Origin of the sequence: Lysinibacillus sp. UBA5994 (genome assembly GCF_002429725.1) — a bacterium.
Taxonomy (GTDB): Bacteria; Bacillota; Bacilli; order Bacillales_A; family Planococcaceae; genus Lysinibacillus; species Lysinibacillus capsici.
Window position 1 is genome coordinate 1 of sequence record NZ_DJAU01000047.1, and the last position, 57,465, is coordinate 57,465.

The following is a 57,465-nucleotide window of genomic DNA, read 5'->3' on the forward strand; positions in this document are numbered from 1 at the left end:
CTGGGGAACTTGGTGTAAGCCTTGTGAGAAGGAAATGCCCGCAATGGACAATCAGTATCAAGAATTTAAAGATCACGGTGTACAAACATTAGCTGTCAATATTGCTCAAACAGATTTTGAAGTACAGAATTTTGTCGATCGATATGGGTTGTCATTTCCAGTAGTTATCGACAAAACAAAAAGTGTTATGACTGCTTATAATGTAGGACAATTACCTGCAACAGTGTTAATTGATCCAGAAGGCAAGGTGGCCAAAATTATTACAGGTGAAATGACGGAGAAAGATATTGCTTCGTACATGGAATTAGTGAAGCCAAATAAGGAGTAATGACGATGGAAAAAATCATTTGTGCTTGTGGTCATAGTAATCCATACGGCACGAAGCTTTGTGAAAAATGTGGTCGTCCTTTAACCGAAGAAGAAAAACAAAATAAAGTTGTTGATATGCGCTATGATGGTATGGCCATTCGCTCCAAAACATATAACAAATCATTTGTTGATAAAATATGGAATTTCTTCTCAAGTGTTAAAGTTGGTATATCCTTAATTATTATCACATTAATTGCTGCTTCAGTCGGAACATTACTACCGCAAGAGTTTTACGTAAAAGCTTCTGATATGGAGAAGGGGGCTTATTACGCAGACGTATATGGTACATTCGGTAAAATCTATTATACGTTGGGGCTTTCGGATTTATATAGCTCATGGTGGTTCCAGATTTTAGTTGGTATGCTAGCAGTTTCAATTATAGTGGCAAGTCTTGACCGAGGCATTCCACTTTATAAATCATTAAAGAATCAACGTGTTAAAAGACATGAAAGCTTTATGAAGCGCCAGCGCATTGTTGCAGAAGGACAAGTGTCAGCGAGTGCGGAGGAAACGCTTGATAAAGTGGCTCAAAAAATGACTGAGATGAAGTATTCTGTTCGTCGAGATGGTAGCGCTCTCTTAGCTGAAAAAGGACGCTTTTCTCGTTACGGTCCGTACATAAACCATGTAGGTCTCATCATTTTTTTAGGTGGGGTCATGCTACGTCTAGTTCCAGGCTTCTATGTTGATGAATCGATATGGGTGCGTGAAGGTGAAACACGAGCTATCACTGGAATGGAAGGCTATTTCATTGAAAACCGTGACTTTATTTTAGAAACACATGATAATACACCTCAAGGTGAGCAAGTTAAACAGGGTGTGAATGTAGTGGCTAAAAACTTCCAGACCGATATTACACTTTACAAGCAACCTGAAGACGCATTGCCTGGGGATACGGAAAATCTAGAAAAAGTAAAAGACTATTCTATTCGTGTAAACCATCCTTTGAAAGAAGATGGCTTTGCTCTTTACCAGATGGATTATCGTCTAAATGAATTAAAACAGATGAACTTTGAATTAATTAATAAGACGACAGAGAAATCATTAGGTAAGGTAGAGATTGATTTAACAAATCCTAAAAAAGAATATGATTTAGGGAATGGTTCATCCGTTCAAATTCTTGTCTATACACCTGATTTTGATGGATTTGAAAATGGAGAACCTCAGACTAAAACGTCTATTCCAAATAATCCTGCATTTTTATTTAAAATGACTACACCAGAAACTCCTGAAGGAGAAGTAAGCTTTGTTGAAATTATGCAGCCTCCTTTAGAACCACTGGGTGAAAATAAATACAGAATGAAATTTGCTAGTGCAGAGATGCGTGATATGTCAGGTATTACGGTGCGAAAAGATAGTACCATCCCTATTCTGTTTGTTGGTGGGGTCATCTTTATGATCGGTGTTGCCATTGGCTCTTACTGGAATCATCGTCGTTTATGGCTTCAAGTGGAACCAGACGGCCGTGTGTTAATGGCTGCCCATGTCAACAAAAATATGTTCAGCATGAAAAAGGATTTAGATGCTGTTACAACATTTGCTGCATTGCCTCCGTATAAAGATCAGTTAGAGAAAGATGAGGCTGGCGAAGAGTCCACTACTGGTGGCATTAAAGAAAAGGAAGGTGACAACACCTTATGAGTTTGATTGACTTAAGTGGAAACTTACTATTTGTAGCGTTTATTGCTTATCTAGTAGCGACATTATTATTTGGTGGTTCAATTAAGCAAGGTAATGCTACTGGTAAAAATACTGGCAAATGGGGCAAGCTTGCCATTGTGGTTACTATTATTGGTTTCCTATCACAGCTTGGCTATTTTATTACGCGTTGGATTTATACAGGACATGCGCCAGTAAGTAATATGTTTGAATTTACAACTGCCTTTGGTATGTTCATTGTCGGCGCGTTTATCTTAATTTATTTTATTTATCGTTTGACTGCACTTGGATTAGTGGCACTGCCTGTTGCACTTTTGATTATTGCTTATGCAGCAATGTTCCCGAAAGAAGTAAGTCCATTAGTGCCTTCATTACAAAGTCATTGGTTAACAATTCACGTTATTACAGCAGCATTAGGGCAATCTATTTTAGCCATTAGTGCTGTGGCAGGACTTATTTACTTGTTAAAAGTAGTAGATTTAACAAAGCCCTCTAAACAACGTTTTTGGTTAGAAGCCGTCATGTACTGTCTTGTAGTAGTTGTTGGATTTGTCGCGGTAACATCTACATTTAGTGCTATGGATTATGAGTCTAGCTATAATTATGTGGATAAAGAAGGTACTACTCGTAAAATTATTTACAATTTACCTCCAGTATTCGGTATGAATGAATATGAAGTGATAGAAGAACATGGCATGTCGCCATTAGTAGAAATGCCAGCGTTAATTAATGCTAAAAAATTAACAACCGTTGTTTGGTCATTATTGGTAGGATCTGTGTTGTATTTATTAATTCGTTTAATTGCTCGCCGTCGAATTAGTGCCATTTTCCAACCACTTGTTAAACGTGTCAATTTACAATTACTTGATGAAATTGGTTATCGTTCAGTGCTGATTGGTTTCCCTGTATTCTCCCTTGGTGCTTTAATCTTTGCGATGATTTGGGCACAAATTGCTTGGAGTCGTTTCTGGGGTTGGGATCCAAAAGAAGTATGGGCTCTTATTACATGGTTATTCTATGCAGCATTCCTGCATTTACGTCTATCAAAAGGCTGGGAAGGTCGAAAATCTGCTTGGTTAGCACTAATTGGTTTTGGGATTATTTTATTCAACCTAATTGCTGTTAACTTAATTCTTGCAGGTTTACACTCCTACGCGTAACCTGTGAAGCAACAAGCCTTTTCGCTGTAGCGAAGAGGCTTTCTTTTCTTTTCAATATGTGTCACACCATGTACAATAGAAGTTAGAGAAAGATGGAAGAGAGGGATCGTGAAAGTGTCAGAAAATATTTCAGTATTAGTAGTAGATGACGAGGATCGTATTCGCCGCTTATTAAAAATGTATCTTGAGCGAGAAGGATACCTTGTTGACGAGGCCGAAAATGGAGAACAAGCGATCGAGAAATCTTTAGAAAAAGAGTATCACTGTATTTTACTTGATATTATGATGCCTGAAAAAGATGGGCTAGAAGTGTGTGCAGAAATTCGAGAGCGCGCAGCAACACCAATTATTTTATTAACTGCCAAAGGCGAAGAAGCGAACCGTGTACAAGGCTTTGAGCTTGGTGCAGATGACTATATCGTAAAACCATTTAGTCCTCGTGAGGTTGTGTTACGTGTGAAGGCTATTTTACGTCGTTCACAGGCTTTCTCACCAACGACTAATGCATCTTCTTCAAAAGATTTAGTGGTGTTCCAACACTTAATGATTGACCATGATGCACATCGTGTGACTGCAGAAGGCATTGAGGTTAATTTAACACCGAAAGAGTATGAATTGCTGTACTTTTTAGCGAAATCGCCAGACAAAGTATTTGACCGTGAACAACTACTAAAAGAGGTATGGCATTATGACTTCTTTGGTGATTTACGCACAGTAGACACACATGTAAAACGTTTACGTGAAAAGCTCAACCGAGTTTCTGAAAACGCTGCTAAAATGATTGTGACGGTTTGGGGCGTTGGATACAAATTTGAGGTTGTCAATGAATAGAATATGGAATAGTGTTGTCGGGAAGCTATGGGTAACCATATTGCTTCTCGTTTCATTTGTATTATTTGTTTTCACGGTATTAATGCTTGAATTTCTTCAAAATTACCATATGCAGCAAGCAGAAATTTCATTGCGACAAACAGCAGCAACGGTAGCAAGTATAGTAGATGACAATGAAACAGCCGAATCTACCTCTGAATTATTAAAAGATATTTTACCTACAGGAACCAATGCATTGATCGCTATCAGTCATGTTGAAGTGTCCTTTGCGATGCAAGAGGGTGTCAACAAAAAAGAAATACAAGATACTATATTAGCCAATAAATCTTTTCATGAAGTGTTTCAATCAGATGAGCCGATTATTAAAGAAATGATGATGCCTTCTTCAACTGATCAAGAAAAAATGGAATCTTATGTCGTACTTGGTTTTCCCCTAAATGTTGAAAATGCAGTACATGGAGCTGTCTTCATCTACCAAAGCCCAGATGCGCTACATAAAACGTCTAAGGAAACTACGAAAATTGTCTTTTTAGCAGCCTTCATAGCATTTGTGTTGACGACATTCTTCGCATTCTTCCTTTCTTCACGTATAACTTCGCCATTAAGAAAAATGCGTGAATTAGCTTTTGAAATTGCAAAAGGGAATTTTGAAGCGAAAATGCCTACTACCCAAAATGACGAAATTGGTCAGCTTGCCGTTGCCTTCAACCAAATGGGCCGTCAATTAAAGCATAATTTAGAGGTTATCAATCAAGAAAACGAACAGCTTTCTAATATTTTGACATCTATGACAGATGCAGTGATTACGTTTAATCGGGATCGTACAATATTATTAAGTAATCCACCAGCCGAACGTCTGATGCAAAAGTGGTTTGTCAACAAAGGCTCACAAAGTGCAAAACCTATTCCGCCAGAGCTGTATCATATGCTTGATCATGTGCTGATGTTTGAGGATAAACTAGAAGAGGAAATTGAAATGGATGGCAGCTATTATACATTTACCATTAGTCCTCTTTATAGTGGGGAAATGATACGTGGTGCTGTCGCTGTTATTCGTGATATGACTGAACAGCATCGCTTAGAAAAACTAAGATCGGATTTTATTGCGAATGTCTCTCATGAGCTTCGGACACCGATTGCCATGCTTCAAGGTTACTCAGAAGCATTAATGGATGACGATTTTATTCAGGATCAGGAAGAGCGAAATGAGATTACCAAAATTATTTATGATGAATCGAAGCGAATGGGTCGCCTTGTGACAGATTTATTAGATTTGGCACGTATGGAATCAGGGCATATGACGCTTTATAAAGATGAATTACCAATTAATTCTACTTTTGAACGTATTACACAAAAATTTGCACAGGTAGCAAAAGAAAAGCACGTTCGTCTGCTGTTTGAGAGTGAATTTAATGACGAGGCCATGATTAATATAGATGAGGATCGCATTGAACAAGTGCTTACAAATTTAGTTGACAATGCCCTGAGACATACAGATGAAGGGTCTGTGACTGTAAAAGTAGAGCAGGAGCCGACATTTGCTAAAATATCTGTTCAAGATACAGGACATGGCATCCCTCAAGAGGACTTACCCTATGTCTTTGAACGTTTTTATAAAGCAGATAAGGCACGTACTCGTTCCAAGGGTGGAACTGGTCTCGGCTTAGCCATTGCTAGAAATATTGTGAAGGCACACTCAGGTAATATTATGGTAGACAGTGTGTTGAAAGAGGGTACAACCTTCACGTTTTATTTACCGTTCGATTAATAACAAGTATTGCTATTAATTGGCTGTAACTTCTATGAATGTAAGACGACAAATATTATAGAACGGGGGTGGAGTGCTTTGAATGACTCCGTGTTCCATCGACTATACGATGCATATCACCAAGACGTGTTTCAGTTTTTAATATATTTAGTAAAAAACCGTACACTTGCCGAAGATTTAGCACATGAAGTTTATGTACGAGTGTTGCGCTCATACGATCAATTTGCAGGCAATAGTAGTGAGAAAACTTGGCTATTTGCTATTGCTAAAAATGTAGCAATTGATCATTTTAGAAAGCAAGCTGTACGTCAAAAGCATTCACATGATTTCTTTGACTGGGAAACGGAACAGCTCCATTCAACCACGCCATCACCGGAAGATATGCTACAGGCCAGTGATGAATTTATGCAGGTGGAATCAGCACTTGAAAACTGTACAGGCGACCAAAAAATGGTCATTATTATGCGCTATTTTCAAGATTTATCGATTGCAGAAACAGCGCAAATACTAGATTGGACAGAAGCTAAGGTAAAAACGACCCAGCATCGAGCCATTAAATTTTTAAGGCAACAGCTACAGCCGATTAGAGAACAGGAGGCGAAACGGCAATGACGCATAAGCCATTTGATGATGAACAGCTTGAACATGTCTTGAACAATGCCCCTAAGCTTTCTGACCGCCGTTCAAAAGAAGAAATATTAAATCGGTTAATGGCAGATGCTCGCTTGCAGGATAATAGTCACCTACAAGAAGCGATACAACAACCTATAGAGAATGAAGAAGCACAACAAGAAAGTAAATCTTTAATACAAGATGAACGACCATCACGATTTAAGTTCCGAAAAATGCCGATTTTTACGAGTGTAGCAGCAGTTTTCGCGATAACGGTACTCGTTGGCTTCATGTTCATGAATAATAATGACGCTAGCCAAAAAGATCTAGCTAGTACGCCAGAAACGGCTAATTACTCTACGTTACAGGAAGATCGTTCTGCTAAAGAGGCAGCTACCCAGGATGAGGCACTTCAATCCAGTATTGTATCGGAGCATGAGCGTATGTTATCTTTACGGTCGTCTGTCTATGAGGAAGATGTGAAAGATGCTGTCATTTTCCGTATTGGTTTGGCAGGACGCGATGCAGAAAGTGTTCCAATGACATATGTGATACCAAATGAGCGTGTAGCAACTGATTTTGGAACAGAAAAGCCTTCTACCCTACAGATGTATGAAAAATATGCTCCTCAAATAGATGAAGAAGCCAAAGGGTTTACGGATTATCATCCTTTTAAAGGTGAACTGAAGGAGAAGGAAGACAAGCTTGTCCACGTATTACCAAAGGACAATGACTATGATGTTGCATCAGCTACCGTTAATGAGTACAAAGGGACTTTAGAGGATACCTTCTCGGATTCTGAATATACGGAAGTTGAGATTCAAAATGAAGATGGCACACCTTATGAGTTTTCTCAGGAGGGTGAGCCAAGTCAAGCCATGTCATTAACAAACGCCAAGCATTTTAATTATTATTTATACCAAGATGGTAGTGGGGCAGAATACCTGTCACCAGATTTCCGTCAAACATTTGCTAATGTTACAGAAGCACTTACACTAATGAAAAACAAAAATGATGATGTTTATGTAACAGTGGTTCCTGAAAATGTAACATATACCGTGAAAGAGGAAGCAGAAGGTGTAGTCGTAACATTCGATATTCCCTTAGATTTAGCATCGATGGAGCCAATTCGCGCTACCCAATTGATTGAAGCTATGATGTTAACTGCTGCTAGCTTTGACCAACAATTACGCTTGGATAATGTGGTCCAAGAAAGCTGGGAAGGATTCGATTTAAAAACGTATTTGCCCAAGCCTGTGGGGCCAAATAAACAATATATGCCTTAGTCAAAATCAAAAATGGAGCATTCCTGTAACATGGAATGCTCCATTTTTACAATACTTACAAATCTAATCGGAATTTTTTAAGCAGAACTATTTACTTTTTCTTAATAATTAATTATAGTAAGGTTGTAGTATAAAATAATATGATTCATCTTCGGGGCAGGGTGAAAATCCCGACCGGCGGTAATAGAGTGGTGAACCGTTAATGTTTCCATTAACTCGAATGGTTTATGCTTCGCTCTTCAGCCCGCGACCTGTGCAAATTTATTTGCATGGCTGACTTGGTGTGATTCCGAGGCCGACAGTTAAAGTCTGGATGGGAGAAGATGGAGGTACGATCGTCATTCATTGTTATGAAATAAACTATGACCGAGCGCTTTTTTGTATGGCTTTTTAAACAGTGCTCAAAAATAGTTTAAATTGACGCTTATTCGTCATGCCTTTCTCCCTTGTGCTCTTTATGCATAAGGGTTTTTTCGTGCTAACAATTGAAAGATCGTCACCTTTCTTCTTGCGAGATTGAATCAGCAAAGAGGAGAGAGTTTTCTATGAAGAAAAATGTTAAACTTCAATCGTTTATTACGATTGGCATGCTGAGCAGTATTTCGTTTTTATTAATGCTTTTTAATTTCCCAATTCCACCATTCCCAGCATTCTTGGAAGTCGACTTTAGTGATATGCCTGCATTAATAGCAGCCATCACAATGGGGCCTGTAGCTGGTATTTTAGTAGAATTATTTAAAAATGTATTGGATTGGATTTTCTCTGGAACGCCAACAGGCGTGCCAGTAGGTCATATTGCCAACTTTGCAACAGGTATTTTATTTATTTTGCCTGTAAGCCTTATTTTTAATCGCTTTAAAACAATTGCTGGTCTTGTTGGAGGTTTGGCGACAGGAACAGTCGTAATGGCAGTAGGGATGAGTATTTTAAACTACGCAGTATTTTTACCGATGTACACATACTTCTTAGGAATGGAACCTGTTGTAGGTGACTCACTTTATAAAATGATTATCGCTGGGATTTTACCATTTAACATTGTGAAAGGTATTTTATTAACGGCTATTATGGCATTTTTATTTACAACTATGCGCAAGTGGATCGACCGCCAGCGTTCTATCTATATAACAAAATAATTTTTACTAACCTCGGGTGAACATACCTGAGGTTTTTTGTTGGAAGGAATGATGGATAGGGAAAGGTGTGAAGAAAAGAAAGGCAAAACTAACGGATAAATATAGAAAAAAGTAATGGAGTAAAATAGCTAACTAGTACTTTATAATTATAATCTAGTCGAAAGCTATATTTTCATGTAAAATAGAGAAGAGTTTAGAATGTTTGAGGAGTTTGAAGAGATGAGTGGAAAAAAAGGACAATGGTCTAGTAAATTAGGTTTTATTTTAGCGTCAGCTGGTGCGGCGATCGGACTAGGGGCAATTTGGAAACTTCCCTATGTAACAGGACAAAGTGGTGGAGGAGCATTTTTCCTTATCTTTGTGTTATTTACCTTGTTAATAGGACTACCGATGTTATTGTCCGAGTATGTTTTAGGACGTGGTACACAATCCGAGGCTGTAACAGCGTATAAAAAAATTGCTCCAACTAAGCCAGGATGGGCCTGGATTGGTCGAATGGGCGTGCTAGGCTGTTTTTTATTATTAACTTTTTATAGCGTTGTTGGAGGTTGGATCTTTATTTATAGCGGGCTAGGTGTAGCTGGCGCGGTAATTGATCCAGCAGTAGATCCAGCTGAATTATTTGGAAAAATTATAGGCACGCCTTGGATTACGCTAGTTGGTCTAGTGTTGTTTACATTAGCCAACGTACTTGTGATTTCATTAGGTGTACAAAATGGGATTGAAAAGGCCAATAAATGGATGATGCCGTTACTTTTCATAATGTTCATTGTCCTTGTTGTGCGTGCAGTTACATTAGATGGGGCAATGGAAGGGGTAAAATTCTTCTTATGGCCTGATTTCTCGAATATTACGGGTAAGGCATTATTAGAAGCCTTAGGGCAATCATTCTTTGGGTTAGCAGTAGGTTTTTCTTGTCTAGTTACATATAGCTCTTATCTAAAAAAAGATGTCAGTCTTCCGAATTCAGCGGGTTCTGTAGTGCTGTTAACCGTGCTTGTTTCATTTTTAGCAGGTTTAGCGATTTTCCCTGTTGTGTTCGCCTTTGATTTAGAGCCTGCAGCGGGTCCAGGTTTGCTATTTATGGTGCTACCAACAGCATTTAGTCAAATGCCATTTGGTGAAGTGTTTTTAGCCATGTTTTTATTGCTATTTTTATTTGCTACATTAACGTCATCATTTAGTTTATATGAGATTATCGTCGCGGCATTTATGGAGCATAGTCAGAAATCCCGTCCAATGTGGACACTTTTACTTGGTATAGTCGTATTTATTGCAGCTATTCCAGCAGCGCTTTCTTCGAGTGTTTTATCGGATATAATGATTTTTGAGAAAAGTATCTTTGATGCAACCGATTTTTTAGTGTCGAATATCATGCTTCCGCTAGGGAATTTATTCATTGCTATTTTTATTGCCTATGTAGTGGATAAAGAATTTGTGAAGAGAGAATTGCTAACGGGTAGTCAAATGGGACAAGGCTATTATTCGACATATCGTATGTTAATGCTAGTTGTTGTACCGATTATCATTCTAGTTGTGTTTGTTAATATGCTACTGCAGTATTAAAGAAAAGGTATATTCCGCCATAGGAAAAATACCTTCTCTTAGTGTTAAAAACATAACAGTCAATAGAAAGGTAGAAATGGATTTCTATTGCAAGGCTACTTGCTTTCCTGTGGGCGAGTGCCAGCAGCTTCCTCCGTGTAGGGGCTCACCTGTCTCGCTATCCCACGGGAGTCAAGAAGCCTTCCGCACCAACCCAAAAAATCTCAATCTTTTTAGCAAAGGTTTTCAAATAAAGTAAAGGAGTTCATTACTCTTTATGAAGAGGTGTTGTCACTCAGTACTTCACCGCATTGAAAATAAGAGCCTATCCCCTCTAAGAATACAAATAATGGGTAGATTTGATCGCTATGCTACTATGAGGTAAAGACACTTTGTAGAATGGTTGATAGCGTCACTCCTATGGGATTTAGCGGCTCATCGGACGCCCCCCCTGGAAAGGACGCTGGCGGAACGGAAATCAATCTCTCACCTTGCAAAGTTACTATTTCTACCGTTAACATCTTCTTTTTTAACAACATAAAAAGGTGTATTCCGTCTAATAGGAATACACCTTTTCATTATAATTATAAAGATTAATAATCGTTAAGTGATAGCTCACCTAGCCAATCTTCTTTAATAATCTTCCTTGCTTGTTCTTCACTTTCGGCAATAGGGAATACTTTATCAACCTGTGAAATAGCGAATAAGTTGCGAATGAAATCATCGACGACAATAATGGCGATTTTCTTATCTTTTACAGACACCTTCTTAGCAAAATTAACGATCATCCCGAATCCAGTACTATCAATATTTGTTACCCTTTGCATATCGATAATGTATCCGTGTTTTGTGTCTAAGCTAAGTGTTTGCAGCTCTGACTTTATTTCTTCAATCATCCCGTATTCTAAATCGCCTGTAAACGCAATCACAATATAATCAGCCTTTGTGTCAATATTCATTGCAATTTTCTTCTGATTCATCCTATAGCGCCTCCATTTTTCTTTTCTTGTTTGGGGATTTATTCAAACTTAAATTTATTCACTTCATTTTGTAATTTATCAGCAATTGATGATAACTCATCTGAGCTTTGTGTAATTTCGGCAACAGTCGCATATTGCTCTTCTGAGGTTGCGGCAATCTCTTCTGTAGCTGCTGCAGCGTCCTCGATGATGCGAGAAATATCTTGAATGGCTTGTTGCACATCTAGGGAGTTGTCGTTAACATGTGTAAATGCCACTTTCATTTGTTCGACACCTTCTTCAGTTTCGACAACTTTCTCCACGATTTCTTTTAAGGCACTTCCGCCTTTATTGATGATCGTTACTTGCTCCTCGACAGCTAGTAAATTACTTTCCATTGTTCGTACGGTCACAGATGTTTCCGCTTGGATATCATTAATAAGATTAGTAATTTGTCCAGCTGCTAAACTTGACTGTTCAGCTAATTGACGAACCTCTGATGCAACGACAGCAAAACCTTTCCCTTGATCACCTGCTCGTGCTGCCTCGATGGCCGCATTGAGTGCTAACAGATTCGTTTGTTCTGCGATGCCAGTGATAACGGTAATAATACCACCAATTTCTTCAGAGCGCTTGCCTAATTTTTGGATAGAATCTGTTGCATAAGACACTGTTTTCGTAACATCACTTAGATGCATAATCGCTTCATTGATGGCTTCTTCTCCTTTACGTGCGATATGAGTGGATTCGATAGCGCTATTTAAAGTGATTTCAGCCTTTTGTAAGCTCTTTGATACTTCCTCAAGCGTTTTTTGCATCATTGAAACTATTCGTTCAGCCTGATCAGATTGAGTGGTAGTACCAACGGCGATTTCATTCATTGTTAGTGCGATCTGATTAGATGCTTCACTTGTTTGATGTGATGATTCTGCCAAAGTGTGTGATGACTTTGCAATTTGATGTGCACTACCAGCCACAATTTTTATCGTCTCTGTTAAATGATTTTTCATACTACTAAATGCGCGTGCTAATTCAGCGATTTCATCTTTGCCTTTAGGGTTTAACAGTTTAACATTTAAATTTAGTTCTGCTAGTTCCTTGGCATTGGTACTTAGAATGTTAATAGGATTAACAATTTGCTTTTGTAAGAACCAACTAATTCCTCCGATCATTACAATGGCGATCACTAAGGAAATCGCTACATTCTCCAGTGCTGATTTTGTGGCAATGCTTATATAAGGAGCGGTAGGGACAGCGGTTGCCCATACACCGATAACCTTGCCTTGACTATTTACAATCGGATCATAGGCTGCTTGATGCAAACTTCCTAAGACATTGGCAGAACCGATAAAGCGCTTTTTTTCTCCTAGTACAACAGTAGCAACCTCGTCAGAAACCTTTGTATTTAAAGCGCGTTCACCATTATCCACTATATTGGTACTTATACGCGTATCGTTTTGAAAGATGGATACAGCATTCCCGTTTGTGAGTTCTCCAACTTTATCAGCTACCTCAAAGTTTTCTACCATATTGATATCGCCCTTATAGAGTTGGTTGTTTTTAATGGACCATTCACCAGGATATTTAGCGTCTAAATATTCATAGCTCAACTGTATATCTGATAAAAGCTTTGTATCAGCACTTTCTAATAGATTGTTCTTGGCAACAAAAAAATTGACTCCTGCTAAAAGGGAAGTAAGTAAAATAATACAACCAAATATAAGCAGATTCATTTTCTTTCGTATAGATAACTTCATTAAAACGCCCCCAATTTTACGTTTACTTTATAGATGAATCTTTTTGGAAATACCAACTAAAAATTTTGTTTCAGAAATATTTTCGAACCAAATATGGTCGACCATATTTTTGACAAAAAATAAACCGCGTCCACGATCAGCATAATCAAATTTGTCTAAATCGAATTGAAGAACTTTGTCCCAGTCCTTTTCGTCAATGCCTTTTGCTTCGTCAGTGACTGTTATTTTTATCTCTTCGTTTGATTGAGTTACTTGTATTTGAATCTTCTTTTGAGCGGGTGTATTAATTTTTCCCATAGCCTCTACGGCATTGATGACTAGTTCATGAACAACAAATCTTAACTCTCGTTTATAAGGTAGATTATATATCTCTGTATAATTCTCCATTACTTGATCAATAAAGGCTATAGCTTGTGTATCAGGATTTACATTGAGTGTGAATTCCATCTTCAATCACCTACCCTTTAATGTAATTGTTATTGAAACGACTGTGATGTCATCGCTGTAATCATTATCAAATAAATTGTACTTTTGAGAAAACTTTTGTAGTGCATAGCTGTTATCCTGTGAAGCATAGGCGTAGAAAAAGTCCATATCAATTGAGTTTTGCTCGTTCAATGTTAATAATCCATCCGTATAAAGAATAATACGATGCCAGCCTGATAAAGGTATTGTTTTTTTATTTATTTGAATAGTAGGGAATAGTCCGAGGATAGGCGTATTCGCTGGGAGGAAGACTGTTTCTCCAAATTTTCCAAATAAAAAACCAGAAGGGTGAGCCGCATTCACATAGTGCAAAGTGCCGTTTTTTGTATCTAGAAGTATGTAGATTGCTGTCATTAAAAAACGGTCCATATCCTCATCAGAAAATAGCTCGTAAATTTGGCGGTTAAGTTCTTGGATTACGGCTACTGGATCAATTAACTTAGTAATCATTCCTTTTAATAATGATCTGATGGACATAGTAACGAGTGATGCAGCTATGCCATGCCCCATTGCATCGTACAGAAGAATGGCGGTTAAATGGTCATTAATCTTAAACCAGCAGTACATGTCACCTCCTAGTGTATTGGATGTTACGTAAAGACCATCAACCTGTATTTGCTCAAGATTTAATGGAGGAGATAGTGCGTTCTTTTGGAATTTTTTTGCAACAAATAAATCTTTTTGAATCATACTTTCTTGCTGCTTTCGAAGCTTGGCTTCCCTCTGATATTTTAAGGCTACTTGAATTCGAGTCTTAAAATGAGTAAAATCAAACGGCTTTAAAATAAAGTCGAAAATGCCTGCTTCAAAAACCCTATCGATTGTTATGTTTTTTTCGTAGGTAGTAGATAGAAGGATAGGGACATCTATCCAATTTTTAAGTACATGAATGTGCTGACAAATTTCCTCGCAATTGCTGAGTGTCATTTTCGTGTCAAGTACGATTAATTCCAGCTCATCTTTCAAAGCTGAATCTACTAAATAGTTCATTGCTGCTTCCGTTGTTGAAAAGCAATAAATATTGGGGATGCTGATACGATGAAAATACTTTTGCAGACGTAGCACATCATTACTTACGCTGCCAATAATTAATACTGACATGCCTACTTAATTCACCGCCTTATGTATCTATAACTAAATATTTCCTGGAAGCCAACATAATGATTTCTAACCATAATTATATACTCCGTATTTACTGATAATATGAATAAATTAAAATTCTAATTTGCTATAAATTTACCAATAAATATCGCATTATACAAGGCTTTTGTGATATAAAGTAAAACTTAATCAATAGGATTTTTGACATCTTGGTTCTTGGATAGGGTTCACGGGTTATCTTTTTAACGATGTTCTTGATATATCTACAATTAATGCATGGGGAAGTAGTGAATACTTCGTCTCTAGTCATGATACTAGACTGTTCATTTTTAGAGTGACGAAGAATTTTTGTAAGACTAAAGGCCTTTTGTAGAAAGTAGTAATTTTGCCCTTTTTTAAAGATGAAAGATCGCTATTTGAGATGGAAATGTGGTAAGAAAAATTAATCTAAAATAAGGATTAATATATTCGATAAAAAGCATGTCATAAAACCTTACATACATATTGCTTATTCTTCAAATTTAATGTATTTTTAGAGCAGTTATAAAAAACGTGTTAATTAAAATTACATTGGAGTGGTGAAGAATGAAACATTATACCAAAGAAGATATTATACGCCGAGTGAAGGAAGAAAATGTGAAATTTATTCGCCTACAATTTACAGATATCTTAGGGACAATCAAAAATGTGGAAGTTCCTGTCAGTCAATTAGAAAAAGCGCTAGATAATAAAGTTATGTTTGACGGCTCTTCAATCGAAGGTTTTGTGCGTATTGAAGAATCAGATATGTATTTAAAGCCAGATATCAATACCTTTGTGATTTTTCCTTGGACTGCTGAAAAGGGGAAAGTAGCTCGCTTTATATGTGATATTGCAAGACCAGATGGTACACCGTTTGAAGGAGATCCACGCTCCAATTTAAAACGAGTATTGAAGGAAATGGAGGAGCTGGGCTTTACGTCGTTTAATTTAGGGCCAGAGCCTGAATTTTTCCTATTCAAGTTGGATGAAAAAGGGCATCCGACACTGGAATTAAATGATAGTGGAGGCTATTTTGATTTAGCGCCAACTGATTTGGGAGAGAACTGTCGTCGTGATATTGTTTTAGAGCTAGAGGGGATGGGCTTTGAAATTGAAGCGTCTCATCATGAAGTAGCACCAGGCCAGCATGAAATCGACTTTAAGTATGCGAGTGCTATTGAGGCATGTGACAATATCCAAACATTTAAACTGGTGGTAAAAACCATTGCTGCACAGCATGGTCTCCACGCAACATTTATGCCAAAGCCACTATTTGGGGTCAATGGCTCAGGAATGCATTTTAATCTCTCCTTATTTGAAGGTGATAAAAATGCCTTCTATGATGAACATGCAGACTTGCAATTAAGCGCAACCGCACGTAGCTTTATGGCAGGAATTATGAAGCATGTGCATGGTTTTACAGCTATCACGAATCCACTTGTCAATTCCTATAAACGATTAGTACCTGGCTATGAAGCCCCTTGCTATGTAGCGTGGTCTGCTCAAAACCGCTCACCATTAATTCGCATTCCAGCAGCACGTGGCTTATCTACACGAATTGAATTGCGCTCAGTTGATCCAGCAGCAAACCCTTATTTAGCAATGGCTGTTATTCTAGCATCTGGGCTGGATGGTATACGAAAAGATTTAACACCACCAGCCGCGGTAGACCGTAATATTTATAAAATGACAGCAGCAGATCGGGAGTTGAACGGGATTGATAGTTTACCATCCTCATTAGAATTTGCGCTAATTGAATTAGAGATGGATACCATTGTTCGTGATGCATTGGGTGACCATATTTATGATAAATTTACAGCTGCCAAAGAAATTGAATGGAATAAATATCGCACACGTGTCCATAACTGGGAGCGTGAGGAATATTTAACGATGTACTAAAGGTGTTGGGGCTTTTTTAGCTCCAACTTTTTTATGTGACATGTACTTCTTTTTGCTCTATCATAAGATTAAAGGAGTGTGAACGATGACACAGATAACTCAAGTTGTGACAATTCAAAACAATGATATTGTGCAATTTGAACTTGATATTAACCGTGCTTTAGTAGATTTAAAAGGCTTTTTCATACTTGATATCAAATACAATACGCTCTTTATTGGAGAGCAGACGGTCATCCATTCTGCTTTAATTATTTATCAGCAAAACAATTACACTATTTAACAAGAGGGGTCATGTCGATGAGACGTGACTTTTTTTAATAAAAGATAAACTCGATTGTTGGGGAAGGTTAATGGTAATCGGGTTTCTTCCTCCTTAGATTGTCATAAATTAATTCATCTGGATCATGGATCATCATTTTTCTCCCTAACCAGTTCAGTTTCAAAGTAATGAACATCCATAGTGCCTCAAAGTTTTCTACTGCCATTTTACCACTTGATGGAAAGACCTATTTTTTATCCGGAGCACCTTGGTATTTTACAAAAAATACCTCCTCTCTTATATTTACAGTGGGTAAATGAAAATCGATAGTTGTCGGAAATTTATATGTATTTTATATACTTTTGCTATAATAAAATTATCATGTTCATCGAACAAAGGAGGGGTTTGGTTGAAAATACGGTTAGGTCTTCTTGGCCCTTCAGACTCGATTGAATTTGTCGAAGCTGTCTTGAAAAATTGGCCAGAGTTTATATTTACCTCGATAGAATGTCTAGCACAAGAGGATTTAGATGAAAAAGTGACACCTTTATTGATGGAAGAAATGGATATGTGGCTGTGTACAGGGCCCATCACCTATAATATTGTGCAAAGTTGGAACCAACTAAAGACACCAGTTTTTTATGTTGTGTATAAAGGATCATCCTTATATAAAACCGTGTTAAAGGTATTGTACGAACACAAAATCGACGTGAATGAAATTAGCTACGATGCTGGTAATAGTGATGCATGGGAGCAGGCCTTGGTGGAGGCAGGGATTGAAGTAAAGCCTAAATTTGTGGAATCGGAGACAATTTCATTAAAAGAGCTTGTGCACTATCATTTTAAGCTTTGGGAAAGTGGCCAAACAAAGGCTGCCATTACTGGTCATCCTATTCATCATGAACTACAATTGCTAGGTGTTCCAACCTATCGATTGTTCCCATCCTCGATGGCTGTAGAGGCTGTTATTACGAATATGCTACGAACATATGAAATGCTACGCTATAAGGCGACTCAAATTGCTGTACAAATAATCGAAATTGATCCATTTTTAGGAATCGCAAAAAATAACTTCTCAACAGATGAGCTGTTTAGAATGGAACTTAAGATAATGGAGCATTTGCTGACGTACACAAAAAGCATCCATGGTTCCATTAAATCTACAAGATTTGGGCGTTATGTGATTTTCACTACGAGAGGCTTAATGGAGGATATAACGAAGAATTTTAACCAAATGCCTGATATAGAAGATTTCACACCGCTAGATCAAGAGGCCATGACTTGTGGAATTGGGATTGGTCAAACGGTATATGACGCAGAAATAAACGCTGGAAATGCCTTATTGCATGCAAAGGAATGCGGTAAGGGTTCATGGATGGTTTGTTTTGATGATAAAAAAATTGCAGGACCGCTTGGAAAGCCTGAACAACTTACATACTCCTATACCTCAGAAGAATTAGAGGCTTTAAGTCAGAAAACCACCTTAAGTGTGATGACATTAAATAAGTTAAAGTCCTCATTGAAAAAATTAGCAAGTGATGAGCTGAATGCTAATGAGCTAGCAAAATATATGCAGATACCAGCTCGAAGTGCGCGCAGAATATTAACAACCCTTGAGGAAAAAGGATTTGCTGAAGTCGTTGCAGAGGAGAAACCCCATACACGCGGACGTCCACGTAAGGTTTATAAAATTTCTCCATTCTAAGGAGAGTCCATAGATATATGGACTCTCCTGTTATGCTATGAGCGAATTTTGTATTGATTTACATCTGATGGCAGAGGGGAAGTGTATACCTCACCAGCTCGACGTTCAATTAATTCTGCCTTCGCTTGTTCAATTAATTCTGGTTGTAGAAGGACATCCAGTGCTGTAGAAGCCATAACTTTCCCTGCATGAAGCATGCCTTTATGTGCTAAGGAAGTTGTCCCTGTTGCTACGATTTGCCATGTATGAAGAGGGGTTCCAAGTGGTTCACATGCGGTCATGCATTGTGCAGTTGGGACAAGCCAGCTAACATCACCTACATCAGTAGATCCAGCCATAAATTCATCAGGCTTAAATGGATCAATAATATCCGCAATATCTTTTCCAGCTAATTGACGATTTCTTTGCACATCCACCTTTTTTTCCTCTTCCGATAGTGTTTTACGAATAGCACTAGCAAATTGTATTTCCTCATCTGAATAAGAAGGTGTACCTAATTTAATGAAATTTTCATACATAACCTGTTCTAATGTTGTATTTGGAAGCACATTAGAAAGAGCTGAGGCTAGATCTATTTCTACCTCAGTACCAGTCATCAGAGCAGCACCTCTTGCAATTTCACAAATACGTTGGTAGATAACCTCCGTTTGAGAAACTCTTGGAGCTCTTACAAAATACAAAACTTCTGCCTCTGCTTGTACAACATTTGGAGAAAAACCACCTGTATTTGTAATGGCATAATGGACTCTTGCTTCAGGAATGATATGCTCTCGTAAATAATTTACTCCGATATTCATCAACTCCACAGCATCAAGAGCACTTCTCCCTAAGTGTGGGCTAGCAGCTGCATGGGCGCTTTTACCTTTAAATTTAAAGTACACTTCGTAACAAGCGAGTGTGGCAACCGACATAATATTATTTGTTGTTCCTGGATGCCAAGTCAAAGCAATATCAACATCATCAAAAACACCCTCTCTTGCCATAAAGGTCTTACCGCCACCGATTTCTTCCCCGGGACAACCGTAATAACGGACCGTTCCTTCGATATTGTTCTCTTGCATGTAATCACGTAATGCAATAGCAGCACCAAGTGAACCTGTACCTAATAAATTATGTCCACACCCATGACCGTTACCTCCTGTTTCTTGTGGATTTGGCTGCGCTATACCGCCCTGTTGACTTAAACCAGTAAGCGCATCAAATTCTCCTAGAAATGCGATAACAGGATTGCCATGACCAGACGTTCCTATGAAGGCGGTTTCAATTTGGGCAACACCTTTCTCCACTTCAAAACCTTCATCCTCTAGTGCTTTGCTTAATAGTTCAGCAGATTTAAATTCTTCAAATCCTGTTTCAGCATATTGCCAGATTTGATTACTCACTTCAATTAATTTTTCTCGTTTTTCTTCAATAATTTGTGATAGTCTACTATGTTTGGTCAAATAAACTCACCCTTACCTTTCTTTTTATGCATGATCAATTAAACTACTATTCTTTGATGGAATTCTATAGAATACCGCACAGATTACCACGATGACTAAGGCACCGATTAGGAAGAAGAAGGCTGCTTGGAATGAGCCTCCAAAACCATCAATAAGAGCACCCATAGCTGTTGGGGCAATAAAGCCAGCCATACCACTAGCGAAATACATCATGCCTAAAAAAGAGCCTATAATTTTTTGAGAAACATACTTAAGTGGAATGGCCAAAATTGCCATTGAAATGGCTGAATCCCCTATAGAGAAGATACTCTGAAAGGAAATCGCTAACTGAATACTCGATGCATTAAACATCATATAAAGGCATAGGCCTGAAACAATGGCACCAATCAATACAATTATTTTTTCTTTTCCAGCAAGTCCTTTATCAATTAAAAATCCTGTGATAATAGCTGCGATTAATCCACAAGCCTGTGGAATCATAGCAAGTGATCCGACTTCTCGTAAATTTAAATTCCGCGTTTGTTCCAAATAGGAGGGAAGCCATGACGAGAAACCCCAATGGACTGTACTTGAGCAAAAGTACATCACGACAAGCATCCATAAAAATGAACTTTTATAGAGTTCTTTCATTGGACGACCATTTGAAGTTTCTGCCACTTGTTGTTTAATAAGCTTTGGGGGATTGTAAAACTTAAACAATAAAAGAGTGACAATTAGACCAACACCACCAATAATGTAAAACATTGTGCGCCAGCCCCAAGTATCAGCAATTAAACCAGCCAAATACAAAGCAAGAACACCACCAATTAATTGAGCAGCTAGAAGCATCGATTTAGCCCGTGCACGAACATCTTTTTTGAAAATCTCCGTAATGGCAACGCCACTGCCTGTCGGTAAACCACCATCACCAAGACCAAGAATAAAACGAATAGCTAAGATTGCCATAAAAGAGCCAATCATCCCAGTCAGTAGGGAGAAGAGGGAAATCATGAAAACAGCAATAACAATTATTTTCCGTGAACCAAACTTATCAGAGGCCCATCCTGCTAGCAATGTCATCAGTGCACTGCTTAGCCAAAAGCTACTGATGACCAACCCGCTTTGTGTCTGTGTTAAATGTAATTCTTTGCTAATGGGGATAATGGCCACATTCATACCGAACAATGTTAATGAATCGACTAACCATGCTAGAAATAATAATGAAAAGATAAAATTTCGTTTGCCAACACTCAATTGCGTATGTAACTCACTCATTCAATTCTTCCTCCTTTTTAGGACGCTTTATTTTTATTTAAGGACAATAAAGGTCTTGTCCGTTATTATAAATACATTATTGTTATTTTTCAATATATTTTGATTTCGAGTACAATGAAATTTTGAGGAGATAGAGAAAAAAGTGTAGATGAAGGACGAAATTAAGCAAGGAGAGTAGATCATAAAAAATACTTCCCTTAAAACCTGTCCAAAGTTAGCATAAAAAGACAGGTTATATAGCAGTATCTATTTTAAGATGGAATCAAGGAGTGAAAGCAATGAGTTGGATTGAGTCGATACAAAAGGCCATTAATTATATGGAGGAGCATTTATTAGAGGATATTACGATTGAACAGATTGCGCAGGAGGTTAATTCTTCTGTCTTTCACTTTCAGCGAACATTTGCCATTTTGACAGATATGTCTATTGCAGATTATCTGCGACGAAGAAGATTAACATTAGCTGCACAAGAATTGCTGGGTACTGAACAAAAAATAATCGATCTCGCCTACAAATACGGCTATGAAACTCCTGAAGCCTTTACTAAAGCGTTTCGAAAACAGCACCATGTTACGCCTAGTGAAGCAAGAAAGAAGCAAGGACCATTACAATCATATAATCGCCTGGTCATACAGGTAAGCTTGAAGGGAGCAGAACCAATGAAATATAAAATTATTGAAAAAGACAAGTTTCAAATTGTGGGTGTAAAAAGAACATACAACTGTCAAAATGGGGAGAATACAACGGAAATACCTCTATTTTGGCAAGAGGTAAACCAAAGTGGCTTTGATCACCAGCTATACCAATTAAATAATGGCACGGTCAATGGCGTATTAGGTGTTTGTGTACCAAATACTGAACATGGACAAAAGGGCTTCATTGATTATTGGATTGCTACTGATCATGTAGGAGAAGTAGGGGAAGATCTCTTAACAATGGAAGTACCTGCATCCAAATGGGTTATCTTTGAAGTACATGGACCTATGCCTGATGCAATGCAAAATACGTGGAAACAAATTTATTCAGAGTGGTTCCCATCCAACCCATATGAACCAGCAGGAACAGCAGAGTTAGAGGTTTATCCTGAAGAGGATGCTTATAGCCCTGATTCGTATTCAGAAATTTGGATTCCAATTAAATAACAAGAAAGCCAAGGATGCTATACTAGTGCATCCTTGGCTTTTATTATTCTACTGAAAAGATTTCCCTTTTTTAGTTTTGTTAAAGATGTAAATTTTGGAATAAACTGTTTAATGGCGTTTATTAATCGTTACATAATTTCATGAGGGGGTTAAGAAATGATGAGAGGTACGATTCAAAACAAACGTGTTGAAATTTCACAAGAGGATGCACAGCAATACTTAAAGTTGGGAAAAGTTGCGCATGTTGCAACAGTTGATGAGGAAGGTTTTCCTTATGTTATTCCGTTTGTCTATGTATATGAAGGGGAGGACAAACTATACTTGCATATTGGTAATCTTCGAGAAAGTCACTTTTGGTCAAATATCAAACAAAATCCTAAAATTTGTATAGAAGTTTGCGATATGGGTGATTTACATCCAGGCAAAAAATATGCCTGTCAATCCGCACTAGTTTATCAAAGTGTTGTTTTGTTTGGACATATCGAAAGAATTGAAGAGGAAACGAAAAAAGAATGGTTATTTGATGCGTTACTGGAGAAGTATGGCAAGCCTGAATGGACATTTGAAAGAGAAGGCTATCCGATTATGCCGAAAATTGAACTATTTGAAGTAAAAATAGAAAAGCTGACAGGGAAAATGAATAACGGCATGTATCATTAATCAAAAAGGCTAAGTATTGGTTGAATTCTACCATGCTTAGCCTTTTCTTCTTACGATTTTGTTAAAGTGTAAAGTTGTAGAGTATCTTCAGTATTGTGCTTCTCTTGGTAAATGAAATTCAATTTTTTTAAAACCTTGATTGAATTGATATTGGCAGCGTCAACTTCTGCAGCAATTGTTTCCATTTTTAAGTGCTTAAAGGCATAATCAATTAAAGCAGTTATAGCTTCTGTTGCATAGCCTTTTCCCCAATATTCCTTGCCCAAATCATAGCCAATCTCTGTTAGAGCATTGTCATAATCAAGCATATTAAAGCCACATGACCCAATGATATGATTGGATGCCTTTTCAAAAATAGAGAAGCGGATTGCCTTGTGTTGCTTAGCTAATTGTTCTAGAAGTTCAATCATTTCCAAGGCTTGCTCTTCTTGTGTAAACTGAGTAATGTTCATATACTTGGTTACATCAGGATCAGACCAAATGGTTAATAAACTTTTAGCATCAGCTTTCTCCATTTTTTGTAACCGCAATCTTTCCGTGTCGATATTTTCAATCAATACTTTTACCTCCAAAATTATGATGATGTTGGATGAAAAATATTGCTATCTGCGCATAATTCAGTCCCTTCAAATGGATATAAGTTTATTATAATAGAAATGATACATACTGCAAAATACTGGAGGAAATAGCATGATAAAAGTCTCGGAAGAGCAATATCCTATCATTAAACAATTTATTTCAAGAGCCCCGACATTTGTGTATAGTATACTAGATCGAATGATAGAAGGAGCTGTCTATTCTGATACAGCTGCTTTTCAAACATTATTATTTCACACGAAATCAGGGATATACTATGTATATGGCAATGAAAATAAGACTTCGATTGATTATCATCTTGCCTATTGTTTTCAACAGGCTATAGAACAACAGAAACGGTTTACCTTATTTTCTTATTCTGAACAGTGGAATACTAAAATCGAACATTTGTTAAATAATCAACTGAGAAAGCTAGAACGCTATACATTTACATTTGATGAAAATATTTATAATCATAGAGAGAAGCATGGGGAACGTGACTACGAAGTCAAATTTATTACTGAACCCTTGATTAAAAATTCACTGGAATTTGATCAGACATATTATGAGGAATATTGGGATTCTACCTCTAATTTCCTCAAAAATGGCTTTGGCTTTTGTTTCGTACATAAAGAACAAATCATTAGTGAAGCGGTCTCTATATTTAAATCAAATGAGTATGCAGAAATTGATATTATGACAGATTCGAATTTTAGAGGACAAGGATTAGCAAGTAGCATTGCAGAAACATTTATAGATCATTGTCTTGTCAACCAGCTAAAGCCTTGTTGGGATTGTGACATTTCGAATACAGGATCCATTCACCTAGGCACAAAGCTTGGTTTTACGACACCACAAAAATATGCTATCTATACAAAAAAGTAGCCCACGCGGTTATTAAAAACATCGTGAGCTTTATCTGCTTTTAAAAGAAACGATTGCGTAATTCAAAAACTCGATAGAATAGTCTAGCGTCTCTAGCCATTTTATTTGGAGCGTTCATATGGGGACGGAGGCATTGTTGAAACAATTCATCACAGTATTTTGTGCTACCGTGGCGTTCATAGCATTCATCATGCAGTTTACAGCAAGCATCCACTGCATTTGTAGGCGTACCTGGTCCTGAGCAGCCAGGACCACAGTATCGGTAGCCGGGATAACAAAAACCGAGCTTGCGATTTCTATTCATCTCCTAAACCTCTCTTTTCGATGTTTTTACTATAAAATATGTAATATTTCATCGTAGAAGAGGATAAAAAACTATAAGACTATTCTTTTTGATTTGTAAGGTTCCTGTAAGCTTAAAAATAATTACTTGTAAGGATGGGGAGTTATGCTAGCTATAGCATAAAAGATAAGGAGTTTTTCAACATGAATCCATCCGTTACACAAAAAGAACGAATCATTGCCTTAGATATTATACGAGGATTAGCGTTATTTGGTATTTTATTTATTAATGTAGGTGCCTATCAGCTCTTGATGGAGGGTGCACCAATGCCTGATATGAGTGGAATCAATGGGGTTATTGATTCACTTATTAATATTTTTATAGAAAAGAAATTTTTCTCTATCTTTTCATTCCTATTTGGGGTTGGTTTTTATATTTTTGCTACACGTGCTGAAGCGCGGGGAGATAGACCGAGAATGCGCTTTGCAAGACGCTTATTGGCTCTGTTGGTTATAGGTATTATTCATATTTTTATTTTTTGGGGCTCTATCCTAGCCATTTACGCAGTGATTGGTTTTTTATTGTTACCATTTTACTCTGCGAAGGTTTCAACCATTTCTAAATGGTTGTTTACGATTATCACACTGCATATTCTGGCATTATTAGGACAAATGTATGTGCCGTCTAATGCAGTTTTGTCAGCTATATTTGGCTTTTTAGGCAATGATGCCGTAGCCATCTTTATTATGTTTTTAAGTGGATTTTTAGTAGCAAAAGCTGATTGGATTGGGCACATTGGAGCGCATAGTCAAAAAATAAAATGGTTGCTTTATAGTACTTTCCCGTTCTTTATTGGATTCTCATTATGGATTTGGTTTGCCTCACAAACAGATGACGAACAGCTTCAATCTATCATTGGCTTAGGGGTTGTTCCAACAACCTATTTTTATCTAAGTTGTTTGTTTATTCTATTAGAACATAAAACAATAGCGAAGCTACTTCAGCCAATTGGACGCGTGGGGCAAATGGCCTTCACAAATTATTTAGCGCAAAGCTTTATTGGAACAGCCATTATTTCATTAATGGGGCTAGAAGTAGTTTCACCATCAGATATTGTAGTGATAGCGAGTATTACGTTTATCATTCAAATAATTTTTAGCGTGATTTGGTTTAAGTTCTTTACAATAGGACCATTTGAAAAATTATGGCGATATATGACTTATGGAAAAAAAGTCGTGTCCAAACAATCATAAAATACTGTAAATCCCAAACAATCCTACTGTTTGGGATTTTTTCTGCTAAAATAAATTGTATGTTTTTGTAAAAAATGAAACCTAAAATAGGAGATAATCGTAAACTAGGTACCAGAAATAAAGGAGCGTTTATAATATGGCTAAGCAAATAAAAAAATATATGGCTGTGACAACGGCATCTTTGATGGCTGTACAGCTTGCAGCATGTGGAAATAGTGAAACTCAAACAGCAGAAGAATACCCTTTAACTACTTCTAATCAGATAACTGAAGATCAAAATCAAGCAAATACAAGTGATGAAATAGAAAGTGTTTACAATAGTGAAATGGCTGATGCCTGTGATGAATGGCAAGAAGGTGATGATGGTTCCTTTGAATGTATCGATGAAAATTCACCTTACTATGCCCAGCATTTCTTTAATGGTTTGATGTATGCAACGGCTGGAGCCATGATAGGAAGTGCGATATATAAAAGTCGCAATTTAAAAAATGGTACAGATCGAGATGAGCAAAGCAATGGTGGCGGCTCAGCAGTGCCACGATCGTCATCAAGCGCTAAGGATGAAAGTAAACATACAAATGGTATAACAAACAGTACGCAAAATAAGGCTAGTTCAACTTCAGGTAGCTCAACTTCAAGTGGATCAAATTCTTATTCGAGTGGACAACGCACCTATTCGACGGATAGTTCATCTAAGAGTTCCAATTCCTACTCCAATAGCTCTTCCTCAAGCACAGGAAAATCGGGCTTTGGTTCTGGTGGGGCATCTCGTGGCGGCTCGTCCTCCTCGTAAGGTTAGGATAGGGAGTGAAGAACATGATGAATCACACACAGCAACGACAAGCATTTTACTCAAAATTCCCTGACTTCTTTCCTGACTTTGAGGATTTAGAGTACGCATTATATGATGTTTTAGAATTGCCAAAGCAACAAATTGATCAACTTCATTATGCAACACAAATGCTTTGGCGCATCTTTTTAAAAGTCGGGAAACAATTTAAACATTTATCGGTCGATCAGCTCTTAGCCTTAGGTATTCGACCGGAAATGATCCCATATATTCAATTAGATTATTTACAGCAGCAATCAATTCTGGCACGATTTGATTTTATTTGTACAGAGGAGGGCTACATTAAATGTTTAGAGTTAAATGGAGAAACCCCTTTTCTTGTACAAGAAACCTTCAAGATGAATGACGCACTATGTCAGCATTTTGGCTATAAAAATCCCAATGATGTAACAGCCTTACAAAAAGCATTGTCGGGTGCTCTTTTTGCTGCCATTCAATATATACATAATGTCAAAAAGCCGAAGATTGTCATCACAGGAAAAACAGCGAAAGAGGACTACGAAGAGTATTGCCAGGTACAGTTTATCAAGTCTTGTATTCCTTTTGACATTGAGTATATGCCCATACAAAAGCTTATTATCTTTTCTAATGACACGTCCGAGGTAGCACAAGGTCTTTATACACCTACAATGGAGAAAATTGATATTTTATTTAGACCCGCACACCCTGTAGAGTTTTTAATAGATGATGTGGCAGCAGATGGTGATCGCATTGGCTTGCATCTTTTAGAGCTTGTCAAAAAACGACAGCTAGCCATTATTAATCCACCTGCTGCCTATGTATTACAATCGAAAATCTTATTATGGTTAATATGGGAGCGGAGAAATGATCCATTGCTCTTTACTTCCGAGGAACGAGCAGCTATTTTGCAATATATGCTTCCTACATACCTTACAGCAGAACCATTTATTCGCGATGATGTACCCTATGTCAAGAAGCCTGTTTATTCTCGTGAGGGAAATACAGTAGAAATTTACGCAGGAAGTGGGCGGAGAGTAAATGCTTCTACATCCAAACACTATGATGATAATTTGTTTATTTACCAACAGTATGTGGAGATGCCTAGTATAACAGTGCAGTTAAAAGAAGGATATCGTGCTAAGAAGTGGCTAATTGGCTCATTTGTTGCTGATAATCGTGCATGTGGTTTAAGCTGTCGGGTAGGCAATCAAATTACAGAATGGGATTCACATTGGTTAGCCGTTGGTTACAAGGAATAGCAAATCTATAGTGCTGAAAAACAAAACCACCCATAAAATTTTTTAGAAGGTGAAAATGGATTGCCGTTGCAGGCTACTTGCTTTCCTGTGGGCGAGCGCCGAACCGCTTCCTTCGCTACCACTCCGTTTAGCGTTTTGCCTGACTCGCTATCCCACGGGAGTCAAGTAGTCTTCCACTCCAACCTACAAAAGTGTTATCTTTTTAGCAAAGGTTTTCAAATAAAGTGAAGGTGTTCACTTCTTGTCACTCATCACTTCTCCACATTGAAAATAAGAGCTTATCCCCTCTATGAATACAGATAATGGGCGATTTTATTACTATGCTACTATTAAAAAAGTAAAGACACTTTGCAGAATGGTTGATTGGAGAGGAGCCAGCGTCACACCTAGGGGATTTAGCGTCACTGATGAGACCCTAGAGCGAACGTAAGTGAGAGAAGCGGCTCATTGGACGCCCCCTGGAAAGGACGCTGGCGGAACGGAAATCAACCCTTACCTTGCCAAAAGGTATTATTTCTCCTAGCGATATTATCTTTTTTCAACAACATGAATTGGCGAGACTTTTAAAAGTATTGCCAATCGTTTGGTCCTTATTCATTCCAGCCTTTACAGACATCAATCCATTCTTTATAGGGAGCATATGTTTCAAGTTCTGAAATGGTTACCTCAATGGCTGAATTACTACTACCGCACGCTGGAAATACTGTAGTAAAACGTTTTAAAGATTCATCTAAATAAATGGCTACGCCCTCATTCACACCAAAAGGGCATACACCTCCGACATCATGGCCAATCATCGTCTCCACATCATCTTTGGATAACATCTTTGCCTTCGTACCAAATACGGCTTTATATTTTGCATTATCGATTTTTGCGTCACCAGCAGCCACAATTAAGATCGCTCCATCATTTACAAGAAAAGATAAAGATTTTGCTATGCGCTCTGGCTCACAGCCAAGCGCCTGTGCTGCTAACTCAACTGTTGCGGAGCTTTCTTCTAATTCTTGTATTTTGTGTTCTACATGCCATTGTGCTAAATGGCGACGTACTTTTTCAATTGCCATATGTACACCCTCCTACTTGTATCAATTATGCCCTAGCATAGGTTGTCGAGATTTTTTGAGATTTTCGAAAAGATCCCTTTTCTATAGTTGATATACCACCTTCATACAAAAAGCATTCATTAAATCCAGACAAAATTAATTTTACCATAATTTTCAGAATATATAGTTGTGAATGCTTTATCTTTCGGGTACCATTGGTGTAAGGAGTGTAAAATTACACTAGGGAGGTCTTTGTATGCTTAGATTATTACAAATAGTATCTATATTAATTGGTTTGTCCTTTGTGACATTAATAGTGGCATTCATGATCACATTGAGTGGTGGGCTGCATTTAATTAATTTGGTCTTTACTATACCCATTTGTTTATTTGTCTGGATTGTATGTAGTATGTTTAAATGGACCAACACAAAAAAACGAAGGGGCTTGCTATTTGGTGTCATGGGAATCGCCCTGTTGATTGCAGCCATTAAACCGATTCAACATTATTATAAAATGAGTATTCCCACTGTTGATGCGGAAATTGATGTAACAGTCTATCAGCCATTTGTTCCTGGCAATGAAATAGTGAAAAATAAAGCTTCCTTACAATTGACAGAGTCATTACCACGACTAGATGGTGCAACAGCCATGTACCCTTTATATGCGGCTTTTGTGGATGCTACTTATCCCAAAGGGGAATATCCTCCATATAATAGTAGAGTTCAAGTAAGTCGTACACCAGAGGCCTATCAAAATTTAATAGCTGGAGATGTTGATTTGATCTTTGTGGCAGCCCCGTCCACCTCACAAGAATGGCAGGCAGAAAAGGAAGGACTTACATTTGATATGACGCCAATTGGTCGAGAGGCATTTGTCTTTTTTGTGCATCGTAAAAATAAAATCGATAATTTAACACTTGAGCAGGTCAAAAAAATATATGCTGGAGAAATAACTAATTGGCGTGAAGTGGGTGGGGAGGATGAGGCCATTCGTGCTTTCCAACGCCCAGCAGATAGTGGAAGCCAAACGACACTAGAAAAGCTGATGGGCAATACGCCAATCATGGAGGCACCCACTGAAGATGTTGCATCAGGAATGGGCGGAATCATTCGTGAAGTGTCGCAATATCGAAATTATAAAAATGCCTTGGGCTTTACGTTTAGATATTATTCTACAGAGATGGTTGGTAACAAAAAGATCAAATTACTATCCATTGACGGAGTAGCACCAACAAAAGAAAATATTCAAAATGGTACATATCCTTTAGTGTCTGAATTTTATGCCATCACAGCAGGAACGGAAAATCAAAATGTACAGAAACTGATTGATTGGATACTTTCTGAGGAAGGGCAGGCAGTGGTAGAAAAGGTCGGTTACGTACCAGTGGAAAATCATTGAATAGTTTGCTATACTAAGAGTAATAATCGAATAAAAGTTTTCTAGGGTTCCGTAGCGCTTGCTAGTCTGGTCCGAGAGAAAACCACAAATTGATTTTGTGACACGGAAGGATAAAAGCCTGGGAGATACTGTTTAAAGACAGTTTCTTCAGGCTTTTTTTGTTTGGCTAAAATCAAGTCATTTGGCGAATGCTGAAAAAGTAGTTGGATCATCCAATTATTCGGCCGTGTCTTATAAAATGGAGGGATTTATGATGAATAAACAATGGATCAGCGTCATTATAGCGGCTTGCTTTGAAGTTGGCTGGGTCATTGGGTTAAAGCATGCAACAAGTGTACTAGAATGGATTGGTACAGCAATTGCCATTTTTATTAGTTTTTATTTGCTCATTAAAGCAGGTGAGCATCTACCAGTTGGGACCGTTTATGCAATCTTTGTCGGATTAGGAACAGCTGGTACTGTATGTGCGGATAGCTTGCTATTTGGAGAGCCGTGGAAATTAGCAAAAATCATATGTATTGTTGTGTTACTTGCAGGAGTTGTAGGCTTAAAGCTAGTAACAGGAGAGCCTAAGGAACAAGAGGTGAGTGAATAATGGCATGGATGGCATTAGTTGTTGCAGGGTTATGTGAAATGTTGGGCGTATATATGATTAGTAAATATAATAAGACGAAGAGTATGAAAAATTTAGGACTGTTGATTGGTGCATTCACCTTAAGTTTTGCAGGCCTTGCCTATGCGATGGAAACATTACCAATGGGTACTGCCTATGCGATCTGGACAGGGATTGGTGCAGCTGGAGGAGCGCTGCTAGGTATGCTGTTTTTTAATGAATCTAAGGACTGGCGACGCATCGTTTGTATTGTCCTTGTATTAGGAGCAGCAATCATGTTGAAATTGCTATCATAATTAATCAGGCACTCCTCTTATGCAGGAGTGCCTGTTTTTATATTATTTTTTTACGTCTTTTGTCCATTCAGCCACTTTATCTGGATTAGCATCAACCCATTCTTTCGCAGCATCTTTTGGATCTTTACCATCCATTACTTCTAACATAACACTTTCTAAATCTTCTGCTGTCCAGTGGAAGTTATCGAGTACTGAATATACATCTGGTAAATCTTCTTTTAAGCCTTTACGTACGAATGTATTAATCGTTTCTTCTCCACCATATACACCCTTTGGATCTTCTAAGTATTTAAGATCATATTTCGCAAATTTCCAGTGTGGTGACCAGCCTGTGACAATTATCTCTTCCTTATCTTTCAGTGCTTTTGATAATGCAGTTGTCATCGCACCAGAAGAAGAAGTAATAAAGTTCCAATCTGCTAAATTATCATATTCTTCTAATGCTTTTTCTGTAGCAGCAGTAATGCCCGCACCTGGCTCAATACCAGTGATTGTATGATCTGCTTCATTAGATAAATCTTCAATAGAATTGACATCCATATAGCTTGGTACAACTAAACCAATTTTTGCACCAGCAAGGTTTTCACCTAGCTCATCTAAATCAGCTTTATATTTTTCATATTGTGAAGCATGTGTATGTGGTAGCCAAGCAGCAACCATTCCATCAGCCTCTCCTTTCGAGACAGCCTCCCACATGATCGCATTATCCAGAGGAGTTAATGTTACATCATAACCTAAATCTTCGAGTACCTGCCCAACAACATTCGTTGAGGCAATTTCCGTATCCCACTCAACATAGGCTAGGTTTACCTCCTTAGAATCACTGTTTTTTCCAGAACTTGAGCCTGAGTCGCCTCCACTACATGCAGCAAGCATGAAGCCTAGACCTAGAGCCATTCCTAACTTTGATAGTGTTTTCAGTTTCATCGAATCTCCCTTTCTCTTCATCATTTTGTATCCAAACTGCCGACATCCACCGGAGGATGGATGGTAGCAAGAAAGATGACATTTCTATAATGCTTTCTTTTTATTGAGGCTTTGTGTTAAACGGTCAATAATGATCGCGAAAATAACTAAGCCTAATCCTGCAACGAAGCCATTCCCAACTTGAGTACGTTGAAGGGCTGTTAATACTTCACGTCCTAGACCAGGAGCTCCAATCATAGAGGCAATAACTACCATAGAAAGTGACAGCATAACGGTTTGGTTAATCCCTGCCATAATGGTTGATTTAGCAAGGGGGATTTCTACTTTAAATAATTTTTGGCTAGCTGTACTACCATAGGAGTCTGCAGCTTCCACTAATTCTTTTGGTACTTGACGAATACCGAGGTTTGTCATACGTACAGTTGGGGGTAAAGCAAAGATAACGGATGCAAAGACACCAGGTACAATACCAATACCAAAAAAGGCAACGGCTGGAATTAAATAGACAAAGCCAGGCATTGTTTGCATGAAATCTAGTATTGGTTTAATAATGTTTTCAGCTACCGTTGATTTTGACATTAAGATACCTAGTGGAATACCGATGATGATGGATATAATACTGGAAAAGATCACAAGCGTGGTTGTTTCCATAAGATGAGTCCATAATCCTTGGTTATAGATAAACAACAAGCCAATTAATGAGAATGCAGCAAGCCCTAACTTTTTGCCTGAAACGAAGAAGGCAAATATCACGACAAGAAGTATAAGAATAATGGCTGGGATACTAATTAATAAATCAGTGACCTGATTCATGAGTAGTTTTCCGAATTGCTGAATAGAGTTAAAGAACGCTGAAAAATTACTCGTCAACCAGTCCATAGCTGATTCTACCCACGGAGCTAGTGGTAATGTTGGAATATTATCTAAAAAGTTATTCATGTGATTCGGCCTCCTCATCGCTAGTTGACAGTGCTTGGATGACAACGCCCCTAATTAGTACACCAAGCAAGCGACCATCTTTCACAACGGCAATTGGAGTAGGAGAATTATAAATCATCCCTAAAATATCCTGTAGTAGCATATCGGGTGGAACAGTTAATACTTCTGATTGCACAATAGAATGGACGGTTTGCTCTTGTTTCTTCGCTGCAGCTAGTGCATCGTCTGCAGTGATATAGCCTTTTAAATGTCTATTTTTATCAACAGCCATTAATAAACTTACAGCCTCTTGACGCATACGCTTTAGTGCCACTTTAGGGCCATCTAGGTCTGTATTGACATAAACTGGACGTACCATGACATTTTCAGCTGTCAATACTTTAGAACGATCCACATCTTCCACGAATGTTTTGACATAATCATTTGCTGGGTTGGTTAATATTTCTTCACCCGTACCAATCTGAATGATAGAGCCATCCTTCATAATGGCAATGCGATCCCCAATGCGTAATGCTTCATTTAAATCATGTGTGATAAATAAAATTGTTTTTTTCAATGTTTGTTGTAGATCGAGTAGCTCATCTTGCATTTCCTTACGAATCAATGGATCAAGTGCTGAAAATGCTTCATCCATTAGTAATATTTCAGGATCATTAGCAAGGGCTCGTGCTAAACCAACACGCTGCTGCATACCACCTGATAACTGATTTGGATACTGGTCTTTATAAGCGAGTAATCCGGCATTTTCTAAAGCCTGTTCAGCTTTTGCTTGCCGTTCTTCTTTTGAAATACCTCGAATTTCAAGGCCATATTCGGTATTTTGAAGTAATGTACGATGGGGGAATAAACCGAAGTTTTGGAAAACCATGCTCATTTTGTTTCTTCGTACAGACCGTAGACTTTCTTTTCCCATGGTAGAAATATTTTCTCCATCGATATATATATTTCCGCTCGTTGGTTCAATTAGGCGGTTTAAAAGCCGTATAAGCGTGGATTTGCCACTTCCTGACAATCCCATAATAACAAAGATTTCTCCTTCGTTGACAGTAAAGCTTGCATCGTATACTCCAACAGTTGCACCTGTTTCTTTTAAGATATCAGTCTTACTTTTTTGTTGCTTAACGAGTTCTAGTGCTTGGGGAATATGTTTGCCAAACACTTTCGATACGTGTTCTATTTTAATTTTTTCCATAGAAGCACTCCTTTCGTAGATTATTACTATGTGAGGATAATGATACCCAAAAATAAACAAGTAACAACCTTACTGTAGCAAAGGGTTGTTACTTTTGTCAAATCGACAAATAAGAAAAAACCCGCTTAAACGCTGTTATATCAGCGCTTAAACGGATTTTAATTTGGGTATAAAAAGCTTTGAACTCTAGCGAAACTTTCATCATTTCCAACAAAATAAATAATGTCCCCTTCTTCAAATGAGACATAAGGACCAGGGGATAGTAATAATTCATTGCCACGTCGAATACCAACGATAGTACTAGAAGTATTTTGCCAAAAATTTAAAGCTTGTACAGTTTGATGAATGCATGGACTATCAGCTGTCATTTCTAATTGATAGGGGATGAACGGATTGACTGACCGGTAATGCTCTGTGCGGCTAATTAGTTGCTTTGCCTTGTCTTGTAAATTAATCAATTCATGATGTTGCTTTTGAATACTTGTCAAAAGTTCATTTTGTATTTCATGAATCGATTGTACATCATGAAACTGTCTGACGAATTGAGCCGCTTTTTCATACGATTTTATAATTACGCCACTACCTTTTGAAGCTTCAACAATTTCTAAGTCTTGCAAAACGGCAATAGCTCTTCTTGCAGTCTCAGCAGAAACATTATATTGACTGGCAAGAGAGGATCTTGCATATATTTTATCGCCAATGCTGTATTTTCTTTCAACAATCTTGGAGGCGAGATCAATGGCTATTTGTTGATATTTTGGTTGCTTTAGTTGAACATTTTTTTCTAAGTTCATGTTAAACTTCCTTTCGTCATTACAGTACCACAGCTTATTATAGACTAGCCTGCACAGAAAAAATAGCATCTCCATAAGCTAGTAGTATATGATGAAAAAGTAATAATAAAATTATCATCCCTAATAATTATAATTAAAGAGTAATAGCTGTCGATTGACACTTTTTAGTTATTATTATAAACTAAGTTACGTTATGTAAGTGATGTGAAAATACATGTGCTCAGTTGGTGAATTTAGCCAACTGTTTCTATAGAAGGTTGGAGATTAATATGACAATTACAACTAAAGTGATGGACTTAGTAAAAGATAAAATGACGTTAGTAAAGCATACAAATACAGAGAATATTTGCCTAGTTGGACCAGTGAAATTGCCTGTAAAACAAGGCGATTTTTCTGCAACTTTTCAATGGTATAACTGGCTTAAAATTGATGCGAATTTAACTAAAGAAGAAATCATTGATGGATTAGCCGCTGCTAATTTAGCATTTTTACAACAATCCTCTGTGCTTGTATATGGTGATTTTACCCATTCAGAAGATGCTTTAATCCGAATGCATAGTATTTGTCACACAGGCGACATATTTGGCAGCCAGCGTTGTGATTGTGGATACCAGTTGCATGAGTCTATGAAAATGATAGTTGAGCATGGCTGTGGTGCTATATTTTATTTAGCTGATCATGAAGGTCGTGGTATTGGACTATTCTCTAAATCTCTTGCTTATTTATTGCAAGAGGAAGGGCTCGATACAGTTGAAGCAAACCATGCACTTGGCTTCCCAGATGATACACGTTCTTATGACGAAGCACTTGCGGTATTAGCTACACTGCGTACCAAACCAGTAACACTTATTACAAATAATCCGAAGAAATTGGCTGCATTACAGGCTCGTGGCATGGCTGCGGAAGGGCATGTTCCTTTATGGGGCGGTTTGACAGAGACGAATCGTTTTTATTTAGAAACGAAAGTTGAAAAATCTGGACATATACGTGAAAAGCAATAGGTGGAGGTTGCGATGATGAATGTAGATGAAAAGTATATGCAACTGGCTTTGGATTTAGCAGCTAGTGCTAAAGGAAATACGAACCCTAATCCACTTGTTGGGGCTGTAATCGTGAAGAACGGTGTGATTGTAGGTACAGGTTTACACAGAAAAGCAGGGGAACCACATGCTGAAGTGCATGCTTTTCGAATGGCTGGAGAGCATGCACTGGGTGCTACGTTATATGTAACGTTAGAGCCTTGTTCACATTATGGTAAGACACCTCCTTGTGCCAATTTAGTGAAGGAATCTGGTGTCAGTCGAGTGGTAATTGCTATGCAAGATCCAAATCCAGCAGTAGCAGGTCGTGGCATCCAATTGCTACAAGATGCTGGAATAATGGTGGAAGTGGGGGTTTTAGAGCAACAAGCGCGCCGTTTAAATGAGCGTTTTATTCACAATATGCTTACGCATCGTCCTTTTGTTATTTCAAAATTTGCTATGACTCTAGATGGGAAAATTGCTACGCATACAGGACATTCAAAATGGGTAACTGGAGAGGGTGCACGTGAGGATGTTCACCATATTCGTCATGAAGTAGATGGAATTTTAGTTGGCGTGGGTACAGTCATTGCTGATAATCCTTCTTTAACAACAAGACTAAAAGAAGGATATGGAAAAAACCCAACACGTATTATTATGGATAGTTCTCTACGTACACCTGACAATGCAAATGTCTTGAATACAGAGGATGCACCAACGATTCTTGTTTGTAGTGACGACGTAAACCAAGAAAAAATTCATTTATTTACAGAAAAAGGTGTTACAGTTTTACCCGTACAAAAAAATGAATATGGATTACAGATTGATGAGATGCTTGAAAAGCTTTATATACACGGCATAACAGATATTTTGCTAGAAGGTGGAAGTAAAATGAATGCTTCCTTTTTACAGCAAGGTGCAATCGATAAATATGTAGTATATATAGCACCTAAAGTTTTGGGTGGAAATCTATCGTTAACGCCGTTTGCTGGCTATAATCCCTCTCTCATGCATGAGGCATGGAATGTTGAGTTTGCATCATTTGATAAAATAGGCGAGGATTTGCGTATTATTGCCTATCCAAAGCAGGGTGAAAAAAAGTGAACTATCAAGCAGATGTCTGTATAGTAGGGGCAGGTCCTGCTGGTGCATTGTTATCCTACCTACTTGCTAAAAAAGGGCTGTCAGTGATTTTATTAGAGCAAAATGTAGCACTTGGTCAGGCATTTCGTGGCGAGCATTTAAATGAGGAAGGGGAGGCTGTTTTAAAAAGCCACCATCTTTTCGAAGCAGTCGAGGCACTCGGTATATTACGAATGGAGAAACTTGAGTATTATGCTGGTGGCAGAGCATTTAAAACAATTCTTCCAGATGAAGCAATAGGACATTTAGGCATTCATGTACCACAGGCAAATTTATTAAAAGGAATTTTACAAAAAGCACAGCTGTTCCCTAACTTTACATGCTTGCTACATACAAAGGTAACAAAGCTGATCGCGGATGCTACTGGTCATTATAGAGGCGTTATGGCGATAAAAAACGGGGACCCTATACAAATCGATAGTCAGTTAATTATCGGTGCGGATGGTCGTTATTCTACTATTCGTAAGCAAGCACATATTGATGTTCAAAAACAGAAGCATGGCTTTGATTTACTGTGGGCTAAAATTCCTGCGCCAGCTGATTGGGAACCATCCATAAAAATGGCACTCATCGATAATAAGCAGCTGTCATTGTTTACACAAGTTGGTGGTTATCTTCAAATAGGCTGGAATATTGAGCAAGGTAGTTTCCCTCAGCTTCGAAAACTAGCATTTACACCCTTTATCCAGCAGCTTGTGGAGGCATTTCCAGAATTAACGAAGACAGTGCAGGCACAGATAACTTCCTGGCAGGATTTTGTTTTGCTTGATGTCTTTAGTAGCCATTGTAATAGTTGGGGGACAAAGGGCCTTGTCTTGCTAGGGGACGCTGTTCATACAATGACACCAACAGGCGCTTTTGGGCTGAATAGTGCACTAAAAGATGCAGATTGTCTTGCATCATTACTAAATAAAGACACACTAGCACAATTTAACGTACAATATTTTCAACAAATGCGTAAGCAAGCCATTGAGGAAGTATTAGCAAAACAAATTGAAAAAGAACAGACATTTGCTTCTAACTTTATAAACAAGGCTTCGTGAAAGGACGAACAACTAGATGAAGTTTGGCTTTGATATAGATGACACATTAATTGATTTACGAGCACATGCCTTTTCACTTTATAATAAAAAGCTTGGCAAAAAGGTTTCCTTTGAAACCTTTCAAGCGATACAACGAGTAGAAATTCATGAACCATTTGGATTAACAGATGAGGAAGGAACTGCCTTGTGGAATAGCGCATTGGAAGAGATCTATTTTACGGACTGTCCATCTTTTGATGGTGCTTTAAAAGCCCTCCAAGCTTTAGCAGAGCAGGGACATGACATTTACTATATTACATCTCGTCCAAAGCAATATTGTGCGCAAACAAAAGCTTGGATGGAGGCACAGGGCTTTCCAATAACAGACGGTCATTTTTTTTGTGGCATGCAAGATGCAGAAAAGGTAGCCATTATAAAAGAGCTTGCTTTAGATATTTATGTAGATGATAAACCAGCAGTACTTGAGACACTTCATGATGTGACAACTAAGGTAATCTTAAAGAATCAATCTTATAACCAGCATGTAAATCTTCCACGTTTATATGATTGGCAAGAGTTTCAAATGATGTTAACAAAATAAAGGATTGGTGCAACGACTAACCGTTGTACCGATCCTTTTTTGCTAAAATCGACTAAGTTTAAAGGTAGATAAATCTTGTTTACTTTTGCCTTCTATAATTAAATCTGCAAGAGCTTCTCCAACGGCACTACTAAATTTAAAGCCATGACCAGAAAAACCTGCAGCAATCACAATATTCTGATGTTCAGGTAAAAAGTCGATGATGAAATCTTCATCTGGTGTCATCGAATACTTACATGTTTTTCCGTATTTAAGCGTTCCATGCTGAGGCATAAACTGATCAATGAAGTTTTGTAAGTCAACAGCATCAGACGCATCAAACGGACGTAGAGGGTCGTTTGGATTAACCACATCACCACCATCGTGTCGTCCAAGTTTTAACCCCGCTCCATCAATACTTGGAAAGCCGTAGTAGGTTGAATCGGCAAATTCAAAGCAATAGGCAGGAAAAACTTCATCACGATACAGCTGCTCATCTGCCTCAAACCATGCAAAGGTTTTCCGCGTTGGTGTGACGGGTATGCTCGCATTTACTGTTTGTAATAATTCTGTTGCCCATGCACCCGCCGTTACTATTAATTGCTTTGCTTTATAGCTATTATGTACTGTTTGTACCTGTACAATATCACCAGCTTGGATAGCCAATACTTTTTCATTTGTTCGGAGGCTTGCACCCGCCTCCAAGGCTAATTTTTTATAGGCTTGAATACATGCTTCAACACGAAGGACACCAGCTGTAGGTTCAAAGCAAGCAACTAAATTTTTTGGCAAGAATAACCCTGGCCATTTGTTCATTGCTTCAGCAGGTGAATAGTGTTCAAGTGCTAAATTATAGAGCGCAGCACTAGCCTCCACATTTTGAATAAAGGCACATGTTGGCTCTCCAATATTAATTACACCAGTTTGTATAAATAAGCTTTCATTTGTTAAAGACTCTAGCTCTTGCCAAAGCTCGCCAGCTCTTTTTACAAAAGGTACATAGCTAGCTCCTTCACCATAGGCAAAGCGAATGATTCTTGTATCCCCATGATGACTACCTTCTTCATGGGGTGGAGTAAAGGCATCTAGCATAAGTACATTTTTTCCTTCCTTTGCTAAAAAGTAACCAGCCGCCATCCCCATGGAGCCAGCACCAACTATTATGACATCATAGTCCATTTTAATCCCTACTTTTTTACTCTAGTATAACAGATTTATAGGGAAGGAAACAGAAATTTTAGAAAATAAATAGACACAGCACCTGCAATCCGAATGGACTAGAGATGCTGTGCGTTGTAGATAGCTACTATTTTGAGCTTGGTAAAATTTTATTAAGGAAAATCGCTACGAGCGCAGCGGTTGCAATAGGCGAACCAAATAAATACTGCACGGTTGTAGGTAAGGAATACAGGAAATCATCAGGCAATAATGTCAATGCTAACGTTAAAATAACAGGAATCGCGATGACATACATTTCCTTTTCACCAATATGTTCATTTTTCATGACCTGTAAACCACTAATGGCTATTATGCCGCAGACGATCACAAATACACCACCAATAACAGCTGAAGGAATTGCTGAGATGAGTGCTGCTAATTTACCAGAGAAGCCGAAGACGATAAACCAAATACCTGCTGCTATAAAGACACGACGGCTCGCAATCCCAGTAATAGAGATAACACCTGCATTTGTTGAATAACCTGTCACAGGAGTGGAGCCAAGTAAAGAAGCAATAAAGCAGCCAATTCCTTCACCAATAACACCACGGTTAATTTGTTTATTTGTTAAAGGTTGGTCGATGACATTGCTAATGGCAAACCATGTTCCTGTTGTTTCAGCCATTAAGACAATATATATAATGACCATTGTGATAATAGCAGAAAAATTAAAGCTAAAACTAAAATCTGCAAATGGAATTTGTGGCATGCTAAACCATTTGGCTTGCGATACAGGAGATAAATCTAAAACACCCATGATATTTGCTGCAATACTACCAGCAATTAAGGCGATGATGACAGAAGCAATTCGGAATAGACGTCCTTTTTGATGGAAGACTGTGCCTAACATGACACAAATAATTAATACGAATGCTGAGATAAGTGCTAAATAAATGTTTTGATTTATGGATGCGCCTGCACCATTAAAAATATTATCACTTAAACCAACAGGCATTAAGGACAATCCAACCACAAAGATAATCGTTCCACCAACAATTGGTGGAATAAATGTTTGGACAATTTTATTGAAGATACCTGTATAGCCTAAAATAATAACCAAAATGGCTCCAATTAAACTAGCACCTAGCACAGTACTCCAACCTAAATCACCACTACCACTTGCTGCATAGATCCCAACAATGGCACCAAGTGGAACATAGGATGGACCTTGTGCCATCGGTAATTTCATACAAAAATGTGTTTGCACAATCGTCGCGACCCCAGCTGCAATAAAGGTTGATTGAATCAAGGCGCTTGCCTGACCAGTTTGAAGACCGATTAGCATGGCAATTAAAAAGGGCACCACATAAACATCCATAGCCATAACATGCTGTAAACCGAGTAGAGCAGACTGACCGAACGAAATTTTTTCATCTGGTAACACGGTTAATTGTGTTTGTTTTGTTTGATTAGTTAGTTTTCTATGTTGTGTTTCCACGAAGTTGTACACCTCAAAATGATAGATTTTTATTAGAGAATAAGAGAATGATTAGCCTCTCGTATGAACTTTATTTCCTTGCACCCATACCTCGCGGATATTTTCTGGGCGTACAAGATACATGATTTTTTGGAATATATCGTGTAAATCTTCATTTGAATCAAAAATTGGAAGCCTAGCAGTAGGAATTTTTGTATCGATAATTTGTACATCCCATGTATAGTTTTCCTGTAAACGGCCAATTGGAAGACTTAAGCTTTCTCCACCACCAGCTGTCGCTAGATAGAAGGCCTCATTTATTGTAATGCGTGAATTTGGGACACCACGCTTTTCGGCGGAAATGGTTGTATCTACACCATCCTCTAGCATTCTCGATGACATAACAGCTTGTCTTGCATTATCAAAAAGACTTGGAGAAAATCCGCCTGAAACATCTGAACCTAGTCCAATATCAACGCCCATTGCATGAAAGCGGGCGATTGGAATCACGCTGTTAGCAAAATAGGCATTAGAGATTGGACAATGACCTATGGCAGTGCCAGTTTCAGCAAATAATCTGGCATCCTCATCGCTTAAGAAATTACAATGAGCCATGACAGATTTTTCACCTAACAAACCAAAATTATGTAAGGCGACGGCATCATTTTTGTTGAAACGTTCTTTGACGTAGCTGTGCTCCCAGTCACTTTCACTACAGTGTGATTGGATATGTGTATCATATTTCGCAGCTAATTCACCTAAGCCCTTTAAGGCACCGTCTGTACAGCTTGGAATAAAGCGAGGAGTGACAACGGGATAAACACCCTGTTTAGTCGTTTTGGCTAAATTTTTTACAGCTAAAATAAATTCCTCCGTATCCTCTAATGCGGTTTTTGTGTTTTCATCTCGATAAAAATCAGGATTCTGTTCAGGATCGTCCATGACCACTTTTCCGACTAATCCTCGTTGTCCCTTTTCAGCACAGATTTTCGCTAAAAGTACACTGGCCTCCTTATGGACCGTCGCAAAATATAATGATGTAGTTGTACCATTGGCAAGTAGTGTGCTTACTAAATCCTCATAAACTTCTTGAGCAAATACTAAATCGGAGAATTTTGATTCGATAGGGAAAGTATATGTGTTTAACCAATCGTAAAGAGGAATGTCTAAAGCTGTCCCAGATTGTGCCCATTGAGGTGCATGTACATGCAAATCGACAAATCCCGGTAGGAAATATTGGCCTTCAGCTAATGCATGGAAGTTATTTTGATCTTGATATGTAATTAATAGTTGTTGGTAATCAGGTTGTTCGGGAGCGATAGTTTTAACAATCATACCGTCAGCATTAATGAAAAATAAATAATCCTTTAAAATGTGAACGTCAGTAGCAGATTTACTAGTAAAAGCTGTTCCTTTGAAAATATGCGTATATTCAGACATAAAAACCACCTTAATGTTCGTTTATTGATAATAACACGGATTATTATAGGCTATAAAAACTATTAAGTCTACAAAAAAACGAATATTAATATAATGACTAAAGAAATGCATGCACCTTTTTAACTACATTTTTACAGCTTTGACAAGCGTTGATAGATAATAAAAGAAGGCACCTATTTGAGAGTGCCTTCTTTCTATATGATCGATTCATTGATGATGTGAAGAAAATTATTAAAGGATGTGGAGTGATGCAATTCATTTTTTCTTGTACAAAGGTAAATCGGTCGTTGGATATCAATGTCCTTAATAAAAACGCGGGCAACTTGCTGCTGTAGAATAAAGCTAGAAGCTGCTATGGATGGTGCTAGCATTGTACCAAAACCTGCCGCAATGGCATGTATGGATTCATTAATCCCGTCTAGTTGTAAACCTACTTTCGGTGGAGGGATTTTATGCACTTTACATAGAGCATTTAAGTATTCTTTTGTGGAACTACCATCCTCCCTTGTGACGAAGGGCTGCTGCATAAGTTCTGCAAGCGATACTGTTTGACCTGCCAGATGATGATTGTGCGGCACAATAAACCAATAATCCAAATTCATTAGAAATTGATAATTAATATCAGCATGATGTCCATCTTCTTTGACGATAAAAGCTAAATCAGCTTTATAATGGAGTAAATCCTCAATCACTTGCTGGGAATTGGCGGTCTTTAAATGAATATGTGTTGCTGGATAAACTTGTTTAAATTGAGCTAACCATTTAGGTAGTAAAAAATGGGAGGGAACATGCGTGGAGGCAATTTGCAGTTCTTCATTGCCCGTATTTTTAAGCTGTTCAACTTTATTTTCAATATCAGTTTCTAGATCAAATAAGCGCTGTGCCTGTTTGTATAAAAAAGTACCATTTTGTGTTAGCGAAATGCCCCTACCTTTGGCTTCTAGCAGTGTCAAGCCTAGTTCTTTCTCTAAATTTCGAATTTGAATGGTTACAGCAGGCTGACTAATCATAAGTGTCTGTGCCGCTTTTGAAACACTATTGAGTTCAGCCACCTTTGTAAATAAACGTAGAGCATGTAAATTCATGTCGTTACACCTTTCATAAATTTTTTTTATGCTTTTATATACATTATATATTAGATTTATTAATTTGCGCTCTGTATCCTTTTAATTACAGTAGAATATATGAGAGGGGGGTTCATTATGAATCGACAACATATAGGAATTGTCTTTGGAGGAATTTTATTATTAGTTGTTGCTATGGGGATTAGTCGATTTGCCTTCACACCGATTCTACCCTTTATGCGTCATGATGTAGGGTTTTCATTGGAAGTGGCTGGTTTTTTAGCTTCAAGCAATTATATTGGTTATTTCATTGGCGCATTATGGGCAGGGTTCATTTATCGTCAACGTAAAAATGTTTTAATGGCAAGTGTTGTTACCAATGTCCTATCTGTTATATTAATGGGCTTAATAGAAGTGTATAGTGTTTGGCTAGTTCTGCGTTTAATTGCGGGCATTACAGGGGGCCTTATTTTTGTGTTAACATCGAGTATTATTATGGATTACTTGGCGAAGCATTCATTATCACGATGGTCTGGCTATGTATTTAGTGGTATAGGCTTAGGGATTGCTATTTCAGGTTTATGTGTACCTGCTATAGAAGCAAGATTTGCTTGGCAGGGTGCATGGTTAGGCTTAGGAATTTTATCAGCGATTTTTTTATTTATTACCTCTTATTTATGGAGAAGTTTAGTGGTGCAGGACAGCACAAAAGTTACAAAATCTCTTGATACAAAAATGACAAAGGGTTTTATGCCATGGCTGATTTTATCCTATGGTTTAGAGGGGTTAGGCTATATTATTACAGGTACTTTTTTAGTCGATATTATTCATAATATTCCTTCTCTTCAAGCTTACTCTTCCTATAGCTGGGTCATTGTGGGGCTCGCGGCTATTCCATCAGCTCCGGTTTGGACGGTCTTATTAGAGAAGTTTTCAGCTATAAAAATTTTGTTTGTGGCATACATACTGCAAGTGGTAGGTATCCTGTTACCTGTTTTTGCACAAACGGTATGGAGCGTTTTATTAGCATCTTTTTTATTCGGTCTAACCTTTGTAGGAATTGTCACGCTAACTACTTCCTATGCACGACAGCTATTCCCAACAAAGAGCGGATTCGTTGTTTCTTTATTAACAACCTTTTATGCTTTTGGACAAATTATCGGACCGATTATCGCAGGAAAACTGGTTGAAGTTTATAGTAGCTATAAAGCAGCACTTATATTTGCTGGTGTCATAGTGTTTCTTGCATTGCTCGTTATGGTAATTGGTAGATGGCTAACTGTAAAAAAAGAAGCTGTTGCTGAACATACAATTTCTATATAACGCATAAAAGCCAGAGATCCTATTTGGATTTCTGGCTTTATCATTTACTTAAAGAAGCCGTGCCTCTATCTACATGATATTAAAAAATAAAATAAAAGTCTATATATTTTTTTCTTTATATGGAAAAATAGACAAGTGCACACAGGACGTAACGTTACGATTTTACTTTGAAATGGGGACTGTAAATGAACACAGAACAAGCTATTCAACGCTGGAATCGATATGCGGAAAGGTATACAGCAAACTACGATGAGCAGGGGGATATTCATCGTGTCGTACTGTTAAATCCCACTATCTTTTCTTTGCTAGGTGAGGTAGATGGAAACCATCTATTAGATGCAGGATGTGGAGAAGGCTATTTAAGCAGATTACTGGTAAAGAAGGGTGCAAGAGTAACAGCTGTTGATTTTTCACAAAAAATGCTAGACATTGCTATGGAAAGAACACCACAGCAGGAAGCTATTCAATTTTTACACGGGAATTGTGAAAATTTATCCTTTTTAGCAGATGAACAATTTGATGGTATTGTTTCAAATATGGTTCTCCAAGATTTAGAGGATTATCAGGCTGCTCTATGTGAGATGTTTCGATTATTAAAACCTAATCGCACTTTTATTTTTTCGATTTTACATCCATGCTTTGTGACACCAAATAGTGGATGGATGAGACATGAGCAGCTAGATCAACAGTATTGGAAAGTCCAACGTTATTTTTATGAAGGGGAGTATCACCAGCTAGATGCTGACCCACCAATAGTTCTATACCACCGAACATTAACAAGCTATGTGCAAGCAATTAGGCAAGCTGGATTTACTATTGAGACTATTGTAGAGCCCAAGCCATCACAAGACATGCTAAAGAAGTACCCTCAATTTGCGGAAGATTTGCATTGTGCAGATTTTATTGTTTTTAAATTAAAGAAATAAAGGAGAAGTACCGATGCGTTTATTTCATGTCAGTGAAGACCCTACTATTATGATTTTTCATCCTCGACTGCCTGAGCGACCAGATTTAGATGCCAAAAAAGGGCTAGTATGGGCAATCAACGAAAGATGCCTGCCAAACTATTTAACGCCAAGAGATTGTCCGCGTGTCTGCTTTCATGCAGGAGATCAAACAACAGAGCAGGACAGACAGCAATATCTACATCAAGCTTCACATGTAGTAGTCATAGAAAACAAGTGGTGGGAAGTATTGAAAACTACAAGTCTTTACCTATATGAGTTTGATAGTAATGGATTCACTTTACAGGATGATATTGCGGGCTATTATACGAGTGAAATAACACAAATGCCCATCCATGTCTCAGAGATCAATGATATAGCTAAAGCATTATTGGAGCGCAATGTTGAATTGCAAATCGTGGATAGCTTATGGGAAATACATGATAAAATCCAAACTACAAGCTTAAATTGGTCCATGTGCAGAATGCGCTTTGCACAACCAAGATTCTAAAAACAAGCCTCGTTATGCACCTATTGCATGGACGAGGCTTATTTATTATTAGACAGTCGGTGTTTGTTCAATTGGTGCTGAAGAGATATTGACTAATTTCTTATCTTGATATGTAAAAATATAATCATAGTTTGCTGTTTCATTGAGCATCTTAGGTAAATAATATTTTAAGTCCGCAATACCTACATTTTCAGGGTGTAAAATCCAAGTAAGCTCCTTCCAATCAAGAATGCCCTCAGCAACCTTTATCGGTGTTACATATGGAAAAGATTCAGGTAGTTCCGCTATAAACGCATACATACAGCCATAGTTAACAATGCCATCTGTCCAGGTAATCTTACCCTTATAGGTAATATCCTCAACCGTGATGCCTGTTTCTTCTTTAATTTCTCGTAAGGCACCAGCTAATGGTGTTTCATCCTGTTCAATTTTGCCACCAACACCATTCCATGCGCCCATCCACTGAGGCATATCTCTATTCAATAAAAGGATATAATCTCCCTTCTTCAGAAAACAGATTGTAAATTCAGCCAAGTTTGTTCCTCCCTTTTCTTTAGTTATCTGAATTGGCAGGAGACCAGCCAGTCTGCTGACTCCAATGATTTGCTTGTTTTAAAATTTCCCATATGATCGATTCTTTAGATTTTGTATAAAGTTGACGATTATATTGGTATTTCTTAGCCAATTCATATTTTACCTGCTCATAGCGACGACAGTAATCTGGATGACGGCGCAAAAAATCTCGAAATAATAAGGCTAGCTGCTCTGCCCAACTACCAGCCTGTCGAACATGAATATGTACTCGTCTATCTCCAGGAGCCTCTTGAAAATAGCGTTTAGACTTGTCTGGATTTTCTGCTCGATAACTAAAACCTAGAGATTCTAATGGAGCTTTAAATGCTGCCAATGGTGTAAACGATGCGACGGATATTTGTATATCAATTACAGGCTTTGCTGCTAGCCCTGTTACAGCAGTTGAGCCAATATGATCAATTCTCAGCGCTATGTTTCCTAAGGCCTCCCGTAATTGACAGCCTATGCTATGAAATTCCTTAGCCCATTCATCTGTATAAGGTAAAATCAAAATAGGATCAGGTATTTTATCTCCTCCCTTGGTCTTCATAAAATTATTGTAGCATGCGTGTTATAGTGGAATAAAGATAGTAGAGGGAGTGTGAAAAGGATGATTTTAATAAGTGCTTGCTTAGCAGGTTTAAATGTTCGTTATAATGGCACAAACAGTCTAGATGAAAAAATACAAAAGCTTGTGTTAGAAAATAAAGCTGTCACGGTTTGCCCAGAGCTGATGGGAGGCTTTTCAACGCCCCGCGAACCGGCTGAAATTGTAGGTGGCAATGGACAAGATGTACTTGATGGCAACGCAACAGTGGTTGAAAGTTCTGGACGAGATGTCACAAATTTATATCTGAAGGGAGCCTATGCAACCTTACAAAAAGCACTTGAGGTAGGGGCAACTCATGTCATTTTAAAGGAATATAGCCCATCCTGTGGCAGTGCAAAGATTTATAACGGTGCGTTTAATGGAACAAAATTAGCTGGCGAAGGAGTAACTACGGCATTGCTTCGAAGAAACAATATCGTCGTGCTATCTGAAGAGAATTTTTTTGAATGATTAAAGAGAGGCCCCTAAACTAGTAGGGGCCAAGTTTATTTATTCAACAATTAATATGCGAGGCGACGTTTTAGCAATTATTTTGGTCGAAATCCAGCCGCCAAAAATGGCAGCTAAATGTGATTCGAACTGATTAACACTTAAGTATTCCCTTATAATATTAGCTATATCATTTTCGTCTTCAACAATTAGTACTTTGATGTTCCCGTTGCTCATACATACTATCTCTCCTTAGTAAGATGTCTAAATCATTTTCTTCGGTTGACTAGGAAAAAAAACAAAACAATGATAAGGAATGCATAAATTATAATCCATGTGTATTGCCAATAAAAAACGTTGGGTATAACGTCAATTTGATCGCCCACACTCATCATTTCTAATGAAAAATGAAGAGGAGGAAGTAACCAAAGAAGTCCAGTTAGAATAGAATCTTTTAAAGTAGCAATCACGACAGAAATAATAAGGATGCCTATTACACCCCACCACGTATTTCGTCTATTTTTCACGAGTTCCCTAGTAAATAAAGCAGTGAGTGCAATGGCAAGTAACGATAAACTAAAATGAGACAAGAAACCTAGTAAAATATGTAATAGTTTGGGCTTCTCAAAAAATGCCTCTATTAGGATTGGGTAGAAGACAGAAACACAGCTTAGACTAAAGGCAAGCAGCCCACAAATGATGAATATCCCTAAATTGTAGTCTATTGTTTTTTTCGTATGAAGGGTAGTAATCATTTTTTGTCCTTCATCTTCAGCATGAAATAATGTAACAGTAAACCAGCCCATTAAAAAAAAGAGCACAAGAGATGTAAATGAATAACTATCTAATATTGGATTAGGCACAAAAGTATAATTAACGATAAGACATAGAATGAAGATTGTAAAAGGTGGAACGTAGTGATAGGTTCTTAAATAATTTATCAATTGATAACGTACTAAACTGCTCATCTTTTTCGTTTCCTCCTTTCAAAAATGAGAAGAGAATTGTTCTTTTTTGTGGTGGACAGTAGCTAAATATTTAATTGAAGCATTGTGTTGTAATAATTTCAGTAAAATTTGATCTGAATCCTTTGCTGGAACAATCGTCACTATTTCATAATGTCCATTCACTAAAAGTTGTTGTTGTTGAATCTCTATCGAAGGTATGATTTCATCGAGTAATGATAGGCTAGCAATCTCAAAAATTAATCGATGCGTTGGATTGCGATCGAAACCCTCTATCTGAATGATCGTATTCTCTTGAATAAGTAAAACGGAGTCTACAAGGTTTTCGAGTAATTTGGTTTCATGACAGGTTAAGAGGATACTGAGTCCTTTGCTTCTTACTCTAGCTAAGATTTGTTCGAAATCATTTTGTGCCTTGGCATCAAGTCCTGACAATGGTTCATCCATTATCAGTAGATCAGTTTCTTCTAGCATCGCCTGCATAATCATCACCTTTTGTTTCATCCCTTTAGAGAAATGGACAATCCTTGTATCTTTTTCCTCTTTTAGTTGAAACATATCAAGTAATTCTTCTATCTTCTGCAAAAGCTGATTTTTAGCCATACCTCGTATACAGCCCATGTGATAAAGATATTCTTGAGGCGTAAATAAAATATGAGAAGGAGTTGTTTCTGGTACATAGCCAACTTTTAAAGACGTTTTCTGCTTCACAATAGAACCACTGTCTGGTTTAATGAATGCTGCAATAATCTTGAGTAAAGTGCTTTTTCCAGAACCATTTTTCCCTACTAGAGCAATGATTTGATTGGACGCAATTGAAAACGATACATTCTCTAAAATTTTTTTCCCATTGTATTGTTTACAGATGTTTTGTACTTCCAAAATAGTAGTCATCTTCACACACCTTTATTTTTGGATAATTCTTCTCCATAAAATAATTATAATGAAAATCGACCATTCACTTCAATTAAATTGGTTATATTTCCTGTTTTTAGTTATTTCAGTTACATAAAAAAGCTCTGCTTTTTAAATAGCAGAACTTTTAAGGATTGATTACAACGAACGATATTTTTTTAAACTGATAATATTTAACGTAATGAAAACAATGGCAAAACAAGCAAGAATGCTGAGATTCACTATAATATCAGAAAGTGAATAACCTTTATACATCACACCATTCAATGCGTCCGCGGCATAGTATAGAGGCATGATACGCCCAATGTTTTGAAGCCATTCCGCCATACTATCCAGCGGGAAAATACCCGAAAAGAACACTTGAGGAACAATAACAAGCGGAATAAATTGCATCATTTGAAATTCTGAAGCGGCAAAGCTAGATAGCAACGCACCTAAGGATAACGAGACAAGAGCAACCATCATATTGATGAGTAGGACAAGCCAGATGGAGCCTACATGGACAATATCGAGCACATAAATACCAAACAGGACGATAATAATTGTTTGTAGGAACGCAAATAAACCATAGCCAACCATATAGCCTGCTACAATTTCTGAACGTTTAATCGGTGTCGCCAGTAAACGCTCCAATGTTCCAGAAGTACGCTCCTTTAATAAGGCAATGCCAGTAATTAAAAAAACAAAGAAAAAAACAAAGAAGCCAATGAGCATAGGACTAAATATATCAAAAATAGCCGTATCCTGATCACCATAAACATAGTCCGTTTTCATACTGCCTATAGAGGCTTGGGTAGGCTGTAAGATTTGAGCAAGTTGCATCGTTAAAGCCTTTGCCAGAGAAGGATCATCATTTAATAAAGTTAACTTACTAACATTTTGCTCTACTGCTAGCCAACCATTATACTCTTTATCTTGTAGCTGTTTTTTTGAAAAATCATTGTCCACGATAATGGTAAAATCAGTCTCTTTTAATTTGTCGATCAATGGGGCGGGCGCATTAGAGACCACAAGTGTGACGGAAGCCTCATTACTATTGAAAATAAAATACATTAAGGACAAGACAAGAAGTGGGGCTAAAAATAATAAAGCAAGTGTCCGTCTATCTCTTTTCATTTGTTGGATGATTCTTGTGATGATAGCACTTATTCTCATTGAACGTCACCTCCAGCTTTTACAAACACCTCATCAAAGTCTTTTGCTTGATAATGTTCTTTTAACTCTTGTGGGGTACCCTGTGCAATAATATGTCCACTTCTCAGCATGGCCAATTGATCACATCTTTCCGCTTCATCCATCGCATGCGTCGTCACTAAAATGGTTTTTTGTTCCTGATCTTTTAAACGAATCAGTTCTTGCCAAATTTCCTTTTTTAAGACAGGATCTATCCCCACCGTTGGTTCATCCAAAATGAGTAGTTTAGGATTTTGAATAAGGGCAATAGCAAGAGATAATCGACGTTTCATTCCCCCCGAATAATTTTCTACTTTTAGTCGTAAGTCATCTGTTAAACGAACGAGGCTTGCTGCATAGGCTACTCTTTCTATTCGTTCCGCTTTAGATAGTGAATAAAGCTTTGCAAAAAAATGTAGATTTTCTTCTCCCGTTAAATCTGTATAAAGTGCATCTGATTGTGCCATATAGCCAATGTCATTTAATAATTGTTTATGAGGAACATTCAAATCTAATACTTGAATAGTACCACTATCAGGTTTCAGCATGCCCATAATCATTTTGATTAGTGTTGTTTTACCACAGCCTGACGGACCGAGTAAGCCCATTAACTGTCCCTTAGGAACATCCAAAGAAAGGGGGGCAATAACTTGCTTATGTTGAAATCGTTTTTCGAGAGACTTAATAGAGATTGCCTGGTTGCCCATATGGTCCTCACTCCTTCACTGAACACAATGTTGATTTGATAAAAATTTTACTGTAGCATGTGAGCAAATACAATCAACAGTTTATCAGCAAGTGTTAAGTAAATGGAGGGAAATATGTGTCTGTACATGAAAAAATGAATTTTGAAACGAAGCAAGCCATTAAAAATGTTTTTATCCAACAAGTAGAGGAGGTAGGCTTTGAACGTGTGACTGTAAAGAATTTAGCGTTTGTAGCTGAAATTAATCGTGGCACGTTTTACTTACATTATTCAGATAAATATGATGTGATGGAGGATTTGCAGCAAGAGCTATTAATGGAGTTAGAGCGCTATGTCAAACATGTTCAGCCGTTGGATGCTTTTCAAACGTTAAAAATGGGGCAACTCTATCAGCCATTTATCAAGGTGATAACGTGTATAAAAGAGCATGCACCAGCTTTTCGTATGTTATTAGGAGAGCAGGGGAGCCCTAGCTTTACACAAAAGGTGAAAATGATCTTTGGGAGTCATATTTTAGACAGATTATCGCTTATACGCAAGGAAGCACAAGATCCAGAGTTTCAACAATACTTACAAGCCTTTATAGCATCTGCCATTTTAGGGGTCATTCAGGAGTGGTTGGACAAGGGGAACGAGAACTTAACAGTAGAAGAAATGGTCGCTCTACATTTTCGATTAATACGGTTTTTAGGAAATGTAGTAGGTACTATTTAATGAAAACCGCTACAGCACTGGATCTGTAGCGGCTAGAAATTTAGAGATGTAAATCTCGTTTTACAAAAAAACGAATTGCTAGACTATAGCAAAGCAAGCCAATGAGGAAAAGTGTACCTAGCATCCACCAGCAAGAGCTATTTTGTTGAATTAATTGAACGGAATCGAACAATGAATAGATTGTAATGTATTGTAATTTGTCTAGTGAACCACCCATATTGCTCAGTGCCTCAATCAGATAAAAGGCAATGGGAATGCCAGCACTATAGGCATAGGATGTTCTTAAATCTTTCGTGCTGCAAGACATAAGAAAACAGAATCCACTAATGGCAAAGTGCAATAAAAATAGCCCGAAATTTAACAGCAGTAGGGCCGTTATGTCCAGCTCATTAGGGAATAATATTTCTGCAAAGACAATCATGACCAACGTAGTAACAGCAAGGAGTGTAAAAAGGCTGATGATCAAAAATAGTGCTTGTGTAAAGACAATTTTAAAACGAGTATTCGGTGTAGCGATTAAGTATGCCATCGAACCATTATCAATATAGCCCATGATGAGCTTATTGGCTAACATGATAGAAAATACCAAAGGAAGAATCATTAATAAAAATCCATATAAATAGGTGGAGAGAAATTCTATCAAGGTATCGCCAATGCTGGTCATACCAAAGGCTGCCATCATCTCAGGCATTGTTTCTGTTAATTTTTTTAGTGTATCCGTCATTTCTGGGTTATACATATAAATTACACTGACAATATATAGCATTAGTACACCGATAATAATGGTGAATAGTTTAAGAGAGGCAAATAACTCATGCTTGAATAAGGTAAAATTCATGATTAAGCACCTCCACTTTCGTAATAATGCATAAAAATATCTTCTAGTGACTGGGAAATAACGTCTAAGTCTATAATTTTATAGTTAGATAGCGTATGGAGAAATGCTTGAAGGTCTCCCATTATAGTAATCATAACTTTTGTAGAAGAGATACGTTCAAGTACATATTCCTCATCAAGGAAGCGAGTGAGCTCTTGCTCATCTTGAAACTCAAGCATGTATTTTTTAGATTTACGTTTCTTTAAATCTGTAATGGTTTCAGTCGCCACGATTTTACCTGCATTAATAATCGCTACACGATCACAAGTTTTCTCTACTTCTTCAATCATATGAGAGGACATGAAAATGGTCGTTCCTTTGTCCTTTTCAGCTAAAATGAATTCAATAAATTTGGTTTGCATGAGCGGGTCTAAACCACTAGTAGGTTCATCTAGAATGACAATTTCGGGATGATGCATGAAGGCACAAACTAAACCAACCTTCTGCTTCATACCTTTCGACATTTTTTTTATGAGCCGAGAAGCATCTAATTCAAAGAAATGCATTAATTCCTCGGCATGTGTGTAATCATTCATCCCTCTTAACTTAGCAATAAAGTGAATAAATTGCTTACCCGTCATTTTATCAATAAACGCAATTTCTCCAGGTAAATAGCCAACAACTTGTTGGATGGTTGCAGATGCCTCCCGACAATTTAAACCGTTAATGAAACAAGAGCCCTCAGTTGGCTGTAAAAAACCCATTAAATGGCGTATGGTTGTGGATTTTCCTGCCCCATTTGGTCCTAAAAAACCGAACACTTCACCCTTTGGAATTTGTATATGAACATTTTGTATACTATAAAAATCGCCAAACTTTTTAGTTAAATGGTTTACTTCAATCATGGACACGTCACTCACCCCATTTTATTGATACAATAATGTTTTCAAAAATAGAAAATATTCACTAGCCTCTTCCATGCATTGCTCGATTAATTCATTAAAGAGCTCTTGATTATCTACATGCGCTTTTAATCTTTCCTCATAACGATGACTGATACCATCTGTTACCCATTGAATAGTATCAATTGCCTTTTTTATATCCAAATTTTCTCGGAATAAACTAGTATCAATTCCTTCGAATGCAGTTACATAAGCATTTTTTTGAAAAGCGGCATTGTAATGATTTAGTTCATCTCGTACCTCAGAGCTTGTTTCAGCATAGGCCTTTTTCAAAAAATCAAACAGCGCATGATATTGCTTCATGAGATCAATTTTAATTTTCATGATCTGTTCATAACGCTTAAAAATATCAGGCTCTGCTAAATCAATTTGGCGATTAAGTGCCACGGAGAATTTAGTAGTTGTATAGTCATATAAGAAAAGATATAAATTTTTTTTACTACCAAAATAGTGATATAAAATGCCTTTTGATATATTGGCATTGCTCACAATTTTGTTTGTTGAAGCGGTAGCATAGTTATTGAGCGAAAATTCCCTTAAGGCAGCATTAATAATTGCTTGGCGCTTTTCTTCGGTTAAATTCATAAAAGCTTGATACAATTTTTTACTCCTTTCCGTCATATTTTATGCCATTATATAGAAATTGACTACTGTGGTCAATGTGATTTGGGAAAATAAAAAAGAACATGATTGTGACCATTTCCAATAGTCTCACTCATGCTCTCCATTGCTTCAGTTTACTTATCATAATAATTGTTCAATGCAATTTCTAAACGTTCTTCTAAATGCTTTGAAATATAGCTTAGAACGAATTGCTCTTTGTCCATTTCAATTTGTGCGGACTTGAAAAATTTGGTGAAAAAACCGACTTTATGATTTTGGGAATATTGCTGTAATGCTTCTGTACGTAATGTAGAAACGATTTCATTTTCTATATGACGCTCTCTAATCTTTTGGACAATGTCCTTCACGCTATTTTCTTGCAGCTCGGTAATTTGATTTTGTAGATGCTCATTTTCCTGCTTTAGCTCCAACGTTTCTTTTTGAATTTCTTCCACTTGAAGGATAGAATCGGTCGAAAGACGTTGAATGTTTTTGTCAAGAAAGTCCTGATTAATGTTAACTTGTAACGTCCCTTGCTCTTCATTCGGCAAAATCTGAAAAAGACCTGTTTGAATCATTTGCTGTAGGACGTTTCCAAGCAAATCGATTTTATGTGATAAATCCTCAGAATCCATGGTCGTTGCGGTAATTTGGTGTTTCAGCAACTGACCGTTATCATCAATACCTAGCAATAATTTAATCCCCCTTACACGATACTCATCCTTCAATAATAAAATCATGCGCAATCTCAATATAGCAGGTAGGTTTAAACGAATATTGCTATTTGTATTGGGCGAAGCATTGTCAAAAATATACTGTTCAAACGGTTTTAAATAGTAGCGAAGCATGGCGTCTGTAATATCAAACCAGCCCGCGACTTCTGCAATTGTATAGTGTTTCGATTCATCGATCTCTGCTAAATACCCATCATTATAGAGGTTTTCCTCTAAAGGTGTATGTTGCAGTGCCACAAACAATGGGTCATCTTGCACAATTTCAAGTACCATTTCTTTTGTATCATTTACTTTAAGCATCCTTACACACCCCACTTTATTTTTCCCATGACTAAATGTTCCCTATATAGGTTTCTATTCGATTGGCAGCAATTGTATGCCTATTTTATGTAGGAAATAGTCATTAGAACGAAGTACCTTTTAATCTTTTATGAATCTTAAGGGAAATTGTACTGATGTTCAGGAGGAAGTTAATACAGAAGAATTACCATCCTATACATTTTATTTATTATAGATAAAAGAATATAATTAGTGTAAAATTACACTTAAATAATCATATTATATTTTTGTGGAGGTGTAGCTGAAATGAAAAGATTTATTCAAAGTATGTTGTCGCTATTTCCATTCCCGTTTTTATTTCATTTTTACGAGTATAATAGCCACCTCTCAAACCAAGAGGCTAGCTTCTTATTTCCGTTATTTCTTTTTTTCATTATTGGAGTTAGCATAGTATCTAGAAATGATCATCTACCTTTGTTCATTGTCCTAAATTTTTTGATGACTGCTTTGTCTTTAATGTTAGGCCATTTTTTTATAGATGATGATGGAAGTTGGTTTAAGCCTTTTGGAAGAGATGTAGCCATTATCTTTGTTTCATTTTTTTATGTTTTAGGGCAATTAATTATAAGAGGGATTAGAAAAGGAATCATGAGACATAGAGTAAAAGATTAAAATTACAATAAGTCGTATAAGAAAGAACCATGCCTTTATAAGAAAAGAGGGAAATATGATCATTACTATTGATACAGCTAAAAATGAAGATTATATTGCGATCAATCATCTTGGGGAAACGGTTACTTGAACGTTATAAAGAATGGGGAGGAGGCTACATCTATAGAATTAATGTGTGTGAGTTCAATACCAATGAAATTGAATTTTATGAGATTTAGGGATGAAGAGTGTAAAAAGAAAAATGAAGATGAATATAGAAATCAAGCAATTAAGTCACTCATGAATGAACATTGTAGTGAACCCCAAAAGTT

60 protein-coding genes and 2 riboswitches are annotated in these 57,465 nt (G+C 37.5%); of the genes, 32 read left to right on the top strand and 28 right to left on the bottom strand.

All coding sequences use genetic code 11. From position 1 onward, the window contains the following. The 9 genes from B3D98_RS14660 to B3D98_RS14700 all read left to right on the top strand — a co-directional run. The coding region (locus B3D98_RS14660; RefSeq protein ID WP_288583858.1) for a redoxin domain-containing protein at positions 1–328 on the top strand (328 nt) is incomplete at its 5' end. Between the two features lie 5 nt (positions 329–333). Next, the gene (gene resB, locus B3D98_RS14665) at positions 334–2,010 is read left to right on the top strand and encodes a cytochrome c biogenesis protein ResB (RefSeq protein ID WP_054550608.1); all 1,677 of its coding nucleotides are present in this window, start codon (positions 334–336) and stop codon (positions 2,008–2,010) included. After that, the gene (gene ccsB / locus B3D98_RS14670) at positions 2,007–3,188 is read left to right on the top strand and encodes a c-type cytochrome biogenesis protein CcsB (protein WP_048391290.1); all 1,182 of its coding nucleotides are present in this window, start codon (positions 2,007–2,009) and stop codon (positions 3,186–3,188) included. Before resB ends, ccsB begins: the two co-directional genes overlap by 4 nt. Positions 3,189–3,302: 114 nt before the next feature. Next, positions 3,303–4,019: a response regulator transcription factor gene (locus tag B3D98_RS14675; protein ID WP_004232215.1), complete on the top strand. Its 717-nt coding sequence runs from the start codon at positions 3,303–3,305 to the stop codon at positions 4,017–4,019. After that, the gene (locus B3D98_RS14680; RefSeq protein ID WP_048391287.1) at positions 4,012–5,787 is read left to right on the top strand and encodes an ATP-binding protein; all 1,776 of its coding nucleotides are present in this window, start codon (positions 4,012–4,014) and stop codon (positions 5,785–5,787) included. Before B3D98_RS14675 ends, B3D98_RS14680 begins: the two co-directional genes overlap by 8 nt. A 78-nt stretch (positions 5,788–5,865) precedes the next feature. Further along, a complete protein-coding gene (gene sigX / locus B3D98_RS14685) occupies positions 5,866–6,399 on the top strand; it encodes an RNA polymerase sigma factor SigX (RefSeq protein WP_009370717.1) in 534 nt (177 codons plus the stop codon). Beyond that, the gene (locus B3D98_RS14690) at positions 6,396–7,685 is read left to right on the top strand and encodes a hypothetical protein (RefSeq protein WP_054550609.1); all 1,290 of its coding nucleotides are present in this window, start codon (positions 6,396–6,398) and stop codon (positions 7,683–7,685) included. The genes sigX and B3D98_RS14690 overlap by 4 nt, the downstream gene beginning before the upstream one ends. Before the next feature lie 143 nt (positions 7,686–7,828). Continuing rightward, positions 7,829–8,014: riboswitch (FMN riboswitch) on the top strand. Positions 8,015–8,230: 216 nt separating this feature from the next. Then, positions 8,231–8,818 (top strand): ECF transporter S component, encoded by a 588-nt coding sequence (locus B3D98_RS14695; protein ID WP_036080135.1) that lies wholly within the window; start codon positions 8,231–8,233, stop codon positions 8,816–8,818. A gap of 219 nt (positions 8,819–9,037) precedes the next feature. After that, positions 9,038–10,384, top strand: a complete 1,347-nt coding sequence (locus B3D98_RS14700; protein WP_036080548.1) for a sodium-dependent transporter — start codon at positions 9,038–9,040, stop codon at positions 10,382–10,384. A 572-nt stretch (positions 10,385–10,956) separates the two neighbouring features. Here the strand turns inward: B3D98_RS14700 and B3D98_RS14705 are convergent. From B3D98_RS14705 to B3D98_RS14720, 4 genes are read right to left on the bottom strand one after another with little or no spacing between them, the layout of a single operon-like run. Continuing rightward, on the bottom strand, positions 10,957–11,343 hold the full coding sequence (locus B3D98_RS14705) for an STAS domain-containing protein (protein ID WP_009370722.1): 387 nt from the start codon (positions 11,341–11,343) through the stop codon (positions 10,957–10,959). A 38-nt stretch (positions 11,344–11,381) separates the two neighbouring features. Beyond that, on the bottom strand, positions 11,382–13,079 hold the full coding sequence (locus tag B3D98_RS14710; protein ID WP_288583866.1) for a methyl-accepting chemotaxis protein: 1,698 nt from the start codon (positions 13,077–13,079) through the stop codon (positions 11,382–11,384). Between the two features lie 27 nt (positions 13,080–13,106). Beyond that, on the bottom strand, positions 13,107–13,526 hold the full coding sequence (locus B3D98_RS14715) for an ATP-binding protein (RefSeq protein WP_054550610.1): 420 nt from the start codon (positions 13,524–13,526) through the stop codon (positions 13,107–13,109). A 6-nt stretch (positions 13,527–13,532) separates the two neighbouring features. After that, the gene (locus B3D98_RS14720) at positions 13,533–14,666 is read right to left on the bottom strand and encodes a response regulator (protein WP_048391278.1); all 1,134 of its coding nucleotides are present in this window, start codon (positions 14,664–14,666) and stop codon (positions 13,533–13,535) included. 585 nt (positions 14,667–15,251) lie between these two features. Between B3D98_RS14720 and glnA the strand changes: the two genes are divergently transcribed. The 3 genes from glnA to B3D98_RS14735 all read left to right on the top strand — a co-directional run bounded on the left by glnA (position 15,252) and on the right by B3D98_RS14735 (position 18,550). Next, complete coding sequence (glnA, locus tag B3D98_RS14725) at positions 15,252–16,586, top strand: type I glutamate--ammonia ligase (protein ID WP_048391277.1); 1,335 nt, start codon at positions 15,252–15,254, stop codon at positions 16,584–16,586. 85 nt (positions 16,587–16,671) lie between these two features. After that, positions 16,672–16,866, top strand: coding sequence for a hypothetical protein (locus B3D98_RS14730; protein WP_048391275.1), 195 nt, complete (start codon positions 16,672–16,674; stop codon positions 16,864–16,866). Between the two features lie 388 nt (positions 16,867–17,254). Continuing rightward, positions 17,255–18,550, top strand: a complete 1,296-nt coding sequence (locus B3D98_RS14735) for an ArsR family transcriptional regulator (RefSeq protein WP_288583875.1) — start codon at positions 17,255–17,257, stop codon at positions 18,548–18,550. 35 nt (positions 18,551–18,585) lie between these two features. Here B3D98_RS14735 and B3D98_RS14740 read toward each other — a convergent pair whose 3' ends face one another. Together B3D98_RS14740 and B3D98_RS14745 are read right to left on the bottom strand one after the other, a co-directional pair. Further along, positions 18,586–19,992, bottom strand: a complete 1,407-nt coding sequence (locus B3D98_RS14740; RefSeq protein ID WP_288583877.1) for a M20 family metallopeptidase — start codon at positions 19,990–19,992, stop codon at positions 18,586–18,588. 24 nt (positions 19,993–20,016) lie between these two features. Further along, complete coding sequence (locus B3D98_RS14745) at positions 20,017–21,246, bottom strand: MFS transporter (RefSeq protein ID WP_048391272.1); 1,230 nt, start codon at positions 21,244–21,246, stop codon at positions 20,017–20,019. A gap of 278 nt (positions 21,247–21,524) precedes the next feature. Here B3D98_RS14745 and B3D98_RS14750 point away from each other — a divergent pair, with 278 nt between their 5' ends. Together B3D98_RS14750 and B3D98_RS14755 are read left to right on the top strand one after the other, a co-directional pair. After that, the gene (locus B3D98_RS14750; protein WP_288583880.1) at positions 21,525–22,388 is read left to right on the top strand and encodes an AraC family transcriptional regulator; all 864 of its coding nucleotides are present in this window, start codon (positions 21,525–21,527) and stop codon (positions 22,386–22,388) included. A gap of 156 nt (positions 22,389–22,544) precedes the next feature. Then, on the top strand, positions 22,545–23,048 hold the full coding sequence (locus B3D98_RS14755; protein WP_288583882.1) for a pyridoxamine 5'-phosphate oxidase family protein: 504 nt from the start codon (positions 22,545–22,547) through the stop codon (positions 23,046–23,048). A gap of 50 nt (positions 23,049–23,098) precedes the next feature. On the opposite strand, the gene B3D98_RS14760 is transcribed toward B3D98_RS14755, so the two are convergent. Next, on the bottom strand, positions 23,099–23,605 hold the full coding sequence (locus B3D98_RS14760) for a GNAT family N-acetyltransferase (protein WP_054550613.1): 507 nt from the start codon (positions 23,603–23,605) through the stop codon (positions 23,099–23,101). Between the two features lie 133 nt (positions 23,606–23,738). Between B3D98_RS14760 and B3D98_RS14765 the strand changes: the two genes are divergently transcribed. After that, positions 23,739–24,509, top strand: coding sequence for a GNAT family N-acetyltransferase (locus B3D98_RS14765; protein WP_288583884.1), 771 nt, complete (start codon positions 23,739–23,741; stop codon positions 24,507–24,509). 40 nt (positions 24,510–24,549) lie between these two features. Here B3D98_RS14765 and B3D98_RS14770 read toward each other — a convergent pair whose 3' ends face one another. Then, entirely contained in the window at positions 24,550–24,813 is a 264-nt protein-coding gene (locus B3D98_RS14770) for a Parvovirus coat protein VP1-like protein (RefSeq protein ID WP_081011051.1), read from the bottom strand. A 182-nt stretch (positions 24,814–24,995) separates the two neighbouring features. Between B3D98_RS14770 and B3D98_RS14775 the strand changes: the two genes are divergently transcribed. The 3 genes from B3D98_RS14775 to B3D98_RS14785 all read left to right on the top strand — a co-directional run bounded on the left by B3D98_RS14775 (position 24,996) and on the right by B3D98_RS14785 (position 28,115). Continuing rightward, complete coding sequence (locus B3D98_RS14775; protein WP_288583887.1) at positions 24,996–26,045, top strand: DUF418 domain-containing protein; 1,050 nt, start codon at positions 24,996–24,998, stop codon at positions 26,043–26,045. Positions 26,046–26,181: 136 nt separating this feature from the next. After that, positions 26,182–26,838, top strand: a complete 657-nt coding sequence (locus tag B3D98_RS14780) for a hypothetical protein (RefSeq protein ID WP_112117579.1) — start codon at positions 26,182–26,184, stop codon at positions 26,836–26,838. A gap of 23 nt (positions 26,839–26,861) precedes the next feature. Then, positions 26,862–28,115 carry a glutathionylspermidine synthase family protein gene (locus B3D98_RS14785; protein WP_288583890.1) on the top strand — a complete coding sequence of 418 codons (1,254 nt, stop codon included), beginning with the start codon at positions 26,862–26,864 and terminating at the stop codon, positions 28,113–28,115. 590 nt (positions 28,116–28,705) lie between these two features. Here B3D98_RS14785 and B3D98_RS14790 read toward each other — a convergent pair. Further along, on the bottom strand, positions 28,706–29,179 hold the full coding sequence (locus B3D98_RS14790) for a YbaK/EbsC family protein (RefSeq protein ID WP_004232289.1): 474 nt from the start codon (positions 29,177–29,179) through the stop codon (positions 28,706–28,708). A gap of 235 nt (positions 29,180–29,414) precedes the next feature. On the opposite strand from B3D98_RS14790, the gene B3D98_RS14795 reads away from it, so the two are divergent. The 3 genes from B3D98_RS14795 to B3D98_RS14805 all read left to right on the top strand — a co-directional run bounded on the left by B3D98_RS14795 (position 29,415) and on the right by B3D98_RS14805 (position 31,466). Then, on the top strand, positions 29,415–30,557 hold the full coding sequence (locus B3D98_RS14795; RefSeq protein ID WP_288583893.1) for a PstS family phosphate ABC transporter substrate-binding protein: 1,143 nt from the start codon (positions 29,415–29,417) through the stop codon (positions 30,555–30,557). A 30-nt stretch (positions 30,558–30,587) separates the two neighbouring features. Further along, positions 30,588–30,684: riboswitch (guanidine-I (ykkC/yxkD leader) on the top strand. Between the two features lie 126 nt (positions 30,685–30,810). Next, positions 30,811–31,152 (top strand): DMT family transporter, encoded by a 342-nt coding sequence (locus B3D98_RS14800; RefSeq protein ID WP_004232293.1) that lies wholly within the window; start codon positions 30,811–30,813, stop codon positions 31,150–31,152. Continuing rightward, on the top strand, positions 31,152–31,466 hold the full coding sequence (locus tag B3D98_RS14805; protein WP_048391256.1) for a DMT family transporter: 315 nt from the start codon (positions 31,152–31,154) through the stop codon (positions 31,464–31,466). The genes B3D98_RS14800 and B3D98_RS14805 overlap by 1 nt, the downstream gene beginning before the upstream one ends. Positions 31,467–31,508: 42 nt before the next feature. On the opposite strand, the gene B3D98_RS14810 is transcribed toward B3D98_RS14805, so the two are convergent. The 4 genes from B3D98_RS14810 to B3D98_RS14825 form a co-directional block, all read right to left on the bottom strand. Beyond that, on the bottom strand, positions 31,509–32,393 hold the full coding sequence (locus B3D98_RS14810) for a glycine betaine ABC transporter substrate-binding protein (protein WP_048391254.1): 885 nt from the start codon (positions 32,391–32,393) through the stop codon (positions 31,509–31,511). An 84-nt stretch (positions 32,394–32,477) separates the two neighbouring features. Then, positions 32,478–33,332, bottom strand: coding sequence for an ABC transporter permease (locus tag B3D98_RS14815; protein ID WP_048391252.1), 855 nt, complete (start codon positions 33,330–33,332; stop codon positions 32,478–32,480). After that, on the bottom strand, positions 33,325–34,524 hold the full coding sequence (locus tag B3D98_RS14820) for a quaternary amine ABC transporter ATP-binding protein (RefSeq protein ID WP_048391251.1): 1,200 nt from the start codon (positions 34,522–34,524) through the stop codon (positions 33,325–33,327). The genes B3D98_RS14815 and B3D98_RS14820 overlap by 8 nt, the downstream gene beginning before the upstream one ends. 158 nt (positions 34,525–34,682) lie before the next feature. Beyond that, positions 34,683–35,318, bottom strand: a complete 636-nt coding sequence (locus tag B3D98_RS14825) for a TrkA C-terminal domain-containing protein (protein ID WP_048391250.1) — start codon at positions 35,316–35,318, stop codon at positions 34,683–34,685. A gap of 269 nt (positions 35,319–35,587) precedes the next feature. Between B3D98_RS14825 and B3D98_RS14830 the strand changes: the two genes are divergently transcribed. From B3D98_RS14830 to B3D98_RS14845, 4 genes are read left to right on the top strand one after another with little or no spacing between them, the layout of a single operon-like run. Continuing rightward, a complete protein-coding gene (locus B3D98_RS14830) occupies positions 35,588–36,319 on the top strand; it encodes a GTP cyclohydrolase II (RefSeq protein ID WP_048391249.1) in 732 nt (243 codons plus the stop codon). Between the two features lie 12 nt (positions 36,320–36,331). Then, positions 36,332–37,444 (top strand): bifunctional diaminohydroxyphosphoribosylaminopyrimidine deaminase/5-amino-6-(5-phosphoribosylamino)uracil reductase RibD, encoded by a 1,113-nt coding sequence (ribD, locus tag B3D98_RS14835; RefSeq protein WP_288583902.1) that lies wholly within the window; start codon positions 36,332–36,334, stop codon positions 37,442–37,444. After that, entirely contained in the window at positions 37,441–38,526 is a 1,086-nt protein-coding gene (locus tag B3D98_RS14840; RefSeq protein WP_066036620.1) for an FAD-dependent monooxygenase, read from the top strand. The genes ribD and B3D98_RS14840 overlap by 4 nt, the downstream gene beginning before the upstream one ends. A gap of 16 nt (positions 38,527–38,542) precedes the next feature. Next, on the top strand, positions 38,543–39,106 hold the full coding sequence (locus B3D98_RS14845; RefSeq protein WP_115673504.1) for a 5' nucleotidase, NT5C type: 564 nt from the start codon (positions 38,543–38,545) through the stop codon (positions 39,104–39,106). Positions 39,107–39,148: 42 nt separating this feature from the next. Here B3D98_RS14845 and solA read toward each other — a convergent pair whose 3' ends face one another. From solA to B3D98_RS14865, 4 genes are all read right to left on the bottom strand, one after another. Continuing rightward, positions 39,149–40,264, bottom strand: coding sequence for an N-methyl-L-tryptophan oxidase (gene solA, locus B3D98_RS14850; RefSeq protein ID WP_288583907.1), 1,116 nt, complete (start codon positions 40,262–40,264; stop codon positions 39,149–39,151). Positions 40,265–40,391: 127 nt separating this feature from the next. Next, positions 40,392–41,741 (bottom strand): uracil-xanthine permease family protein, encoded by a 1,350-nt coding sequence (locus B3D98_RS14855; protein WP_048391244.1) that lies wholly within the window; start codon positions 41,739–41,741, stop codon positions 40,392–40,394. A gap of 51 nt (positions 41,742–41,792) precedes the next feature. Continuing rightward, a complete protein-coding gene (gene guaD / locus B3D98_RS14860) occupies positions 41,793–43,160 on the bottom strand; it encodes a guanine deaminase (protein ID WP_054550625.1) in 1,368 nt (455 codons plus the stop codon). Positions 43,161–43,354: 194 nt separating this feature from the next. After that, positions 43,355–44,245, bottom strand: coding sequence for a LysR family transcriptional regulator (locus B3D98_RS14865; RefSeq protein WP_115673501.1), 891 nt, complete (start codon positions 44,243–44,245; stop codon positions 43,355–43,357). Between the two features lie 117 nt (positions 44,246–44,362). Here B3D98_RS14865 and B3D98_RS14870 point away from each other — a divergent pair, with 117 nt between their 5' ends. The 3 genes from B3D98_RS14870 (at position 44,363) to B3D98_RS14880 (ending at position 47,002) form a co-directional block, all read left to right on the top strand. After that, positions 44,363–45,547: a YbfB/YjiJ family MFS transporter gene (locus B3D98_RS14870; RefSeq protein WP_054550627.1), complete on the top strand. Its 1,185-nt coding sequence runs from the start codon at positions 44,363–44,365 to the stop codon at positions 45,545–45,547. A 185-nt stretch (positions 45,548–45,732) separates the two neighbouring features. Then, a complete protein-coding gene (locus B3D98_RS14875) occupies positions 45,733–46,473 on the top strand; it encodes a class I SAM-dependent methyltransferase (RefSeq protein ID WP_103117660.1) in 741 nt (246 codons plus the stop codon). A 13-nt stretch (positions 46,474–46,486) separates the two neighbouring features. Continuing rightward, the gene (locus B3D98_RS14880; RefSeq protein ID WP_103117661.1) at positions 46,487–47,002 is read left to right on the top strand and encodes a DUF6886 family protein; all 516 of its coding nucleotides are present in this window, start codon (positions 46,487–46,489) and stop codon (positions 47,000–47,002) included. A 48-nt stretch (positions 47,003–47,050) separates the two neighbouring features. On the opposite strand, the gene B3D98_RS14885 is transcribed toward B3D98_RS14880, so the two are convergent. Both B3D98_RS14885 and B3D98_RS14890 read right to left on the bottom strand, forming a co-directional pair. After that, the gene (locus B3D98_RS14885; protein ID WP_288583913.1) at positions 47,051–47,536 is read right to left on the bottom strand and encodes an NUDIX hydrolase; all 486 of its coding nucleotides are present in this window, start codon (positions 47,534–47,536) and stop codon (positions 47,051–47,053) included. 19 nt (positions 47,537–47,555) lie between these two features. Further along, entirely contained in the window at positions 47,556–48,125 is a 570-nt protein-coding gene (locus B3D98_RS14890; protein WP_288583914.1) for a GrpB family protein, read from the bottom strand. Between the two features lie 60 nt (positions 48,126–48,185). Here B3D98_RS14890 and B3D98_RS14895 point away from each other — a divergent pair, with 60 nt between their 5' ends. Continuing rightward, positions 48,186–48,635, top strand: coding sequence for a DUF523 domain-containing protein (locus tag B3D98_RS14895; RefSeq protein WP_054550630.1), 450 nt, complete (start codon positions 48,186–48,188; stop codon positions 48,633–48,635). A gap of 39 nt (positions 48,636–48,674) precedes the next feature. Here the strand turns inward: B3D98_RS14895 and B3D98_RS14900 are convergent, their stop codons facing one another. The 5 genes from B3D98_RS14900 to B3D98_RS14920 form a co-directional block, all read right to left on the bottom strand. Further along, entirely contained in the window at positions 48,675–48,851 is a 177-nt protein-coding gene (locus tag B3D98_RS14900) for a hypothetical protein (RefSeq protein ID WP_288583916.1), read from the bottom strand. Between the two features lie 32 nt (positions 48,852–48,883). Continuing rightward, on the bottom strand, positions 48,884–49,582 hold the full coding sequence (locus B3D98_RS14905) for an ABC transporter permease (RefSeq protein ID WP_288583918.1): 699 nt from the start codon (positions 49,580–49,582) through the stop codon (positions 48,884–48,886). An 18-nt stretch (positions 49,583–49,600) separates the two neighbouring features. Continuing rightward, entirely contained in the window at positions 49,601–50,473 is an 873-nt protein-coding gene (locus B3D98_RS14910; RefSeq protein WP_288583920.1) for an ABC transporter ATP-binding protein, read from the bottom strand. A gap of 159 nt (positions 50,474–50,632) precedes the next feature. Continuing rightward, positions 50,633–51,649, bottom strand: coding sequence for an ABC transporter permease (locus B3D98_RS14915; RefSeq protein WP_048391207.1), 1,017 nt, complete (start codon positions 51,647–51,649; stop codon positions 50,633–50,635). Next, the gene (locus tag B3D98_RS14920; protein ID WP_048391206.1) at positions 51,646–52,374 is read right to left on the bottom strand and encodes an ABC transporter ATP-binding protein; all 729 of its coding nucleotides are present in this window, start codon (positions 52,372–52,374) and stop codon (positions 51,646–51,648) included. Before B3D98_RS14920 ends, B3D98_RS14915 begins: the two co-directional genes overlap by 4 nt. A 116-nt stretch (positions 52,375–52,490) precedes the next feature. On the opposite strand from B3D98_RS14920, the gene B3D98_RS14925 reads away from it, so the two are divergent. After that, positions 52,491–53,087, top strand: coding sequence for a TetR/AcrR family transcriptional regulator (locus B3D98_RS14925; protein ID WP_288583922.1), 597 nt, complete (start codon positions 52,491–52,493; stop codon positions 53,085–53,087). 40 nt (positions 53,088–53,127) lie between these two features. On the opposite strand, the gene B3D98_RS14930 is transcribed toward B3D98_RS14925, so the two are convergent. The 4 genes from B3D98_RS14930 to B3D98_RS14945 all read right to left on the bottom strand — a co-directional run bounded on the left by B3D98_RS14930 (position 53,128) and on the right by B3D98_RS14945 (position 56,503). Then, positions 53,128–53,925: an ABC transporter permease subunit gene (locus B3D98_RS14930; protein WP_175400711.1), complete on the bottom strand. Its 798-nt coding sequence runs from the start codon at positions 53,923–53,925 to the stop codon at positions 53,128–53,130. 2 nt (positions 53,926–53,927) lie between these two features. After that, positions 53,928–54,809: an ABC transporter ATP-binding protein gene (locus tag B3D98_RS14935; protein ID WP_233732758.1), complete on the bottom strand. Its 882-nt coding sequence runs from the start codon at positions 54,807–54,809 to the stop codon at positions 53,928–53,930. A 21-nt stretch (positions 54,810–54,830) separates the two neighbouring features. After that, complete coding sequence (locus B3D98_RS14940) at positions 54,831–55,466, bottom strand: TetR/AcrR family transcriptional regulator (protein WP_115673485.1); 636 nt, start codon at positions 55,464–55,466, stop codon at positions 54,831–54,833. 137 nt (positions 55,467–55,603) lie between these two features. Then, positions 55,604–56,503, bottom strand: a complete 900-nt coding sequence (locus B3D98_RS14945) for a hypothetical protein (protein WP_066036633.1) — start codon at positions 56,501–56,503, stop codon at positions 55,604–55,606. Between the two features lie 285 nt (positions 56,504–56,788). On the opposite strand from B3D98_RS14945, the gene B3D98_RS14950 reads away from it, so the two are divergent. Both B3D98_RS14950 and B3D98_RS14955 read left to right on the top strand, forming a co-directional pair. Beyond that, complete coding sequence (locus tag B3D98_RS14950; RefSeq protein WP_288583924.1) at positions 56,789–57,154, top strand: hypothetical protein; 366 nt, start codon at positions 56,789–56,791, stop codon at positions 57,152–57,154. A 126-nt stretch (positions 57,155–57,280) separates the two neighbouring features. Then, on the top strand, positions 57,281–57,465 hold a 185-nt coding region (locus B3D98_RS14955; protein ID WP_288583926.1), incomplete at its 3' end, for a hypothetical protein.

Coding starts and splice junctions, on each gene's coding strand:
- B3D98_RS14865 (WP_115673501.1), bottom strand. CDS start 44,245: ATGAATTTACATGCTCTACGTTTATTTACAAAGGTGGCTGAACTCAAT.
- B3D98_RS14680 (WP_048391287.1), top strand. CDS start 4,012: ATGAATAGAATATGGAATAGTGTTGTCGGGAAGCTATGGGTAACCATA.
- B3D98_RS14825 (WP_048391250.1), bottom strand. CDS start 35,318: ATGAACTTAGAAAAAAATGTTCAACTAAAGCAACCAAAATATCAACAA.
- B3D98_RS14750 (WP_288583880.1), top strand. CDS start 21,525: ATGAGTTGGATTGAGTCGATACAAAAGGCCATTAATTATATGGAGGAG.
- B3D98_RS14745 (WP_048391272.1), bottom strand. CDS start 21,246: ATGAGTGAGTTACATACGCAATTGAGTGTTGGCAAACGAAATTTTATC.
- B3D98_RS14935 (WP_233732758.1), bottom strand. CDS start 54,809: ATGATTGAAGTAAACCATTTAACTAAAAAGTTTGGCGATTTTTATAGT.
- guaD (WP_054550625.1), bottom strand. CDS start 43,160: ATGTCTGAATATACGCATATTTTCAAAGGAACAGCTTTTACTAGTAAA.
- B3D98_RS14720 (WP_048391278.1), bottom strand. CDS start 14,666: ATGTCAGTATTAATTATTGGCAGCGTAAGTAATGATGTGCTACGTCTG.
- glnA (WP_048391277.1), top strand. CDS start 15,252: ATGAAACATTATACCAAAGAAGATATTATACGCCGAGTGAAGGAAGAA.
- B3D98_RS14690 (WP_054550609.1), top strand. CDS start 6,396: ATGACGCATAAGCCATTTGATGATGAACAGCTTGAACATGTCTTGAAC.
- B3D98_RS14875 (WP_103117660.1), top strand. CDS start 45,733: ATGAACACAGAACAAGCTATTCAACGCTGGAATCGATATGCGGAAAGG.
- B3D98_RS14950 (WP_288583924.1), top strand. CDS start 56,789: ATGAAAAGATTTATTCAAAGTATGTTGTCGCTATTTCCATTCCCGTTT.
- B3D98_RS14905 (WP_288583918.1), bottom strand. CDS start 49,582: ATGAGCAGTTTAGTACGTTATCAATTGATAAATTATTTAAGAACCTAT.
- B3D98_RS14715 (WP_054550610.1), bottom strand. CDS start 13,526: ATGGAATTCACACTCAATGTAAATCCTGATACACAAGCTATAGCCTTT.
- ribD (WP_288583902.1), top strand. CDS start 36,332: ATGATGAATGTAGATGAAAAGTATATGCAACTGGCTTTGGATTTAGCA.
- B3D98_RS14755 (WP_288583882.1), top strand. CDS start 22,545: ATGATGAGAGGTACGATTCAAAACAAACGTGTTGAAATTTCACAAGAG.
- B3D98_RS14890 (WP_288583914.1), bottom strand. CDS start 48,125: ATGAAGACCAAGGGAGGAGATAAAATACCTGATCCTATTTTGATTTTA.
- B3D98_RS14845 (WP_115673504.1), top strand. CDS start 38,543: ATGAAGTTTGGCTTTGATATAGATGACACATTAATTGATTTACGAGCA.
- B3D98_RS14785 (WP_288583890.1), top strand. CDS start 26,862: ATGATGAATCACACACAGCAACGACAAGCATTTTACTCAAAATTCCCT.
- B3D98_RS14705 (WP_009370722.1), bottom strand. CDS start 11,343: ATGAATCAGAAGAAAATTGCAATGAATATTGACACAAAGGCTGATTAT.
- B3D98_RS14800 (WP_004232293.1), top strand. CDS start 30,811: ATGAATAAACAATGGATCAGCGTCATTATAGCGGCTTGCTTTGAAGTT.
- B3D98_RS14920 (WP_048391206.1), bottom strand. CDS start 52,374: ATGGGCAACCAGGCAATCTCTATTAAGTCTCTCGAAAAACGATTTCAA.
- B3D98_RS14710 (WP_288583866.1), bottom strand. CDS start 13,079: ATGAAGTTATCTATACGAAAGAAAATGAATCTGCTTATATTTGGTTGT.
- B3D98_RS14900 (WP_288583916.1), bottom strand. CDS start 48,851: ATGAGCAACGGGAACATCAAAGTACTAATTGTTGAAGACGAAAATGAT.
- B3D98_RS14880 (WP_103117661.1), top strand. CDS start 46,487: ATGCGTTTATTTCATGTCAGTGAAGACCCTACTATTATGATTTTTCAT.
- B3D98_RS14790 (WP_004232289.1), bottom strand. CDS start 29,179: ATGGCAATTGAAAAAGTACGTCGCCATTTAGCACAATGGCATGTAGAA.
- B3D98_RS14780 (WP_112117579.1), top strand. CDS start 26,182: ATGGCTAAGCAAATAAAAAAATATATGGCTGTGACAACGGCATCTTTG.
- B3D98_RS14910 (WP_288583920.1), bottom strand. CDS start 50,473: ATGACTACTATTTTGGAAGTACAAAACATCTGTAAACAATACAATGGG.
- B3D98_RS14770 (WP_081011051.1), bottom strand. CDS start 24,813: ATGAATAGAAATCGCAAGCTCGGTTTTTGTTATCCCGGCTACCGATAC.
- B3D98_RS14915 (WP_048391207.1), bottom strand. CDS start 51,649: ATGAGAATAAGTGCTATCATCACAAGAATCATCCAACAAATGAAAAGA.
- resB (WP_054550608.1), top strand. CDS start 334: ATGGAAAAAATCATTTGTGCTTGTGGTCATAGTAATCCATACGGCACG.
- B3D98_RS14775 (WP_288583887.1), top strand. CDS start 24,996: ATGAATCCATCCGTTACACAAAAAGAACGAATCATTGCCTTAGATATT.
- B3D98_RS14895 (WP_054550630.1), top strand. CDS start 48,186: ATGATTTTAATAAGTGCTTGCTTAGCAGGTTTAAATGTTCGTTATAAT.
- solA (WP_288583907.1), bottom strand. CDS start 40,264: ATGGACTATGATGTCATAATAGTTGGTGCTGGCTCCATGGGGATGGCG.
- B3D98_RS14815 (WP_048391252.1), bottom strand. CDS start 33,332: ATGAATAACTTTTTAGATAATATTCCAACATTACCACTAGCTCCGTGG.
- B3D98_RS14870 (WP_054550627.1), top strand. CDS start 44,363: ATGAATCGACAACATATAGGAATTGTCTTTGGAGGAATTTTATTATTA.
- B3D98_RS14700 (WP_036080548.1), top strand. CDS start 9,038: ATGAGTGGAAAAAAAGGACAATGGTCTAGTAAATTAGGTTTTATTTTA.
- B3D98_RS14695 (WP_036080135.1), top strand. CDS start 8,231: ATGAAGAAAAATGTTAAACTTCAATCGTTTATTACGATTGGCATGCTG.
- B3D98_RS14810 (WP_048391254.1), bottom strand. CDS start 32,393: ATGAAACTGAAAACACTATCAAAGTTAGGAATGGCTCTAGGTCTAGGC.
- B3D98_RS14930 (WP_175400711.1), bottom strand. CDS start 53,925: ATGAATTTTACCTTATTCAAGCATGAGTTATTTGCCTCTCTTAAACTA.
- B3D98_RS14795 (WP_288583893.1), top strand. CDS start 29,415: ATGCTTAGATTATTACAAATAGTATCTATATTAATTGGTTTGTCCTTT.
- B3D98_RS14730 (WP_048391275.1), top strand. CDS start 16,672: ATGACACAGATAACTCAAGTTGTGACAATTCAAAACAATGATATTGTG.
- B3D98_RS14765 (WP_288583884.1), top strand. CDS start 23,739: ATGATAAAAGTCTCGGAAGAGCAATATCCTATCATTAAACAATTTATT.
- B3D98_RS14820 (WP_048391251.1), bottom strand. CDS start 34,524: ATGGAAAAAATTAAAATAGAACACGTATCGAAAGTGTTTGGCAAACAT.
- B3D98_RS14805 (WP_048391256.1), top strand. CDS start 31,152: ATGGCATGGATGGCATTAGTTGTTGCAGGGTTATGTGAAATGTTGGGC.
- ccsB (WP_048391290.1), top strand. CDS start 2,007: ATGAGTTTGATTGACTTAAGTGGAAACTTACTATTTGTAGCGTTTATT.
- B3D98_RS14830 (WP_048391249.1), top strand. CDS start 35,588: ATGACAATTACAACTAAAGTGATGGACTTAGTAAAAGATAAAATGACG.
- B3D98_RS14945 (WP_066036633.1), bottom strand. CDS start 56,503: ATGCTTAAAGTAAATGATACAAAAGAAATGGTACTTGAAATTGTGCAA.